This is a genomic window from Glutamicibacter sp. AOP38-B1-38 (genome assembly GCF_052377485.1).
In the GTDB taxonomy this organism is placed as follows: Bacteria; Actinomycetota; Actinomycetes; order Actinomycetales; family Micrococcaceae; genus Glutamicibacter.
The window spans coordinates 57,672-106,527 of record NZ_JBQSWU010000014.1 but is presented as its reverse complement, the minus strand read 5'-3'; the positions used below and the strand labels follow the sequence as shown (position 1 = coordinate 106,527).

Sequence of the window (48,856 nt, the reverse complement as noted above, 5' to 3'; positions counted from 1 at the left end):
AGCAGAGGTTGCGTGCCAAGGGCAGCTGATGGGATCCACTCTCGATGATGTGCATGAGATATCCGCCGGTATTAGGAAAAGCTACGAGGTCCCCGGCGGCCACGCCCTGCGGGAATTCGAATCGACGCCGCAGGATCAGCTCTTCCTCGATGCAATAGGCCCCCACCAAAAACGCGCTGAGCGCCGCACGCTCGCCTCGGGGCGTTCCTGTATGGAGGAGCAAGGGATCCACCAGGAAGTCTGCCGACGTTGAGCGGCATTGCGTTCTGTTCATATACAGGCCCACTAGCGGGAGCCCATCGCTGCGGGTTTTGACGAAAGCCACCTGGGCAAGCGTCATCCCGCAGCCGTCCAGCAGCGTCCTACCTGGTTCGCAGCGCAGCTGAATGCCGCGTTCTTTGAGCATCTGCGCTACGGACTCATTCCCGCCTTCGGGATGGCTTGCAAGAACTTGAGTCAGCCATTCTCCGCGGATCAACTTCTGGTGGTACGGATACGCCGAGCCGCTTGGCTCGGCCCCCATGGCGCCCAGCCGGTCGGATTTCCATGTCAAGGATTCATCCCCGGCAGGCAGGGCGGCAAGCTCCTCCCAGAAACCGGTCCACTGCGCGGCATCATCCAGATAGGACATCGGGATCCCGCCGCCCATGTCCACGAATTGCGGGGCATGGCCCAACTCCCGCAACACATCGATGAGCCGCAACGATTCGGCCAACGCCAAGGCCCGCTGCTCTCCGCTGTACCCGTTGAGGTGGAAATGGATGCCGCACACCTCCAAGCCTGCGGTTCGGTCCGCAGAGTCGAGAAAGTCCAGCCACCGCGCGGCGTGGAGCCCGAAACGGGTGGGAGCAATCCTTGGGTTCGCCGAGGCGAGGCGCAGCGCGACCCGAACTCGGCGCCCGGACCGCTCTGCGATATCCAGCAGATCCAGCGCCTCGTCGACATTGTCCAGGCTCAGCACCACGTCGTTGTCCACCGCCAACGTGAGCAGTGCCGGTGACTTGACCGCGGCCGTGACGATCAGCATCTCTGCCGGGATCCCTCGCTTCAGGCACTGGTCGAGCTCGTTGAAACTCGCCACGTCGACGCCGCAACCCTCGGCTGCGGCTTGGTCGATGGCGCCGATCGTCTTGTTTGCCTTACGCGCCAAATAGATCTGGAAATCGATCCCGTGTTCCTCCGCGGCTTGGCGCAGCTCACCGATATTCCGGCTCATCGGCGCAAAATCGTGGAGGTTCAACGGCGAGCCGTGCTCTTCGATCAATTCTTGGCATAGCATCGGGTCGGCCAGGAGCCGTTCCATCCAAGGTTCCAGACGAGCGGTGAGCGGAGCGGTTCCGTGCATCAGTGGTGGCATCAGGGAGCTACTTTCTGGCTTGCGGAGGTAATCTTCGTTGCTATTCGTTGAGCCCAAGCCCGGTATTCCGGGTGCAGGGTGCGGTTCAAGGTGTCGTGGCCCAGCGTGGGGTCTTCGGCGGGCCTGCCCAGGGCAGCCAGCGACTCGTTCCGTTCGCCTCGGGCGTTCAGGCAGGTACCGTCGGTGTCCGTCAGCAGCCCGCGTTCTGCGCGGCGGATCTGGATTTCTTGGTTGACGAGCAGGCTGCCGAACAAGGAATGAGCGGGACGGCCCTCCGGTGCCGGGCCGCTGAGCACCCCGGCCGGTGCGGTCACCGCATCGATCACGATTGCCTCTGCAGTTACGGCATCGGCGGATGGCTCTTGCTGGAGTACTCCCGCGTCAAACAGTGCCAAGAGCTTCAATGCGGTGGGTTCGGGAGGTCCGAAAGCCATGCGTTCGAGATTTGCGGCCAGGCGGTTGAACCGCTCGCGGTCCCCGGTACGCCACTGGATTCTCGACAGCGCCGGAACCAACTGCGCATAAAGTCCTGACCAGAGGATGGACCAGATCCATTCGTGGGTGGCAGGATCCACTCTGCGGTTGGCCCGGAGGCTCGCACGCAGCTTTTCGGCGGGAGAATTGATGGCCGACATCGCTTCGGACTGTCCGGCAAGTATGGTCTCGAAGAGCTCCGTGGCCGAGGCCCGGATGCCGCTTCGCTGCGCGCACCGCAGGGCGCAAGCCAGCAGGATCTGCCACAGCGCATCCAGATCAGCTTCGGGCCGGTCTGTGGCTTTGCCGCTGGGTGCCGCGTTCGCCGCGCCCCATGCGCGAATGCGGGTTCGGAAATCATCCAGAACCTCGCGCAGCGGCGCTGGAATGCGCTGCGGTTTGGGGCTCATCGGAATGTTGCTTCGCGAGGTCATGGTGATGCGTGCCGGTTCTTGCCCACCGGGAAGATAGCGCACCGTGGGGAGCCCATTGCGCATCTCCTGTTCCCAGTGTCCGCCCCTCCCTTCGGTCAGGGCCAGGACCACGTCATAGGCGGTCAGTGCCGCGCCGCGAATGAGAACATTGCTTCCCGGCGGCACCTTGCCCATGACATCGGCTTCGCGTTCAACCGTCAGTTGCGTAGCGCTGAGCGCCCCGCCAAGCATGCCTTCCGAACGGTATCCGGCGAGCCCGTGCCCGGTCGCGAGCACCACCTCATCGTAGAGTTCGGATCCTTGCTCGGAGAAAACTTCCCACTGCGCTCCCTGGCGCTCGATCCCCGTGACCACCAAAGGCCGGTGTGCCAGGTTCAGGCACCCGTCTTCGACGAGCCGCTCGAATTGCTCGCGCAAGTACTCCCCGACCAGGGCTCTCGCGGGGTAGGTGTCCTCCCCTCCAGCGTTTTCGCCGCTAACGGCCCGCCACTGATCGAAGCTCTGCAGACACAGGGTGGAAGACGCATCGATAATGCGGGAATTGACGTTCAGCCGCAGCTCACGCGGCTGGCCGGTATTCCAGACCCTGCCGGCCCCCGGCGGATAAGGATCATAGACGTCAACCCGAACCGGAGTTTCCTGAACGCTTGTCAATGCATCGTTGAGTTCAAGCAACGCGAACAGGCACTTCGGGCCGCCGCCAATCATGGCAATGCGGGTCATCGGGCCGGAGAGTCTTCCAACGACTGCGAGGTATCCAGATCCGGCTCCTCGCCCAGATTGTCGCGGACCCAGTCATCGTTGTACACGCTTTGCAGGTAGGGCACCCCGGAGTCATGGACCAAGAAGGCGATGCGTGAACCATCCGGAATCTCCGGGAGCAGCTGGTCCATGGCGGAGACAATCGCACCGGTTGACGCTCCGGCGAGAATCCCTTCGCGCCGAGCGAGCCGCCGGCAGCCGCGGACCATCTGGATCTCCGGAATTCGGCACACTCGATCCGGTTCGGATTGGAGGGCCAGCGCCGGGACAATCCCTGCCCCGAGTCCGGGTAGCCGCCGGTTGCCGGAGTCGCCGCCGAAGAGCACCGAACCCAGCGCGTCCACGGCCACCAGCTCGGTGGCCAGGCCATGCTCGCGCACGTACTGCTGGCAGCCGAGAAGAGTGCCGGTGGTGCTTGTGGCGACGAAGAGCATGTCCAGACGCCCGTCCATCGCTTCCATGATTTCCGGCATGGTGGTTGAATAATGCGCCTCGGGGTTATGCGGTGAACCATACTGGTTCGTTGTCACGGCGCCCGGATTGTCGGCGAGCAGCTGCGCTACCCGGCGGCGGCGGGCCGCGAGCCTGTTCCCGTCCGGCGGGTCAAGCACCAGATCAACCTCGGCACCGTAGGCGCGCATGATCTCCAACGCCGACTTATTGGCGTTCTCGTCGACGACGGCCACGAATTTGATCCCGCGCACCACGCACTGCCTGGATAAGGCGATGCCCAGATTTCCGGATGTCGACTCGACGACCATGCCGCCGGCCTGCAGCTGGCCCGATCGCATGAAGGCATCGACCAGGCTACCGGCGGTGCGTTCCTTGGTGCTCCCGGAGAGCTGCAGCAAATCCAGTTTTGCAAAAACCTCAACACGAGGCGTGCCAAAAAGCCTGTCCAGTTTCACCGTTGGTGAGTTGAACGGACTCAAAGTTCCTACACTATCCATGATCATTACTCGCATTCGGGCGGTGACAAATCCTGCTGACAAGTGCTTGGCAAAATGAATGCGGTGTGACCTCCACCGCTACCCAGTTTGGCAAGTCTAAACATGGAAGATCGGAACTGGCTGGCATAACGCACGTTTCAGTGTCGATTTTCGTTTTCGGCTTGCTGCCCACCGCTAAATTCCACGAATACCTGCAGAAACTACGCCTTGCCGAACGGTCCCGGCCCTCTCCTGGATTCACTGAGCGCGTCGCCGGCCGGTCCCCAAGCAGTTGATCCGCAGGCAATGCTGCCCGGCGGGCCCACGCAGGATTTGCGCCAATAGTCTAATCTAAGTGATAATCATTCTCATTATGACAGTTAAGAGCACCCTCGCTCAGCACGCCACAGATGGCCACGCGATTGGGCAACAGCCCATCACCCTGCTCGTTGCGCCATCCGACCCACTGATCCGCCTCAAAAACGCCCGCGTGGTCGCTGCAAGAACTCAGCAGTCCCTGCTCGAAATCGATGAGCTTGCGCTGTTCCCCGGCGAGCGCATTGTCGTCACCGGCCCCTCCGGCAGCGGCAAGTCCCTGCTGCTGGCCACGCTCACCGGACGGTGGGCCGCGGGCTTGGCTTTCACCGGCACCCGCACGGCGAATTTCACCCGCATCGGATTCATTCCGCAGCGCGGGCTCGATGCTCTGCACCCGCTTCTCCCGCTGGGGCGGCAGCTGCGCAAGGTCACCGGAAAAAACGCCGGCCAGGTCCACGAGGCACTGAACGCCGTGGGGCTGACCGACCCGGCACTGAGCCAGCGCAGGCCCGCGGAACTATCTGGCGGGCAGGCGCAACGCGCTGCGGTCGCGCTGGCAGTGCTCAGCGATGCTCCGCTGATTCTCGCCGACGAACCGACCAGCGCCCTTGACCACGAATCGCGGGACCAGACCCTGGCCCTGCTTGACCGTGTCATCACCGCTCGGCAGACGCTCGTGGTGGTGACGCACGATCCTGCGGTAGCCACTGCGCTGGCGACTCGTCGACTCGCGCTGGAATCCGGGAAGATCTGCCAGCTCGCCGGGCCCACCATGGAACGAGCACGGCCATGAGCCGGGCCGTACTGGAAGTAGCGCAGGTCAGCGCAACCTACGGGCGCGGCGCCAAGGAGCGGCAGGTGCTCGCTCCGACAACTTTTGAGATTTCGGCCGGTGAATCAATCGCCGTAGTGGGCGCCTCTGGATCCGGAAAAACCACGCTCGCCGAGATGGTCCTCGGGTTGCGCGCACCATCCTCCGGCCAGATCAATGTCCAGGGCCACGAGTGGGCCGCACCGCACAAGCTAGTCTGCGCGCAGCGGCGCCGGCTGGTGCAGGGAGTTCCGCAAGATCCGGCGGCCGCTCTGGTGCCGCGCTGGACGATTCGCCAGTCAATGGCACATGCCATCGCGCGGCTCTTGCCAGGTGAATCCGCCGAGCATCTGATAGCGCAAGCCACCGAGCTCGCGCACTTTGACCCGGCGCTGCTCGGGCGGCGTCCGAGCCAGCTTTCCGGCGGCCAAGCGCAACGTGCGGCCCTTGCCCGGGCCTTGGCCGTGCGCCCGGCGGTGCTCGTGGCCGACGAACCGACCAGCGCCCTGGATCCGCAGACTGCGTGTGCGGTATCCGCCGACCTGCTCGCGACCATAGCCCTTTCGGGTGTGGCGCTGCTTCTCGTAACCCATGACCCCCAGCTTGCCGCGCGATGTTCGCGCACGGTGCGCATCTGTGCACCCACCCGAAATCGCCTCAACTAGCCAAGGAATAGACAACCTATGATTCGACCACGTTCCAGATCCCTCGCACTGATTCTCTTCCCCCTGGTTGGTGCGCTCACGCTCACCGGGTGCTTTTCCACCGCCAGCCCCGGAGAAGCCGCCGCGGACCGCATCTCCGTGGCGCATATGCAGCCGCCGCGTTCCGGGCTCAGCCCGCTCAGCGACGATGCCTTTAAGCTCTCCCGCTGGTCCGCCGCGGAAACCCTGGTCAACCTGGATGATGCCGGTGACGCGGTAGCTGGACTGGCCACCGAGTGGACCCGTGAAGGAGAGCTGATCTGGAACTTCAGCATTCGTGAAGGGGTCAGCTTCCACAACGGGCAGCCGCTGACCGCAGAATCGGTGGTGAACTCGCTGCGCCGCGCGATCGACTCCACCCCGGTACCGCGCATCCTGAACGGCACGCAGCTGAGCGTGGAAGCCCACGGAGAGCAAGGCATTCGCATCACCACCGCCGACCCGGACCCGCTGCTGCCCCAGCGGCTCTCCAGCCCGCAGCTGGCGATCTTTGACGCGGCCGCCTACACGGAATCCGGGGTGAACCCGCTGGGCACGGGAACCGGACCGTTCCAGCTTGTGGCCGTAGACGGCGTCTCCGGAGCCACCCTGGACCGCTTCGATGACTACTGGGGCGAGGCAGCCAAGGCTTCGGGCATCGACGTGAAGTTCGTTCCCGACGGCACCGCCCGCGCCGCGGCGCTGCGCACCGGGGAAGCCGATGTGGTGGAGGCAATCCCGGCGGGGCAGGCCGCTTCGGTGGATCAGGAACTGCTCACCGAGGTGCCGATGCCGCGCACCAACACGCTCTACCTGAATACCGAGCAAGGACCATTTAAGGATCCGGCCGTGCGCGCCGCGGCACGCGAGGCCATCGACCGCGCCGCCATCGTCGGATCGGTCTATGAGAACCGGGCCGATCTCGCCGACGGCCTCTTGGGCCCGGCCCTGCCCTACGCGGCCGGCTACCGCCAAGATGCCGACTACCAGCAGCTGCTGGCAGGCCGGGCGGAACCGGCCAAGGTGAAGGGCGTGAAGATCAATCTCGGCACCTTCACCGATCGGGCGGAGCTTCCCGAGGTCGCCGTGCTGCTGGAACAGCAGCTGGAAGCCGCCGGGTTCGAGGTGAGCCAAGATGTGCGCGAATACCAGTACATCGAAGCCGATGCCCTCGACGGCAAATTTGACGCATTCATCCTCTCCCGTGCCACCGTGCTGGACTCCGGGGATCCGGTGGCCTACTTCGCCTCGGACTTCAGCTGCGAGGGCGGCTTCGCCATTTCCCAGCTCTGCTCTGCGGAAGTTGACCAGGTAATTGAGACCGCCGCGGAAACCGAAGCCGGCAAAGAACGCCAGCACCAGATCATGCTGGCCGAAGCCAGGATTCTGGGCACCGATGCCGCAATTCCACTGCTGCACGAACGTGTCATCCAGGGCGAAGTTCCTGACCTTCAGGATGCCTCACGGGATCCGCGCGAACGCCAGCTGATCACCGCCACCACCCGGCTCGGCGCCGAGTAAGGCAACTGCCCGATGAAAAACAGACGTCCCGGCGGGCGGCAAAACAAGCTGCTTTCCCTGGTCTCACGCCTGCTCAGCGGCGTGGTGCTGCTGTTGATTGCCGGCGCCCTGCCTTGGCTCTCGCGTACCGACCCGGCCGCCGCGGTGCTGCGGGCGCGCTACGCAGAACTGGAGCCCACGCCCGAAGCCCTGGCGGCCATACGTGAGCAGCTGGGGCTCGATGGTGGCCCGCTGGCCTCCAGCCTGCGCTGGTGGTCCGCGGTGCTGCGCGGGGATCTGGGCAATTCCTGGGTCAGCGGGGCCGAAATCGGTCCGGGCGTGTGGCAGGCGGTATCCGTCTCCGCCACGCTCACCGCCTTCGCCATCATCGTTGCGCTGCTCGTCACCAGCTGCCTGATCGCCCCGGCCGCGGTGCGTGCGCTGCGCGGCCTGGAGCACCGCGGTTCCGGGCCGGTCGGGGTTGCGCTGACCGCACTGCCCGAATTCCTGCTGGCAAGCATCCTGCTGGTCATCGCCTCGGTGCAGCTGGGCTGGCTGCCGCCCTACGGCTGGACCGGCCTCGAGACCGCCATCCTCCCGGCCCTTGCCCTTGGCATCCCCGCGGGAGGCCTGCTCGGACGCTTGCTCGCGGATGCGATCTCCGGGGCCGGCGAGGAATCCTGGGTGGACGTCTGGCGTCTGGCCGGAGCCGGCGCCCCGGTCATCCTGTCCGGGGTGCTGCGCCGGGCGGCCGCGACAACCATCGATCAGCTGGGTCTGGTGTTCATCGGCCTGCTCGGCGGCGCGGTAGCCGTGGAACAGGTATTCGCGATTCCCGGGCTCGGCCGCTATCTGCTCGGTTCGGCCAATGCCCAGGACATCCCGGCCCTGCAGGCCGGGGTGCTGCTCATGGCGGGGGCCGCGGTGCTCATCGGCACCCTCACCGCCTTGGCCAGGCGCTGGTTGCGCGGCGGACCGCTTCCACCGGGCTCACTGCCACCGGCGCCCGAGGCGCGCGGCAATGGGCGGATCGCACGCTTCACCGCAATAATTACCTGCTCCGCGCTGCTGGCGATCCTCGCCTTCGGCCTGCCCCGGGACCCCTATGCGATTGAGCATCAACGACTGGCCGCGCCGAGTCTCTCCTTGCCCTTCGGGGCCGATTCCAGCGGACGCGATCTGCTTGCGCGGGTCGCCCACGGGACGCTCGGGACGATCACCCCCGCGGTATTGATCGTCTTGTGCGCCATCATCATCGGCCTGCTGCTGGCGGTGCTCGGCGACATCTCCCGCGGCCCGGCAGAAATCGCCAATGCCACGCCGCCGATTCTTGCCGGGGTGATCATTGCGGCGCTGATGGGCCCCTCCGTCGGCGGAGCCGCGCTTGCGGTGCTGTGGGTTACCTGGCCGCCGCTGACCGCGCATGCCGCCTCGCTGATCGACGAGGCGCGGGCCATGGGCCACATCCGCTGGCTTCCGCTGGCCGGGATGTCACGCTTCGAGATCTTCACCCGGCATATTCTTCCCGCAACGCTTCCGGCGCTGCTGCGCCACGGCATGCTGCGCCTTCCGGGCGTTGCCCTAGCGCTTGCCGCGCTCGGCTTCCTGGGTCTCGGCGCGCAGCCGCCCATGCCGGAGTGGGGCCTGCTGCTCGCCGAAGGCATCGGCTACGTGGAGCGCGCCCCGTGGACCACGCTCACCCCGGCGATTGCCCTGGTGCTGACCTCGGTCTGCGCGGTGGCCGTGGCCGGGATGCGGCGCGCACCGCAAAAGCCGGCCCGTGCCGAGGCCAAGACCGCGGAACCTGCACCGGCAGGCATTTCGGGAGCATAGCGCGACGCGGCCGCGACGGTCCGGCTGCTTAGGAGGATTGGATGCGTTCCCAGAGCTCGGTCACGCGATGCTCAATGTCGGCGTAGATTCCCCTCGCCTCGTCAAGCGTCATATCCTGCGGATCGGCGACGTCCCAGTCCAGGTATTGCTTGCCTGGATAGATGGGACAGGTGTCACCGCACCCCATCGTGATGACATAGTCGGCGGCTCGCACCACGTCATCGGTGAGCGGCTTGGGGAACGCATCTTCCAAGCTAATATTGTGTTCCTTGAGCAGCTCCACCGCCAATGGCTGAATCTCTCCGGCGGGCAACGAGCCCGCGGAGCGGACCTCCACCCGCCCGCCGGATACTTCCGCGAGCAATGCGGCGACCATCTGCGAACGCCCGGCATTTTGCACGCAAACGAATAATACCTGTGGATTGTCCTTGGCAATGCTGCCCATGGATTGAGCGAGCGCGCGCAGTCTGTCATCGGCGAAGCGGGTGGCAATGGCCGCCAGGTAGGTCCGCACACGTGCGGTACGCCCCAAGGTGGCATACGACTCGAAGACATAGCGTTCTATCATCTCGGGAGTGAACGTGCCCGCGTAGCGTTCGGCTAAATGCTCGGACATCCGGCCCAATACGTGGGTGTCCTTGGTGGGATCGGTGTCGTTCGGTGTCCAAGTCATGTGAACTGCCCTATTCCTTTTCTCAGCTGGCAACTCATCGCTACGCAGCAACTTTGTGAAGAACGGTGATTTATCCAAGGCGTTTTTGACACCGGCGGCATAAAAAACACCCACAGCAAACTCGTCGGCTCTGGAAGAGCATGGTCCATCTCGCTTAACCATCAACACGTACGTCGCTAGACATCGATGACTATCGATATCTAATCTTCGGCAATACATCGATGATTGTCAATATCCCAGGTTGCCGGTCAATGCCGAATTCATTTGGCTCACCACAGGCCGCCGCACACTCCCGACGGCCACCAGGCAGGCGCGTGATGGCGCAATCCGGCCCCGCCTGGCCATGCGCGGTGCAACATCAAGCGTTACAAAGGCGCCTGATGCGGCAGAGCATGAAAGAATCCATGCGTATGTCTCGGATCACGGAACTTTTTGCGCGTGATCCAGCGTGGAAGGACGTGGCATGGCGACAGGACCCACCCCGGCTATCGCGCATCAGCGCACGGATGCGGCCTGGATAACAACGGTCTTTGCGGGCATTATGGCGGCCTTGCATATCTGGAAGCTCCCTTCGGCGCTTCCGGTGCTGCAAGAGGAGCTGCACATCTCGTTGATCCTCTCCGGCGTGCTGCTGGGGGTGGTCCAGGTCGCCGGCATGCTCGGCGGCCTGGCCATGTCGCTGCTCGCCGAAATCTATTCCCAGCGAAAAATCATGATCCTCGGCCTGCTCCTGCTCATTCTTGGCTCGGCGCTGGGCTCCTTCTCCCCCAACGCCGGGATGCTGCTGGGCACGCGAATTATCGAGGGGGCCGGGGTGATCATGTGCAGCGTGATGGGCCCCGGTCTGGTGCGCGCCCATGCGCCGCTGCAACGCATGAATCTGGCGGTGGGCTGGTGGGCCGCCTTCATGGGCATCGCCACCTTTTTCGGTGTCTTGGGCACCGCGGTTGCCCTGCGCTTCATCTCCTGGCAGAGCTGGTGGTTCATTCTTGCGGTGCTGACCATGCTCCCGATCCTGCTGATTCTCAAGTTCGTCTCCGCCTCTGCCCCGGGCGGAGGCACCAGCGCCAAGGAAGCCTTGAGGAAGATCGTGGTGACCGCAGCTTCCGGCCGCATCTGGATCAGCGGCATCATCTTCGGCTGCTACACCGTGCAGTGGATGGCAATCGTCGGATTCTTGCCCACCATTTTCCGCGAAGACGGGCTGTCGCCAATCCTCGGCGGGTTATTCTCGGCGGTAGTCGGCGGGCTGAACGCGCTCGGAGCGATTATCACCGGGCTGCTGCTGCACCGTGGAATCGCGGGCAAGAAAATGCTGCTGGCCTCCTTTGCGGTCATGGCCGTGATGGCCCTGTTGACCTTCGCGATCGACTACCCGGCATCGCTGGTGCTCGTTCAGGTGCTCTGCGTGGGGCTGTTCTCGCTCTGCGGTGCCGCCGTTCCGGCCACGATGACGCGCCTGGCGGTTGATCTGGCACCGGAGGGCGGCTCGGCCCCGGCCGCCATGGGCCTCATGCAACAGATATTCAATATCGGAAACTTCACCGGGCCGATGCTCGTCGCCTGGCTGGTGGTCCTCACCGGCGGATGGTCTTCCACCTGGTGGGTGAGCGCGTTCTTCGGGACGCTGGGCTTGGCGATGGTCATGGTTCTGCTGCCCAAGAACTCGCCGCTGAACTCGATCCAGCACGCCTAGGTAGTCGGTGGGGTCATGCCCGCGGGAACCCACCATAGTCTTGAGGACCTAACGGACTACGCGTCCGGTCCAAACCTCGCGGACATCGACGTGGTGGTTTCGAACTCATTGGGCAATTTTGAGGAATCTGCAGCGCCTCATCTTTCTCACGTGGACCGCCGAGGCGGACTGCTTTGTACATAATGGCGGCAAGACGTCGCTACAACCCCGTCGCTTGGTTGTGCATACATGCCTGCTCTGATGCGCCCATCGCCAAAGGCAACACCCCCCTGTTGGCGCGCACCAGAAGACTTCCGAAAACGACGCATAAAATTCTCTAAAACAAAAACTTGACCCTGGATGCAGACGCAATCTCCGCAAAGCATTAACGCATTTTCCAGGTCCGTGGTCATTTTCCGAACGCGACTGGACTGAGTGCCCAAAGTCCTCTGCACTAATCTAGGACGCCCTTACGAGTAACCCTCTCTGGACATCCGATAGCGGATTCGCGGCAACCGGCTCACTGGCACAATGCTGTTGAGCAACCCCATGGATATTCACTGACCAACTTGTCGGAACCGTCCGGCGTCAGTTGCTCGTCAGCACGACTATTAGCGCTTTGGTTTCCAGAGGTCCAGATCCATCCAGTTTTGGGGGAACCCCATGCTTATCTCAGGGGAAATGAGCAGGGAGTTGTCTGGGGCCCGAAGTTGTATGTCGAGCTTTTTGACTTGCGTCTTGAAAGTCATATTCCAGCCCGAGCCGCTTGAGTGAGACATGAGCATGAACGCCAGTGTCGCTGCGTAGATGTACAGCCTTTGATGCGGCTTTGGCGTTGCCGTGAAGTTCGGCGCCATCAAATGAGTAAGTAAACCGCTCGTAGTTTCGTGAGGTTTGATCGAGAGCGGTCTTTTGAAGGCTCGGTTGTACAAACGCGAGCCGTGAGCGCACGTGTTGCGGAAATCGACCATCATGCGGAGCACTGCTCCGAATCGACGCGGATGGGCAAAACCGAACATGCGCGCTACTTCGCGAGCATCTGGTGTCTGCATCAGCTCGAACAAATATGGAAGTTTTCCGAAGCTGAGCACTTCAGTCAGCGCCCAGATCGGCATTGGCTGATTTGGATACTTCAGCAGATGATGCGCGATGAAGTCCTCGTCTTCTGCTCCGGTTCGAACCGCCTCCTGGCACGTTTCCATCCATGCATCGAATTTGGTTCGTTCGCCGACGGGCTTCCCGCAGGCATCAGTGTCGAGACAACGGAGAAGGGTATGGGCGGCGACATCCTTTACCGCCAGAGTATGAGCAATTGCAGCCCTCACCCGGACTTCGAAGTCCAGAAGCCCCTCTAAACAGACGCGCGACAATTTGAAATCGAATGCCTCAAGCTTCATCACGTGGTCGATTCTCGCGCCGGGGATGTACTGGTCTTGACGGTACTGATGCAGACGCTCATCCACCTGGTCGACCGGGAGCAACTGTCGAAATACGTATCGGTATGCTCCAGAGCGGAAGTACCCTACGCGGGTAAGGAAATTAAGTGCCTCGACTTCGTCAGAAATGGCGAGACCGTCGGCTTCAAGTTGTCGAAGCAGTTCATCGCGTTCTTTGAATTCCTTTGTATACTCCACGCATCACCGTTTGTCGACCAATGAAAATCGCCCCCTTGAGCCGAGGCTCAGAGGGGGGCGATGTCTGATGACTACAGGCTAGCACATCCCCCTGACAGTGGCGGGGGCGATGTTCTTGGAGACCGAACATAGTGATTCTGACGCACACGAAGGATTCTTGCTGACAGCTTGTGGATGTACGTTCCGCCAGCCACCGTCCGCAAAAGGAACTTCTAGAGGGTCATAAAGCCAGGAACCCTCCCCACAACAGCAGAATCAACTTTCCAGGGCTTATGCAGCAGCGGCTTTCATGAGTCCCATATTCGTTTCAGTGGCTCCAGTCCTAACCAGAGGCTTTCTCCGGCGGTGCTGACAAGTGCTTTAGCGCTCGTGGCCTTCAACCTGCGAACATTCGGGTCAGGTTCTGTATATTTCTTCGGCACGGGGATGATCCCGTGCGCAGCCCTGAGAAGCGTGGGCGGGTGGGGAAAATGCACTTGATGCTGGCAAGTGGCAGCACCATCTCAACGCTGCCGTCGAGCCTTCAACGTGTGGCGCACTACCCAAGTCATCGCCGCAATGGGCACAATGTTCCCATGCGCCTTTTCCTCATTCGCCACGGACAGACCCCCTCGAACGTCGGGCACCACCTCGACACGGCGGAACCGGGAGCGCCGCTGACCGAGCTCGGGCAGCAGCAGGCCGAAGCCCTGGTGGCCCTGCTTGGCGAAACCGGCATCGAGGCCATTTACGCCTCGAACCTGGTGCGCACCCAGCAGACTGCGGCTCCGCTGGCGGATGCCCTCGGCCTGGACGTCGTAGTGCGCAGTGGATTGCGTGAGATCTCCGCCGGTGCGCTGGAGATGGCCAACGATCAGCAGTCCGTCCAGACCTACCTCTCCATCGCGCTCGGATGGGCCGACGGGAAGCTGGAAACCCCGATGCCCGGTGGCGGCCCGGATGGGGCAGCCGAATTGGCGCGTTTCGATGAAGCCGTGGCGGAGGTGGCAGCCTCCGGAGCGCAGACCGCGGCAATCTTCACCCACGGGGCCATCATCCGCGTCTGGGCCGCAGCCCGGTGCGAGAACCTGGATGCAGCGTTCTCCGCGGAGCATTCGGTGTCCAACACCGGGGCCATCATCGTCGAGGGCTCCCCCGGAAATTGGCGTGCCACTCAGTGGCAAGAGCAAGCCATCGGCGGAGCGGATCTGGAAGATCCGGCCACCGACGGCGCGGCCGCGGATACTTTCACCCGAGAATAGGGACCGCTTTCAGCTCAGAGGTTTTCCGGGCCCGTCTCGTTCCGCTTTCCAAGATCAACGCCTTCGGTTTCCGCATCATGCGGATACAGGTCCGCTCCGGTGCGGTCCTTCAGCGTCAGGGTCGCGAGCAGCGAGGCGGCCACCCAGATGAACAGGTACGTGGATACCGCCACGGTGGTGTCGAACTTGCCCACCAGCGCGGCGGCAATCGTTGGCGCGAACGCGCCGCCGACCACCGAACCCAGCGCATAGCTGATCGAGGCACCGCTGAGCCGGATGCGCGCCGGGAACAGCTCGGCGTAGAGCGCCGGCAGCGGCCCGTAGGAGAAGCCCATGAAGGCACCGAAGACCACCAGGGACACGGTCACCCAGGCGAGGTTCGCGGTTTCGATGAGCAAGAACAGCGGGAAGAGCCAGGAAAGCAACAGCACCCAGCCGATGATGAACATCTTCTTGCGCCCGATTCTGTCCGAAAGCACGCCGCCGAACCAAGTGGAAATCAGCCAGGCCACCGACCCGATGGTGATGATATTGAGGATGTCTCCGGCGTTCAATTCCAGCTTGTTTGTCGCATAGCCCAGAATGAAACCGCCGGTGAGCATGTAGCCTGCGGTGTTGTTTCCCATGAACACCAAGGTCGCCTGCACGACCTTCTTCGGGTGCTTGCTAAACAGCGTGGACAGCGGGGCGGTCTCGGTCTGCTTGGTCTTCTCCAGCTCGTGGAAGACCGGGGACTCCTGGACTTTCACGCGGATGTAATGGCCGATGAGGATCAGCACGAAGCTGAGCAGGAAAGGAATGCGCCAACCCCAGGCCATGAACTGCTCCGCGGAGAGCACCGCGGCGATAATCGCGCTGACCGCCGAGGCCAGCAGCATGCCCGCCGGAACGCCAAGCTGCGGGAAGGCGCCGAATTTTCCGCGGGCATTGTCCGGGGCGTGCTCCACTGCCATGAGCGCGGCCCCGCCCCATTCGCCGCCGGCGGAGAAGCCCTGGACGATGCGCAGGAAGATCAAGAGAATCGGGGCCCAGACGCCAATGGTTGCATAGGTTGGCAGCAGGCCAACGAGCGTGGTGCCCACGCCCATCATGATCAGCGTGGTGATCAGCACCGCCCGGCGACCATAGCGGTCGCCGACGCGGCCCATGACCACGGCACCCAAGGGGCGGAAGAGGAAGCTGATGCCGACGGTGGCGAAGGCGATGATCGAACCGAGCGATCCTTCGGCCGGCGTGAAGAACTGCGGGGCCAGGACCAGCGCCGCGGCATTGGCATAGATGAAGTAGTCGTACCACTCCACGGTGGTGCCCACCATTGTCGCACCGGCGACTCTTTTCTGTTCCGGCGTCATACGCCCCGATGCGGAAGCTGCTGCAGTCATTGCTCCTCCTCGATATAGCGAGTGTCTGGGAGCATTTTCCTGCACATATTCGGGCGCTCGGCGCCGGACTTGGAACGACTCCCTAGCCCCGATATTAGGCCTGTCTTCATAGTTCTACAAGGGTTGCAGCAGCGCCTGCCCACCGGAAAACTGCATTAAAATCCCTTGGGTCCGCAGGCTTTCGGCGCGCTCCGGGCCAGATGGCCCCGAGCCTTCATCCACCCGGTTGCTAATACAAATGATTCTCATTAGTATTAGTCCTTGTGACTTCAGCTACCCCGCAACTCCGGGCGCCCGCGCCCGCCGATCCACCGAGCCTTCCGCAGCGGAACATGCACCGGCGCACGCTTCTCATGTGCGCCGGCACCGCAGCGTTGATCGCGCTGCTGGTGGTCATCTCCGGTGCCGTCGGCGCGGTACCGGTCACCCTCGGGCAGGCGACCCAAATCGTGCTGGGCCACCTGATCCCGGGCATGCCGTGGATGAGCGACGGAAGCCTCACGGCGCTGCAGGACCAAGCGGTCTGGCAATTCCGGCTCCCGCGCGCGCTGCTGGCCGGGCTGGCCGGAGCGGGGCTGGCCCTGGCCGGCGCGCTGATGCAGGTCACCGTGCGCAACCCGCTTGCCGAACCCTATATCCTCGGGGTTTCCTCCGGAGCCAGCGTGGGCGCGGTGCTGGTGATCGTGCTCGGCTCGGCAGCCGTCGGCGGCATTTCGATGAACGCCGCGGCCTTCGCCGGGGCGCTGAGCGCCTGCCTGGGCGTCTGGGCGCTGGCCCGGATCAACGGCACGCTCTCCCCGACCAGGATGATCCTTGCCGGGGTGGCGCTGGGCACCCTGCTCAGCGCCGTGACCAGCTATCTCACCATCTCCACCGACGCGCAGAACGTCATCAGCGTGCTGTTCTTCCTGCTCGGCAGCGTCTCCGCGGCGAGCTGGTCCAGCCTCGCAGGCCCGGCGATCGCCTTGCTGATCGCCGGCCTCGCCACCGGCTATCTCTCCCGCTCGCTGAACGCGCTGATGACCGGCGACGAATCGGCCATCTCGCTGGGAATCAACGCCACCCGGCTGCGTGCGCTGCTGCTGGTCATCGCCTCGCTGCTCACCGGGGCGGTGGTCTCGGTCGCCGGCGGCATCGGTTTCGTGGGGCTGGTGATTCCGCATATCGCGCGCATCATCGTCGGCGCCGACCACCGCCGGATGCTGCCGGTCACGGTGCTCGCCGGCGCCGCATTCCTGATGACCGCGGACCTGCTGGCCCGCACCGTCGCGGAGCCGACCGAGATTCCGCTGGGCATTCTCACCGCCTTCGTCGGCGCACCGTTTTTCCTCTGGCTGATGCGCCGCAACGGCGCCGACCGTGCGGGGTTCTCCCGATGAAGGTGCAATTCGACCAGGTCACCGTGGCCCTCGGCGGCCGCGACGTGGTGCACGCGGCCAGCCTGGAGATCCCCTCCGGCGAGGTCCTCGGAGTGCTCGGCCCCAACGGCAGCGGAAAGTCCTCGCTGCTGCGCACGCTCTACCGCGCGGTCAAGCCCCGGCAGGGCACGGTGCGCGTGGACGGGCAGGACGTGCAAAAGCTCTCCGGCAAGCAGGCGGCCCGCTCCATTGCCGTAATGCTCCAGGACCCGCCGACCGACTTCGACCTCAGCGTGGCCGAAACCGTGCTGCTGGGCCGCGCCCCGCACCAGAACTCCTTCGGCAAGGACTCCGCCGAAGACCTGGAAATCGTCCGGGAAGCCATGGAACGCACGGAAATCACCGAGCTGTCCGGGCGCATGGTCGCCACCCTCTCCGGCGGGCAGCGCCAACGCGTCATGCTGGCCCGGGCGCTGGCGCAGCGCACCCCGGTGCTGGTGCTCGACGAGCCCAGCAACCACCTGGACATCAGCCACCAGCACGATCTGATGAGCACCGTGCGCGGGCTGGGGCGCACGGTCATCGCCGCCCTGCACGACCTGAATCTGGCCGCCCAATACTGCGACCGGGTGCTCATCCTGGACGCCGGGCGCATCATCGCCTGCGGCCCGCCGCACCGCATCATCACCGAACAGCTGATCTCCTCCGTCTACGGCGTGCAGGCGCGCATCCTCGGCGAACCGCAGGATCCGGTTTTCGCCTTCCGCCGCCGCGCGAGCCCGGCCCCCGATTCGATTTCCACCACATCCGCTCCCCGCGCAGAAAGCAACCTCGCCTCATGAAACTCGCTTCCCCTCGCCCGCTGCTCGCGGGCACCGCGCTGCTGGCCAGTGCCCTCCTCACGCTCAGCGGCTGCGGCTCCGCAGTCGCACCCGCCACGGCGCCGGCCGCTTCCGGGGCGGGCAGCAGCCTGGAGAATTGCGGCCGGCAGGTGCGCACCACGCAGATCCCGCAGTCGGTGGTGGGCATGCACCCGGCGCAAACCGAGCTGCTGGTGCGGCTCGGGCAGGCCGACAAGCTGGCCGGCCAAGGCCAGGCCGCCGCGCAGCAGCTGCCCGCCGAGGTGGCCAGCCAGCTGGCCGAGGTCCCGCAGATCGGCGGCGCGCTGCCGCCAAGCCGCGAGGACCTGCTGGCGGTCGCCCCCGATTTCGTCTACTCGCCCACCACCTACGAGTTCACCGCCGAGCAGGGCTTCGCGAGCATCGAGCAGCTCGAACAGGCAGGCGCCGCGGTCTACGTGGCCGCCGGCGGCTGCCAGGACCGGCGGATGACCGGAGAGGTCACCGACCTGTTCACCGATCTGCAGAACCTCGGCGGAATTTTCGCCGCCGAACAGGCGGCCGCGGACCTCATCGCGGCCAGCACCGCGCAGCTGGAGCGGGTCAGCGAGGCGCTGGAGGGGGTGGCGAAGCTGCGCGTCGCGCAGGTCTACGTGGACGGCACCACCTTGCAGGGCATCGGCGCGGGCATCGAATACGACATCCTGCGCCTGGCCGGAGCGGAGAATATCTTCACCCCCGAACAGCCGGCCTTCGATAAATTCTTCGCCGCCACCATCACCCCGGAGGCCCTGGCCGCGGAAGAACCCGAGGCGCTGGTGTTCACCGTGCACGACCCGGAGCATGAGGCGAGCACCCGCGAATACCTGGCCCGGACCTTCCCGCAGATGCCCGCGGTGAAGCATAAACGGCTGATCGCGGTCTCCAGCACCGATGTGTTCCCCGGTACGCTGGGCAACGTCAAGGCGGTAAGCCACATCGCCGAACAGCTGTATCCCGAGGCGTTCTAGCCCATGATCCACCGGCGGCTGCTCGAACTGGCCGGAGCCATCCGGCCGGCCATCCTCGCCCTCGCGGGATTGTCGCTGCTCATTTGCGCGCTGCACATCGCCTTCGCCTGGGGCACCGCGCAGGCGCTGCGGGCGCTGATGGCCGAGGAGGCGGACCTGCTGGGCTCCTTCGGGTTCCTCGGCGTGGTGCTGCTGGCCCGCTCCGCAGTTTTGTGGCTGCGCGAGTGGCTGGCGGCCTACCTCGGCGCCGGGGTGCGGATCCGCTTGCGGGCCCGGCTTTTCGGCCAGCTGAACGCGGTGCCGGCCGCGGAACGGGATACCGGTGCGGCCACCGCCACGATCATCGACGGGGTGGACGGCCTCGAGGCCTACTACACCCGGTATCTGCCGCAGCTGCTCACGGTCCTCGTGGTTCCGGCCGCCGTCGTGCTGCTCGTGGCGCTCGCCTCGCCGGCCGCCGGCCTGCTGCTGGGCGGCGCGGCCGCTCTGGCGGTGCTCGCCCCGCGCGCCTGGGATGCCCGGCTGTTGAAGAACGGGCGCGGGCGGTGGGCGGCCTTCTCGCGGCTCTCTTCGGATTACCTGGAATCCCTGCAGCATATCCCGCTGCTGCGCAGCTTCGGAGCCACGGCCCGCACCGGCCAGCGCCTGGCCGCGCAGGACGAAGAGCTGCGCGGACGCACCATGCGCCAGCTGCGGCTGTCCCTGGTGGAAACCGCGCTGAGCACCATGGCCCTGCATCTGGGCACCGTGCTCGCCGTCGGTGTCGCCCTGGCCGCCGTGATGTCCGGGCAGATCCAGGCGGTCGGCGCGCTCACCGTGCTGCTGCTCGCCCGCGAATGCTTCCGCCCCATCCAGGAGCTGGGCACCTGCTGGCATGCCGGCTACCAGGGGCTCAGCGCCGTGGACGGGCTGGAGGACCTGCTCTCCCGCACCCCCGGGCACGCCGAAACCGGAAGCTGGCCGCACCCGGCGCAATCCGGGCGGCTTGAGCTGGAGGAGCTGTCCTTCAGCTATCCGCACACCCGGCGCGGCCTGCACGCGGTCAGCCTGCACGTCGCCTCCGGCCAGCGGCTGGCCATCATCGGCCCCTCCGGCTCCGGGAAGAGCACGCTGGCTCGGCTGCTGGAGCGGGAGATCGACCCGCAGACCGGAAGCATCAGCCTGGACGGCGTCGCGCTGCGCGACTACACCGCGGCCGCCCGCGCGCGCAGCGTGGTGGTCATCGCCCAGGACCCGGTGCTCTTCGCCTGGACGGTGGCGGAGAACCTGCGCCTCTGCAACCCCACGGCCGGCGCCGCCGAGCTGGAAGCGGCGGCCCGGGCGGCCGGCATCCACGAGACGATCCGGCGGCTGCCCGCCGGGTACGGCACGGTATTGTCCGAAAACGGCGAGCAGCTCTCCGGCGGCCAGCGCCAGCGGCTGGCCATCGCCCGCGGGCTGCTCAGCCCCGCGCCGCTGCTCGTGCTCGACGAGGTGACCTCGGCGCTGGACGCGGCCACCGAGGCGGAGGTCATGGATGCGGTGGCCGAATTCGCCGGCAAACGCACGCTGCTGCTGATCGCGCACCGGCCCAGCGCCCTGCGCCACGCTACCGGCTGGGCCTATTTCAGCGCCGGAAGCCTGCTGCGCACCGGCGACGGAGCGCTCCCCGGCGCGGACCTGCAGGCAAGGGCGAACCCATGAAATCGGTGCTGAAGCTCCTTCCGGTCATCGCCGCCCGCCCCGGCCTCTTTCTCGAAGCGATCGTGTGGAATGTGCTCAGCGCGCTGCTCACCCTGGGCATTGCGCTGGGCCTGTCCTACGCGGTGGGGCACGCGCTTGCCGGCGAGCTGACCGGGCTTTCCGGATTAGTGGCTGCGCTCTGCGCCGCGGGGGTGCTGGGCGCGTTGCTGGCCTGGCGGGAATCCTGGGTGTCCCACGATCTGGCCTACCGGATCATCGGGGTGCTGCGCGCACGGGCCTTCGCGGTCCTGGCGCGCATCCTGCCCGAGCGCCGGCGCCCCCGGCGCAGCGGGGACCTGGCCACCACGGTGCTCGGCGATATCGAAACGCTCGAATGGCTCTACGCGCATACCGTGGCGCAGCTACTCGGTGCGGGGCTGGTGCTGGGCACCGGGGTGGTGCTCTCGCTGCAGATCAGCGGCTGGCTGCTGCTGGTCTGGGTTCCGCTGCTCATCCTGGCCTCGCTGCTGCCCTGGCTCACCGCCCGCCGGGCCAGCGCCGACGGTGCAAGGCTGGCCGCCGGCGCGGCGCGGCTGCGCGCCGATCTGGTGGACACGGTCCGCGGACTGCGCGAGCTGAGCGGTGCCGGGGCGCTGGAACGGCAATGGGACTCGCTGACCGGGGACACCCGCGCGCTGGCGCGCATCCAGCTCCGCGAGGCCTCCCGGGTCGGAGCCGAACGCGCGGCCGGCGAGCTGCTGATCGGCCTATCCGTGCTCGGCACCATCCTGGTGGTCCTGGCCCAGCGCTCCGGCATCGCGGCCGCGGATATTCCGCTGGCCATCGCCATCGCCGTGGCCGGGATCTCTCCGGCGGCGCAGATCTCCGATCTGCTGCGCAATACCGGGACCCTGCGCGCCGCGGCCGAGCGCATCGCGCAGCTGCTCGATTCCGCCGCCCCGGAGTCCGCGGAGATTTTCCCGGATCTAGCGGCCCCCGCCCGGCCGGGCGAACAAGGCCTGGTCTTCGAGCAGGTGGGCTTCGGCTACACCGCGGGCCTTCCGGTGCTCAAGGACTTCAACCTGCGCCTGGCGCCGGGTGAAATCCTGGCCCTGACCGGGGTCTCCGGCAGCGGAAAGAGCACCGTGGCGCGTCTTGCGCTGCGCCTGTGGGACCCGGACTCGGGAAGCATCCGGCTGGACGGCGCGGATTTGCGCGGCCTGGACGAGCGGGACTTGCGCGCCGGGATTTCGGTGGTGCCCCAGTCCTCGCCGGTGCTGCGCGGAACCATCCGCTCGAATATCGTCTTGGGCGATCCGCAGGCCAGCGCGGCGCAGGTCGAAGCGGCCGCCAGGGACGCCGGACTTCTCGAGGCGCACGCCGGGTTGCCGCTGGGCCTGGATACTGTGCTGGGCGAGCACGGGTCGGGGGTCTCCGGCGGGCAGCGCGCACGCATCGCCATCGCCCGCGCGCTGCTGCGCAACCCGAAGGTGCTGATCCTCGACGAGGCCACCGCATCGCTGGATCCCGACGCGGATCAGGCCATTATGGCGCTCTTGAAGAAGCCGACTCGGCGTGCCACGCTGCTTATCGCCCATCGCCCGGACACCATTGCGGCGGCCCACCGGGTGGTTTCCCTCCACGCGCTGGCCCAGCCCCGGGATGCTTAGGGTCCGCCGCGGCTAGGGGCTGGCGGTTATCGAATCGATGGCGGTGCGGGCTTCTTCGGCAAGCCGCTCGGGCATCGGGGCGCTCTTGGCCGAGTCGGCGGCCACCTTCTGGCCTTTGTCGCTGACCACGTATTGGCCGAAGGTCTTGGCCAATTCCACGGTCTGCGCATCAGCATAGCTGCTGCAGAACAGCAGATAGGAGACCAGCACCAGCGGGTAGGCGCCCTCGGCGGTGGTTTTCCGGTCCAGCTCCAGGGCGATGTCGTGCTCCTTGCGGCCCTCGACGCGTTCGGATTCGGCTACCGCCAGGGCCGCGGCCTCGCCGCTGACGGCCACGAATTCGCCGCCGACCTTCAGCTTCACCTTGCCCAGATTCTCATCCACCAGGGAGTCATCGGCATAGGTCACCGCGCCCACCGCACGGGTTACCGTGGTCACCACCCCGGCGTTGCCCTGGGCCTTTTCCAGGCCGGTCGCATCCGGCCAGCCGCCATCGGGCTCATGGTCCCAGGCTTCGGGGACGACGCTGTGCAGGTACTCGGTGAAGTTCTCGGTGGTACCCGAGTCATCGGCGCGGGCCACCCCGGTGAGCGGAACATCGGGCAGCTCCACACCCGGATTCAGCGCGGTGATGGCGGGATGCTGCCAGGAGCGGATTTCGCCGGAGAAGATCCTGGCGACGGTCTCTGCGTCCATATTCAGTTCGCTGATCCCGGGCAGGTTGAAGGCGATGGTGATCGGGGAGATATAGGCGGGGATGTTGATCGCGCCCTGCGGACCGCAGGTTTCGATCGAGCGCTGGACCTCTTCCTCCTTGAGGTACGCATCGGATCCGGCGAATTCGGTGCCGCCGGCGAGCAGTCCGGCGCGCCCCGCGCCGGAGCCCACCGAGGCGTACTGCACCTGGACCTTGGGGTGCAGCGTGGCGAATTCGGTGGTCCAGGCGTTCATGGCGGAGTTCTGCGCCGTGGATCCGCCTCCGGTCAGCGTGCCTTTGAGATTCGAGGTATTGCCCTCGGCGGCATTCCGCTGCGCTTCGCCCAACGGGTAGTCCGAGCCGCATCCGGCGAGCAAAAGTGTCGCAACCAGGCTCGCGGCGACTATGAGCTTGGGTGAACGGGCAGATGCCGACCGGCGGGGGAAGCTGGGGCGCACGGGTGCTCCTCAAATCTTGGATGAATTATTGGACAGGCTGAAGACACAAGTCAAGCATCATAATGCTCAAAGCTCGAAACGCATTACTTCGCGCTGGTGCAACCACCTTACGCCGAATCGGGCAGGCACGCGGTGCGCGATTCTCCGGCGCCGCGAAGCTCCCGGACAAATCAATCAGCGGGCCAGCAACTTCGCGGCCGCAGGAAAGATCAGCACCGTCAGCGCACCACCGGTGACCATCACGGACACGGTCACCTCGGAGAGAATCCCGCTGGAGGCCGCAAGCTGCGTGACCGCGACGATAATGGGCAGCCCGGTGGCGGCATAGAAGCCCAAGGCCAGCGACTCGCGCGTGCCGCCGCGTCCCGAGCTGCGCGGCGCGAACCGTTCGCGCAGGAACACCGGCAGGCCGCGGACGAGGATGATCAGCGCGACAAATCCCAGCAGCATCGGCCATTGCGCGGCGACCTGCGCGAGGTTGATATTCATGCCGCTGGTCACGAAGAACACCGGGATCAGGAAGCTGAATCCCACGATTTCCACCTTGTGCATCACCTCTGCGGCATGCTCTGCCTTCACCGCCTTGAGCACCGCATTGGCCAGGATCCCGGCGGCGAACGCGCCGAGGGCCACGTCCAGCTCGAAGACCGCGGTCACCAGCATCAGCGAGACCAGGAGCAGCACCGTCAGCCGCATCATCGTCTGCATGGTGGAATTCGAGGCCTTGGAGAAGGCGCGGGCCAGCAAGGGCACGCGCCGGAAGAAACGCGCCGGGATGGCGATGGCCATTACGGCGATGAGCGCGAAGAGCACGAGCAGCCCGGCCGCCACCCAGGTACCCCGGGTGGACAGCAGCAACGACATGGCCACGATCGGCAGCAATTCGCCATAGGCGCCATGCACCATCACGGCCTTGCCCAGCGCCGTGTCCATGGTGCCCGAATCCTTCAGAATCGGCAGCAAGGTGCCCAGCGCCGTGGAGGTCGAGGCGATGCCGAAGGCGATCGCGGCGGGCCAATCCCCCTGCACGATGAAAAATGATGCGCCGATGCCAAGGGCCGCGCAAATCATCCAGGTGGCAGCCGCCCGCTTGCCCTGCGCGGCGCGCATATCCGCGGTGTTGACCTCGAATCCGGCCAGCAGGAACAGGAATCCCATGCCCAGCTCGCGCAGGAATCCCACCGCTTCGGTTTGCTCGGCCAGGCCAAGCAGGTTCGGCCCGATCAAGGTGCCGAAGGCCAGAAGCCACACGACATCGGGCGCATAGCGCCGGGTCGCAATGGCCAGCAGTGGGGCCACCGCCGCGGCCAGGGCGATCCACCACACGGAGGTGAGATTCTCGACGAGCTCATGATGCATGTCGCCAGCTTAAGCGATGCGAAGCCCGCAGCGCGCCGCGCCACCGCCAACGGCACCCGTGAACCGCGGCGCAGTACTTTTACTCCAGAAGCAGGTCGTAGCTGACCTGTAGAGTAAAAATCCAACATTTTCGGTTAAAGATGGGCTTATTCCGCAAATAAGCTTGGTATTTGCTGGACGCTTTGCTATTCATTGAATGGTGAAAAGAGTTACTGCATGAGCCAACGCCGCATATTCCGCCGCTTCATCCTTCCTTCCGCCTGGCTGCTGATCGGCGCCCTCGTCGCCGTCAGCCTGGTCAAGCTCGCCTTCACCGGCAGCAGCTCGGCCGCCGAGGACCAGCTATATCCCACCGGCGAGGTGCCGGCCGAAACAATCATGGTGGAAACGGGCACCGTGGAGAACACCCTGTCGATTTCCGGGAGCATCAAGCTCGATGCGGCGCAGCCGCTGAACGCCCCGCTCGACGGCGTAGTGAACTGGGCCTTCGTGAAACCCGGTGACCACGTGAGCAAGGGCGACCGGATCTTCCAGATCCGCGCCGAAACCCAACCCGAAGCCGCCGAGACCACCGAGTCCGATCAAGAATCCTCCGCCGGGGAGGAACCGGTGCAGGCCGCCGAGCCCGTGGTGACTTACCACGACGTGTACGCCCCGGCCACCGGCAAGGTCGGCAAATTTGCCATCGAGCTCGACGACGAGGTCACCAAGGGCGCCGACCTGGCCAAGGTGCAACCGCAGAACTTCAAGGCGGTCGGGGCGATCAGCCCGCTGGACCGCTACCGGCTCATGGATGGAACTCTCGAAGCCACGATCACCATCGAGGGCGGGCCCGAGCCCTTCACCTGCAAGGATCTGAGCGTGGGCGATACCGCCTCGGCCACGGTGGACGCCGATTCACCGGAGCAGGAGCTGGACCCGGGGATGGGCTCGATATCCGCCGAAGGGCAGGGCTCCAGTGCCTCGGGCAGCGAAATTTCCTGTGACGTTCCGGCGGACACCGTCGTTTTCGATGGGCTGTCCATGGCCATGGACATCGAGGCCGGAACCGCCGAAGAGGTGCTGACCGTACCGGTCACCGCGGTCCGCGGGCTGGTCGGCAGCGGCGCCGTGTGGCTGCTCGACGAGAACGGCAAGGAGATCCGCACCGAGGTGCAGCTAGGGGTCACCGACGGCAAGGTCGTCGAGGTGGCTTCCGGACTGGAGGCCGGAGCCGAGGTGCTGCGCTACGTTCCGGGCTCCGCTCCCGAGCCGGCTGAAGGCCCGGGAATGGAGATGTACCCCTGATGAGTTCTGCTCAGCTGCTGAAGCTTGAGAACGTCACCCGCAGCGTCCGGCTGCCCGATGACAGCGAACTGCGCATTTTGTCCGGTATCGACCTGACCGTCACCGAGGGCGACCATATCGCCATCGTCGGGCGCTCGGGCACCGGGAAGTCCACGCTGCTGAACATCCTCGGACTGCTGGACCGGCCGACCTCCGGCGCCCTGGCCTGGCGGGGAAAGGACGCCACGAAGCTCAGCGCCCGGCAGGCGGCCGCGGCCCGCGGCCGGGACCTGGGTTTTGTCTTCCAGCAGTTCAACCTGCTGCCCGGACGCACCGCGCTGGAGAATGTGATGGCGCCGCTGATGTACTCCAGCGGCCGCGACTTCTGGCAACGCCGCAGGCTGGCCGCCGAGTCGCTGGACCGGGTGGGGCTTGGCGCCCGGCTCGATTCCATGCCGCAGACCCTGTCCGGCGGCGAGCAGCAGCGCGTGGCCATCGCCCGCGCCCTGGTCCGCCGCCCGCGCGTGGTGCTCGCCGATGAGCCCACCGGCGCGCTGGACGTGGCCACCGGCCGCGCGGTGATGGAGCTATTGGATGCGGCCACCGTCGAATCCGGCGCCGCGCTGATCACCATCACCCACGATTCCAATGTTGCGGCGCTGGCCCGCGAGCGCTTGAGCCTCGACGGCGGACGGCTGCATCCGCTGAGCCAGGAGGCCGCGCGATGAACACCCTGGCCCGCATCTTCACCGGATTCATCGCCGCCTTGCTCGAGGCCTGGCAGGAGCTGCGCATCCACCGGCTGCGGGTGCTGCTCTCGCTGATCGGGGTGACCATCGCGGTGGCCTCGCTGACCACCGCGGTGGCCGGAGCGCAAATGGCCCAGCAGCTGATGACCGAACAGCTCGAGCGCAACGGGCGTCCGGCGATGATCAGCACCTACGCCATGGACCCCGCCAGCCAAGGACCGCCGCAGAGCTCCGCGGAGATCACCGCGGCCTTCGAGAAAACCAGCGAGCGCTTCAAGATCGAGTACACCTCGCTGATCGGCCGCACCTTCGGGACGCAGGCGGTCCGCCAGGGCCTGTCGGTGGATACCGAGATGCAGGTGGTCGACCCGGACTATGGCCCGATGCACCGGATCTTCGCCCAGCACGGACGCTGGCTGGAGGACGCCGACGCGCAGAACCTCTCCCCCGCGGTGGTCGTGGACAAGACCACGCTCAGCGCGCTGGGCATGGAAGAGGGCACGCTGCCGGCGACCATCGAGCTGCGCGGCCTCGGCGGCGACGTTTCGGTCACCGTCATCGGCGCCACCTCCACACGGGGCTACGGATCGATGGGGCAAATGTGGATGCTGCCCGAGACCTACGAGCACTGGTTCGCGGCCGCCGCCCCGCTCAGCGATGTCAGCTATGCCATGTGGGTGCCCATCGAGGGCTCCGAGGAACTGGCCAGTCATTTCGCCCGGCAGATGCAGGCGGAACTTCCCGGCTACGTCGTCGATTCCCAGCGCCAGGACTACCTGGCCTGGGGCAACGACGAGTCCCTGAAGCAGTTCGCCCTGGTGGTCAGCTCGATCGCCGGCATCATTTTGCTGCTGGGTTCGCTGAGCCTGCTCAACGTGGCCATGGTGACGATGAAGCAGCGGATCCGCGAGGTCGGGATCCGGCGCAGCTTCGGCGCCACCACCGGTCGGGTGTTCTTCTCGGTGATGATGGAAAGCGTGGTGGCCACCGCCGTGGCCGGCGGGCTCGGGGTGCTGATCTCCGTGGCCCTGGTCTCAAACCCGAAGCTGATCAATGCCGTGATGGCCACCGGGCTGGATGAGATGCCCGGGTTCCCGGTGCAGGCCGCGCTGCTGGGCATGGGCGTGTCCATTGCCGTCGGCGCGTTGACCGGCGTCCTGCCCGCCCTGGTGGCCGCCCGGGTACGCATCGTCGACGCGATCCGCGTCTGATACGCCGTTGGCCGGGCAGGCCCACCCGGGTTGGCCCGGTGGGGGTTCTGGCTACCGGAACAGATCCAGGTGGGCCAGGGCTACCCCCACCCGGTAGGCGGAGCGCGGGCTGCTGGAGACCAGTTCCCTGTCGTGCAAGGCAATATCTACGCTGTCGGTCACGATGCCGTCCACTCCGAGGCTCAATAGTTCGCGAATGGTCGCCTCGTCATTAACCGTCCAGACAAAGACCGGTTTGCCTTCGGCTTGAGCCGCGCGCAGCACCGCTGGATTGAAGGAGGCCTGTTCCACGACGATGAAGTCGGCTGCGACGTCGGGAATGGCTCCGATGCTCATGGCAATCGTCAGCCCCACCTGCAGTTCCGGGCGGCGCTGCTTGATCTCGCGCACGGCTTCTGGATCCAGCGAGTGATAGATATTCGCCTCGGCACTCCCCGTTGCATCCACCTCGGCGAGGAAACGATCGAGGTAGCCGGCGGACTCATGCCCGGTCACCTTGAGTTCAACCAGCAGCGGGATCTGCAGTTCCGCTGCCCGGTTCAGGTACTCGGTCATGGTGGGAATCTTGCCGGTGAACCCTCCCACGGATTGGGTCACGGCGGTGACCTCGGCAACGCTCATGTCATAAATGTTCTCGTTGCGTCCGGCGACAACCAGCAGATTGGTATCGTGGCTGGCCACGAAGTGGCCGTCCTTGGTCTCCTGGAAATCTGCCTCGACGTAGTCCGGCTGCAGCTTTGCGGCGGCTTCCAACCCGCCGATGGTGTTTTCCACTCCGCCGCCGGAGAATCCACGGTGCGCCAGAATGGCGGTGTCGGCGGCACGCGAAAAGGTGCCGGCCATAACCGGGGCCGCATTCACGCTTCCGGCGAGCACCAGTGCGCAGGCAGCCGCGGCTCCCATCGCACGGAGCAGCCTTGACCCAATGGCGGGCGCCGGTTCCCGCAAGCTGGCCAAATCATTTGGCAGCCCGAGCCGGGACCGGGTAGCTGCCACGAGCACCTGGATGATGACCACGGTCGTTGCGCCAATGACCAGGAATCCCAGGCCCTGGCCAACACCGATGCTGAGCGAAGCGGCCCAGGCCGCCCCTTCGGCCTCCAGGAATCCGCCAGCGGCGGCCGAGCCCCACACCAGGAACTCGACGATAAATGACATCAACAGGGCGGAAGCCAGCACCGGAACACCCAGCAGCGCCGCGGAGCGCCAGAAAGTCCGCCGGGTGGCACGCAGGCTCTCGACGATCGCGCGATAGGGCCGTCGCCGGCCCACCACGAACATTGGCAGCGTCAGCATCAGGCGCAGATTGAGGTAGATCACTGCGCCGATGATGGCGGCATACAAGCTGCCGCTCAGTGGTGTCTTCAGGTACTCCCGGGTGATGAACGGCGGGATATCGATGCCTTGGATGAGCACGGAAGACAGGCCGAGCCCACCGAGCGGAAGCACCACGAATAGGTAGGCCATGAGCAGCGGCGAGGGGTACCGGGCAAAGCGGCCCAAGGCGCTGCAGGTCTCGCTGACTATGCCGCGCATGGTTGGTGGCAGGCCGGCTTGCTGTCGATTGACCATGACGATGAGGGCAGAGAACTGCAGGCCCATCGCGAGCAGCACCAGGACGGCGATCAAAAGGAGCAATAAGACGGCGCTCGGGTCCGCAAGCATCACCGGCAAATTGCGATCGGTGAGGTTCGACAGCCCGCAGGATTCCAAGGCCAAGGTGAATAGCGCCTTGACCCCGGGGATCACGGCCAGTGCGTTGACCAGCTGCAGGGTGATGATGACGGCGAGATACCGCAGAACGTGCGCATGCCCCAGGCGCAGCCCATGGGTGATGAGCCCAAGAGCCGAATGCGCAGCCAACCGTCCGAGTCCTTGCCCGGACCGGTCCGAACCACGCGTTGCGGGGCCGGCGCTTTGGGCCGCTTCACCGCCTCCCGAGGGTTCCTTCATCGTCCGGGTCCTACTTTCAGGTTTCGTGTGCAATATGGCGCCAGTGCAACGTTTTGGAAGTAGTTGGCCTTGGTCTCTTCCTATTCTAGAACTGCACGACTTGCGCGCCCTGCGGCTGGGATCTTCGGGCGGCGGCCATCTTCGGCGGATCGGTGCCAATGGCTGGTACGGTCCTGCTATTTTTTGGCGAAGGCCGGCGTGCTAACCGCACATTCCACCGGCTTTCCGGGCTCCCCGGTGACCGCCGCGATTTCCTTGACGCCGTCGAGCAGGACTCGGCAGGTGGCTGTGGCTCCGACACGTGGGGCGGCTGAGACTCCGGCTTCTTCTTCGGCCGTCACCATGACCGTTTCCTGCCATGTGGCGCTCCGCTTTTTTGCCGGATCATTTGTTGTCGCCACCTCGCCAACCGCGGTTTCACTGGAAGCTTCGCCTCGAGTCGGTGCCTCCAGGTACTTCACGTCATCAATGCCATTGACGGTTCCCCCGGTCACCGACACTTCGTAGGTGACGCTCCAGGCATCCGTGGTCTGTCTGCCGAAGGACTCAACCATGCCGCAGGCGGTGGCCGATAGACCCAAGACAACAAGCAATGAACTTGCCCCGAGAATTTTCGAGATTCGTTTCGTCTTCGTGTTCTGGGCAATTTTCATTCTTTTCCTTCGCTCATGTTTGCTTTGTTGGGTTTCGCGGCAAGATCCACAGTACAAGCAGGATGGACGGCTTCACCTCGCCCCGTGAATGGAGATCTCGGCGCTAGTAGCTCCACCCGAAGTACTACAAAACAAACAAATAAGCAGCGTGATGCTCCGGCTACCCTTACTCTGCAGGCAGTCTTATTTAAGGAGCAGATTCATGGCCAGCGGCAGCACATAACCCGGACGAATCGACGAGTCACTGCTGCAGACTTACAATAACGAGCGGCCGTCATGTTCCGCATGGGCCTGTGGCGTCCCACCACCGGCGATGTCATGTCCAGCCACTCACCGCGTGTCCAAACGGCCCGCTTCACTCTCACCCGTAGCGCTGGATTCGATCACCGGGAAGTACAAGTCTTACTGCAAGAACGTGGAGTCCACAGGCCTGTACCAGACCAGGTCGAAGATGTGCGATCGCCTGGGCGGCAAGCCGGTCGCACACCGCAGAAGAAAGGCGTCGTTTATTTCTTTCGATAGGTTCGCTGCGGACTGGTGGTTGACCCAACAGAGACAAGCCACCCTGCTTCGACAAGTTTACTTACATAACGTCTGACTGTATTTGGGTGATAGCCAGTCAACGCGGCAACAGCCTGCGTATTGAGTTCTTCATGAGATTCAAAGCATGCACGAATGAGGCCTTCGGCATTACCGGCTGACGCGCGACTCGGAGCATTCGACTTAGTGTTGATTCCGGGAAGCTCGCGCAAGCGAGGTCCGTCCGGATATGGATCATTGCGGCGTTTCGGATACTCGAGCCAACCACCCTTGACCAACGATTCAAGTATGTCTCGAATATCTTCGCCATCGATGGCAAGAAGCTGTCGAATACTGCCCACTGACAAAGGCTGTCCAGTGTCCCTTAAAGCAATGACGCGCTGATGATCAAGGTGGAGTTCTCCTGCTCCAATTTGCTGCATCCGCTCTCGCACGCTCTCGGTCATGAGGCCATATCTCGGTAGCGTGACGCTAAATTGCTGAAGTGACGAATAGATAATGGGTGCATCCAACCCGGTTTCCCGCATGCCGTGCAGCATCGTTTGCAAACCGGTACCTAAATTTTCGGAAACCGTTGTCTCGCTACCCGGCATTCTCACCATCGGCAGTAAGCGCGCAAGCATGCCATTTCTAGATAAGGAAATTCCACGCCACAGGTCCTCTCGATCCCTGCCTCCATAGATTCCTCCGGGATTCTCTACCACAAGGCGGTCCGTAAATAATTCGACACGGATCTGCTCTCCCTGTGTGAAAACTGAATAGTCGCGGTGCATCAATGCGTTGGCGATGGCCTCGCGTATCACCACTACCGGGATCTCTGGAATTTCATCCACTGTTGCACCACGGACTACGCGACGAACCTTAAGCGATTTAATTACTTCGGTCACCGCACCTTCAAGCATGAGCGGTATGTTCCCTTCAATGGTCTGCCGGTTCAGGAGCTTAACTCCCTCAAGGACCGTTCCTTTATCCGTTCCTGGAAATTCGGCGACTGTAATCATCAGCTGCGGCAAATACTGTTGCGGATAGACTCCGAAGCTCAACAAACCGCCAAGTGTTGGTGTTCTACCATCGGCGGCCAAAATCCCGTTTCTGACCAACGTCTCTTGATCACTGAGCTTAGAGAAGATTGCTCCGCGACCGGTACGTAGTTTCCGCAGAAAAGACTGTATAGCTTCCGAATCGAGATCTTCCAGGGTTGCACCCTCAACAGGTTGCACGTCGTCTTTGGGCTGCTTTTGATTACTTTGCAATGTGTAGACTTCAAACTCATTGAGTCTATGGTCGCCGTCGTGCAGTCGACGGAAACTTCCATTGCTAGGCCCTTTGTCGGTAACGAAACAAGGCTTCTGATGCGGTTCAAGTTCGCTAACTTCAAGCATCACCACTTTGCCGCCTTCAAAAGGAGCGATGTTAACGTCCACAATCGGCGTCGGCGTTATCGGACCACTTTCTTCTTTGAGCTTTCGCGGTCTAACCATAGCGATTGCCGCTTCTGCGATGGCTTGTGCGTCGAATCCAGCGGAGAGCTCGAAACCTGATCTTTCGTCTAGCCCCAGCAGAACTAGTCCACCCCCAGCGCTGTTACTGAACGCGCTGATAGTTTCCCTGATCGATTTGGGGAACCCCCCGGCGGCCGACTTAACCTCTATGAAACGTGAATCCGTGTCAATGGCACGCAATCGATCTACCACTGCGCTTAGCTCGCCTTGGCTAGTCTCCGTAGGGACATTCATATCTCGACTATCACTTGAACTACTCACATCTCTACTCTAACCATTTACTTTCACTCTTCCCAGCAATAATTGTGAAAGTTGTTGAAGTAAGCGGCGATAGTGTGAAAGTAATAGTTAGAGTAGTGGAAGTTGGTGGTTGGGATATTGAAATACGACCAGAGTTCGTCAGGCTGGTTGGCTACACTCCGATAGGTAGCAACACGAGGTCAAATCGTACTCGAATCCACCTCTGCTCCTCTATACCCGGTCCGTCCCGGTCTTGGGTTCCCGCCGATTGCTCGACAAATCCTTTAATCAGCGGCTGCTTCACCCGAATACCGTGTCAGTTTTCAACAACTCATCTCCGTTCGCAAAATTTGAACAACCAATGTGCGATATTCTTCAGCGCTGCCCATGAAATACAGATGACCGGCACGGGCGTCTCTGGAGGACATCGGACGCGTATCGCAATTGCCCGCGTTTTGCTGCGCAACCCAAAGATCCTCCTAATTGACACGGCAACTCCAAATCTGGACCTCGAAGCGGACCAGATAATCATGAACCTGCTCGTCGAACCCTCAATACGACGTGAACTAATCCGCGCTGGCCGAACATCGGGTCGGTGTGGGACGCGACGCTGCGGGCGAGCCTAAGTAGATGTCGAAAATTATTCGCCGCTGGTAAAAGTGACGACCCTGCACAACGATATATACAGATCCTGAGCTCTACGTTGGCAAATGTCGCGCCCCGCTGTGACCGTCAACTGCGGTCCAGCATCCAGCACCTGGCTGCTCAACGGGGTAAGTTCACCCACGGACCCGTCACCGTCGAGAGGACTTCATCATGCCACTAAGGCTTACCGCTAAGCACCAGTTGGCACGTCGGTCGGCATGAGACTTTCAATCCTTGACCAGGTTCCACTCACCGAGCATGCGCCCACTCGGGCCGCCGCGTTATCCAGCGGCTTAGCACTGGCACAGGATGCTGACGCGCTTGGATACCATCGCATCTGGTTTGCCGAGCACCACAATTCGCAGTCCTTCGCCAGCGCCGCCCCAGAAATGATGACTGCCCTGGCGCTAGAGCGCACAGCCAAGATCAGAATCGGTACCGGCGCCATCCTCCTGCCCTACTATTCAGCGCAAAAGTCACCGAAGCGATGGGCCTGCTCGCGGCGGTTCATCCGGACCGCGTGGATACCGGTGTGGGACGCGCCTCGCTCAGCGACCCAAATTATGCCGCCAAGGTTGCGTCGTTGGTGCACGAGCTCGATGCTAGCCACCCTGCTTCAAACAACGAGCCTGCCGGGCGCGTATGGGTGTTGGGCGCCGGCGGTTCGTCCGCGCCGTTGCCGGGAACGCTCGGTGCCGGCTACGTTCATGGCCACTTCCTGCGCCCCACCGGCGGCGAGGCCGCGACCAGCGCTTATCGTGAGGCAGCAGTAGCTTCCGGGCACACTCCACACACTGTCTTAGCCGTCCGCTTTGTCACCGCCGAAACCGAGGAACAGGCCAGGGCTCTGGCCGAAGCCCTGCTGCTTTGGCGGGTGCGCAAGGATTTTGGGCACGACGGTCCCATCCCCTCAACGGCCACCGCCGCACGCTACCAGTGGAGCACGGCGGAACGCGCGAGGGCCCAGGAGCGCAGCCAGGCACTGATCGTTGGGACTCCGTCCAAGGTTCGAGCCGAGCTTTTGGCTTTGGCGGACACCCATGGGGCTGATGAACTTATGCTCAACACACTCGCCAGTGACCCCGAAGACCGATTGGAGGCCTACCGGCTCCTGGCAGACGCGCTGAAGGACTGATCTTGAAGATCTCCTGCCGCTTGAGTGCGTAGTTCTCGACAATAAATTCCTTGGTCCGATCATGTTGCGGATTGGCGATGATCCAGCCTGATTCCCGGCGGCTCCAAGTCTCTGAGCGTCTGGACGCGGGCGGACGTGAGGTCATTGAGCTGGCCGCCTCCATGCTGGAAATCAGGGAGCCGGTGAGCGCCTAGCCGGGCCGGAATTGCCGATGGGAATTTCTCGCATCACACCAGCACATAACGTGACCTACTGGGTGGTACCAGTTGAGGAACTGACACCACCCGATACTTTCAGTGCCTCGTAATCCGCCAGAAAACGGTAGATTTCAAGCTCCCCGAAAAGTTCTTAGAACTTTTTCAATCCTTTGCCCATCCGGCTCCGAATGCTTCATGACAGCCCGCACCGACAGGGTCGGGGAAGTACGGCGAGAGTAGTCGTCGTAAGGCAAGGAGATAGACATGAAACGCATGAATCGCAATTTCGCCGGTGCTCTCGGACTGATGGCAGTGGCCGCGATGGGGCTCACCGCCTGCTCGACCGGATCAGAAACCGCCGAGCCTTCGGCCTCCAGCTCCATGGCCGCACCAAGCAGCTCGGCCATGGCCAGCGAATCTGCCATGGGTGACGCGGAAATGGATCCCGCAGCGAATCTCGTTGGCTCCGGTTGCGCCGCCTACGCCGAGGCAGTTCCAAGCGGCGACGGATCGGTCGCAGGCATGGCCAAGGACCCGGTGGCGGTAGCAGCCTCGAACAACCCGCTGCTGAAGACCCTGACCGCCGCCGTGTCGGGAGAGTTGAACCCTGATGTAGATCTCGTGGACACCCTCAATGGTGACGAGTTCACGGTCTTCGCCCCGGTTGACGACGCTTTCGCAGCAATCCCGGAAAAGGACCTCAACGCGGTAGTTGAGGACGCAGATACGCTCAGCGGCATCTTGACCTACCATGTGGTCCCCGGCCAGATTGTTCCTTCGGATCTTTCGGGCTCCTACACCACCGTTGCAGGCCAGGATCTCGAGGTCACCGGCAGCGGCGACGAGCTCGAAGTCAATGGTGCTTCGGTCATCTGTGGTGGCGTGCAGACCGCCAATGCGACCGTCTACCTGGTCGACGAAGTGCTGATGCCACCGGCAAAGAAGTAACCTCAGCCGGTAGCAGCAATTCTCCAGGCGTTTAGCTGGTCGGTGTTTGGTGGTTCACTCTTCAAACACCGGCCACTAGACGTTTAATGGGCAGAACTCGGGATGGCCGTCCGGGGCATGAACTACGAACAGAGGTAATTTGGTACGCCTGTATGCGAGTCCCGGTGCTAGGCTCGACTCCATGGAATCACCACGGAGCGCGGCTGGCACAAGGCCTCCGGTTGGCGACCGTTCCGCCGAGTATTGGACCGATGTTTGCCAGCGGGTCGCCGACGGCGAGCATCAGGCGTTCGATTCGCTGTACGCAGAGCTGTCTCCGATCGTCTATGGAATCTCGGTGCGGCTGATACGCAATTCGGCCCAAGCCTCGGAGGTGACCCAAGAGGTCATGCTCGAGATTTGGAACAACGCCCAAGGCTATCGTGCAGGTTCCGGCACCATCTATGCCTGGGCTTCGACGATCGCCCGCCGCCGGGCGATCGACCGGATTCGTTCCGAGGAAGCGCGAACCCAGCGCGAGGACCGCAGCTTCACCGTCGAGCGGGAAGTCCCCGAAATCGATGAGTTCCTCATGGAACAGGTCGATTCGCAGCGGGTGCGCCATTGCTTGGACACCTTGACCGTTAAGGAAAAGCAGACGGTTTTGGACACCTACTACGGCGGGCGGACCTACGCCCAGGTGGCCGAAAGCCGGGAGATGCCGCTGGCTACGGTGAAATCAAGAATCCGCAGCGCCCTGCAGCGCTTGAAAACATGTTTGGAGGTGGCCTAAATGAATTACAAGGAAACTGACGGCTCATTGAGCGCCCACGAGCATGAGCTGCTGACCGGGTTGGCGCTGGAAGCCCTCGACTCCCCCGAAGAACGCCAACAGGCCGAGGAACTGGCCAGTTCCAACCAGGAAGCCGCCAACTGGCTTCGCGGCTACCGCGAAACGATCGCGCAGATCGACCAGGCGGCCTCGGTCGAGCCGCCGGCGGAGTTGCGCGACAAGATCTTCGCCGCGTTGCCGGCCCAAGCCGACCAGGCACCGATTTCGCTCAGCGAGCGGCGCGAGCAGAAGCAGCGCCGCGCCCCTCGTTTCGGCTGGCTCGCCGCCGCGGCGGCGGCAGTGGTGCTGATCGCGGTGCCGACAACCATTGCGGTGAACCAGCACGAGCGGGCCACCACCGCCGAGACCCAGCGCAACGAATTGCTTTCCATCCTCGACGGCCAGCAGGTGAAGGTCATCAGCTCGGAAATGGCAGAAGGGCAGGGCAAGATGATGCTGCTGGCCTCCTCGACAGGGTCGGTTGTCCTGGGACAGGATCTGCCAGCAATCGACGATCAGCACGATTACCAGTTGTGGACCATAGCCGCTGGCGAGTCCCCGGTTCCCGCCGACGTGATGCCCCATGGCAATTGGACCGCGCAATTCCCCGTCATGCCCGAGGGCACGGCCATAGCCTTGACGGTTGAACCTGCAGGTGGCTCACAAGCCCCGACCACCGATCCGGTGATGGTGCTCGCCGGCTAGAGATGACAGTGCGGTTGACCTCCATCGGCGTTATTTAGTTAGCCTAGCTAGATATACACTAAGCTTTGTTCATGAGGAAGAATCCATGAGCCAACCGCAACAGGCACTTCAACTGGTCTTGTTCCGCGATGATTTACGCACCGTGGACCATCCGGCGCTTCACGCGGCGCGGGACGCAGGAGACACTGTTGCCCTCTACATCCTCGATGAGCAATCCCCCGGCATCCGTCCGCTCGGCGGCGCCGCGCGCTGGTGGCTGCATCAGGCACTGCTCAGCCTGCGCGAATCACTGGATGACCTCGGCATCCCGCTGATCTTGCGCCGCGGCCCCGCGGCCAGGATCCTCGCCGAGCTGAGCCAGGACGGCAACCTAGACGAGGTGCACTGGAACAGGCGCTACGGCGAAGCCGAACGCGCGGTGGACGCGGAACTCAAGCTCCAGTTGCGCGGCGACGGGATCGCCGCGCACAGCTACTCCGCCGCACTGCTGCATGAACCATGGGAACTGCTGACCCAGAACGGGACCGGCTACAAGGTCTTCACGCCCTTCTACAATTCGCTGCGCGCGCAGGAACTACGCCCGCCGTTGCCCGCGCCGGCGCCGCAGCAGCGCCAGGGCTTTCCGCTGCCGCCCAGCGAATCGCTCGATGATTGGAAACTGCTGCCGACAACCCCGGATTGGTCGGAGGGGCTTGCTGCGACCTGGACCCCAGGGGAGCCAGCGGCCCAGGAACGCTTGGCCGAGACCCTCTCCTCGATAGCGCAGGACTACGCCGAGCATCACGACCGCCCGGACCTCGATGGTACTTCCGCCCTTTCCCCGGCGCTGCGCTGGGGCCATCTCAGCGCCCACCAGGTTTGGGATGAGCTCAGCAAATATGCCGTGCACTCCCCCGGTGCCGCTCAGGGAGCGGCTGCCATGCGCCGCCAAGTGGCCTGGCGGGACTTCTGCTGGCATCTCAACTACCACCACCCGCAGCTTCCCACCGAAAACCTGCGGTCCGAATTCGACGATTTCGCTTGGGCCTGGCCCGCAGACGGCGACGAGGTGGCAGAAAAAGTTGCCCGCTGGCAGCGCGGCCAAACCGGCTTCGGGCTCGTGGATGCCGGGATGGCGCAGCTCTGGCGCACCGGCTGGATGCACAATCGCGTTCGGATGGTCACCGCCAGCCTGCTGGTCAAAAACTTGGCGGTCCATTGGAAAGTCGGCGAGCAGTGGTTCTGGGATACGCTCGTCGACGCGGATGTGGCCTGCAATAGCGCAAATTGGCAGTGGGTCGCCGGCAGCGGAGCCGATGCCAGCCCGTACTTCCGGGTCTTCAATCCCGAACTGCAGGCCAAGAAATTTGATCCGCGCGGATCCTATGTGGCCCGGTACGCGCCGCTGGCTGCGGAACCACTGGTCGATCTCAAGGAATCACGCGAACAAGCGCTGGAAGCCTACAGCGAGATGAAATTGCGGCAGGGCAATTAATTTCCAAAAACTTCCGCATCCGCCAATCCATATGCGCTACAGTTCCGAATACCCAGTAGGCGGCCCCCTACCCTAGTGGGGGGCATGGGCATGACAACGTTTGAGGTGGTCTGAGATGGACGATTCAAGAGGACAGAAAAGGTCCGGGCTTTTCGCCTATGGATTTGCGGGTTTGGTATCCGCAGCGGTGCTTTTTGCGGTCGCCCAATTGGTGTCGGTATTTTTCGCCACCTCCTCTGCGCCGGGAGTAGCGCTAGGCTCGACCTTCATCGACTTCACCCCGCCGTGGCTGAAGGATTTCGCCATTGCGACCTTCGGGACCAACGACAAGCTCGCCCTGTTCATCTCCATCGGAATTGTCGCCACGATACTCGCGGCGCTGGTGGGACTGCTCGCTCGGCGAAGCTTTGCCGCCGCGGCGGCGGCCATTCTCGTCCTTGCTGCGGTGATCGGCATTGCCGTCATCACGCGTTCGGCGACCGGCCCCATGGATCTGGTCCCGGTGGTGGTCGGTACGCTGCTGGGCCTGGGAACGCTGAAATGGCTGACCGGGCTGGCCACCACGAGCTACGCCCCGGCGTCCGAGGAGGAAACCAGCCCCGGCCCCTCCCGGCGGAAGTTCCTGCTGGCTTCCTCGCTCTCCTTGCTGGGGGCGCTGGTTGTCGCGGGTGTCGGCGCCTCGATTTCCGCAACGCGAAATGCCGCCGAGGCGGCCCGCCTGGCGCTCGGTTTGCCGGCGGCCAAGGTGAAAGCCGGCAAGGTTCCGGCTGGAGCGCAGGTCGACCTTGCAGGAATGCCGAAGTTCGTCACGCCCAACGAGGATTTCTACCGCATCGACACCGCGCTGTCGGTCCCGCGGCTCGACCCCGCCGAGTGGTCGCTGCGTGTGCACGGCATGGTCGAGAACGAATTCACCATGAGCTTTGACGAGCTCTTGGGCCAGGATCTGGTGGAAAGCTACCTCACGCTGACCTGCGTCTCGAACCCGGTCGGCGGAGATCTCGTGGGCAATGCCAAATGGCTGGGCTACCCGCTGCGCAATCTACTTGAACGTGCGGTTCCGCAAGCCGGCGCGGATATGGTGCTGTCGACATCCAGCGATGGCTTCAGCGCTTCGACGCCAATTGAGGTGCTCACCGATGACCGCATGGCCCTGTTGGCCGTCGGCATGAACGATGAGCCCTTGCCGCTGGAGCATGGCTTCCCGGTGCGCATGGTTGTCCCCGGCCTCTACGGCTACGTCTCGGCGACCAAGTGGGTAGTGGATCTGGAGGTCACCCGTTTTGCCGACAAGGAAGCCTACTGGACCACCCGCGGCTGGTCGGATCGCGGACCAATCAAGATGTCTTCCCGCGTGGACGTGCCGCGCTCCTTCACTCAGCTCCCGCCCGGAGAGGTCGTGATGGGAGGCACCGCGTGGGCGCAGACAACCGGCATCTCGAAGGTCGAGGTCAAGATCGACGACGAGCCCTGGCAGGAAGCCGAACTTGCCGTAGAAGCCACGCTGGATACCTGGCGCCAATGGCGTTATGTCTGGAAGGGCGGAACCCCGGGCAACCACTCGGTCACCGTGCGCGCCTACGATGCCGCCGGAGAAATGCAGACCAGCGAGCGCGCGGATCCGGTGCCAAATGGGGCCAGCGGCTGGCAACGCGTGCAGTTCTCCGTCACCGACTCATAGACCCTGCGTGAATCGACCCATCATTGACGGCGCTAGGCCTCCGGCAGTTGTCGCTGGGCGTCAGAGCTCGACGATCTCGAATTCCATCAGATCCGCGCCGGATGCGACAGGCTTCTTCTCCGAACCGGAGTGCGCGGCATCCGCACGCGTCTCGCGCCAGTTCTCAAAATCTTCGCGCGTAGCCCACTGGGTGAACACGAAGTAGCGGTCCTCGCCGGACACCGGGCGCAGAAGTTTGAATCCCTCGAAACCCGGCGAGCCATCCACCGAGTGCTTGCGAGCGGCGAAACGCTTCTCCAGCTCCGGACCGGCTTCGCTTGGTACCTTCAACGCATTGATGACGACGATCGACATGAATTTCCCTTCATTGCCCAACTGACGCCGGGCTACCGATGATTCATATCTCAGCCTACATCCGTCCCGTCAGGCCACGCGAAGCTGTTTCGCCTGCAGCCGCTCAAGCTTGGACTTTCTGACCAGCTTGTTTGAATTGTCCACCGCCATGTACCACGAGGCAGCAACGACCAGCAGAATCAGCGAAAGCCCGATACCGCTGGCCAGATCCGCCGCGAACAGGATCGGGTTGATGATGAAAACCACCATCACCGCGGCGCCGGCCCATTGGGCGAACTTGCAGAACCCCGGACGGGCACGCCCAATCAGGAAGGTCAGGAATCCCAGAATAAGAAATGGCAGCGCGATGAAGCGGACAATACCGAAGAAATCAACGTTCGGGAAAATGCCTCCGGTGAAACGCATCGATCCGGCGGCAACCCCGCTGATGAAGAACACAAAAACGCTCGTGACCACCGCACTAAATCCGGCGATGACAACTTGAACGTAGTTGAAAGGCATCTTGTACTTCATTTCAGCACTCATGGCTGAACATCTCCTCGACCAATCGAAAACGGATAACCCTCCAATTTAAATGTACGCCCGTTTGGATGCCTTGAACCCAAGAGATTCTGCTTTCGCTTCCCATGGGAAGCTTGATCTATGGATATAGAGATCACGCGCGCACTGAGCATTCCGGAGTCGGAGCTCAGCTGGCGCTTCTCGCGTTCCTCCGGTCCCGGCGGGCAACATGTCAATACCTCCGATAGCCGCGTCGAACTGTCCTGGTCCGTAGCTGGTTCACGGGTGCTCAGCGACTACCAGCGTGAACGTTTGCTGGACCGTCTGGATTCTCGGCTCATCGCGGGGGTCCTCACCGTCAGCGCCTCCGAGCAGCGCTCCCAGCTGCGCAACCGCGAGATCGCCATGCAGAAAATCACCGATCTGGTCGGCACGGCGCTGGCTCCCGACGGCCCCCGACGACGCGCAACGAAGCCGACCAAGGGATCGCAGCGCCGCCGCCTGGCCACGAAGTCGCGCCGCTCGGAAACCAAGCAGCAACGCAAAAAACCCTCCGCCGAGTAGGTCTCTTACGAGAATCGTGGATTGATTCATCGGCAAAAAACGCGCGTTGACTCTCCCCCGCAGCAGAGTATCGAATACCTGCGGCATTAACGGTTTCGCCCGTCGGAGTGCTTTGGGCCCGGGGCTAGTCCCTCCCTGCCTGCTGCTGGAGTACGAAGGTATTGAGATCTTCGAGGGTCTGGCGCATATGGCCATCCATGGCTTCGCGGGCGCGGGCACTGTCGCGCTGCCCCAGCGCCTTGCGGATCTTTTCGTGTTCCGCGATGGCATGGGCCTGGATCTGCGGAAAGGCGCTGGTTTCCCGCCGACGGGAGGCCAGCACCCGGCCCAGCGGCTCGAAAAGGGCCGCGACGAAGACGTTGCCCGAGGCGCGCAGGATCTGGTCATGGAATTCGAGGTCCGCTTCCACGAATCGGTCCAGGCCGCCTTCCTGGTGGGCGGCTTTCATCTCGGCAACCAGTTCATCGAGCCGGGCCAGCTGAGCGTCGCTGATCTTGCCGGCCGCCAGCTCGCAGGCTCCGGTCTCCAGCATTCGGCGCAGTTCAATGAGCTGCACGGCGGCCGCGGCGGCCCCGACGCCCTCGGTGGTTGCCCGGAGCACCGCTTCCAGCGAGCTCCACATGCCCACGGGATTCACATAGGTGCCGCGGCCACGCTCAACCCGGATAATGTTCTGCGCCGCGAGGATCTTGATCGCTTCGCGCACGGTCATGCGGCTGACGTCGAGCGCCGCGCAGAGCTCCAGTTCGCCGGGAATGAGCTCGTCAACGGCTAATTCGCCGCCGATGATCCGATCCAGCACGCCATCCGCGACCTGCGTGACCAGTGACTTTCGAGACACGGTTCCTCCATCCTTGAGGCCCGATGCCCCTTTGCAGACCTGTCCAGTCTATGTGCCCGCGGCTGTTGCGGTGTGCGGAATTCCGTGGAACACTATTCCTCATGACAGATGTCTGACATCTTACCAATGAAGTCAGTCGGTCGCCCAAAGACGAAGGAGTCCTTGTTCATGCTCGAGTCCGAATTGCTCGCCGGATACCTCCCGGAACGCGAAATCGAACCTGCTGAGATCGCCGCCGCGGCACGCGCCACCGGCCGCGTCCTAGTGGTGCTCGACGATGACCCGACGGGCACCCAATCGGTCAGCAACCTGCCGGTGCTCACCAGCTGGGACGTCGCGGACTTCCGTTGGGCCTTCGGCCTGCAGCTGGACGGCGGGCGCGCGCTGGCCGTCTATGTGCTGACCAATACCCGTTCCCTCGACGCGGCGGATGCCGCCGAACGCAATGAGCAGATCGTGGCTGCCGCCTCGCAGGCCGCGGCGGAGGCGGGTATCATCCTGGCCTTTGTCAGCCGCAGTGATTCAACCCTGCGCGGCCACTTCCCGCTGGAAACCGACACCATCACCGCCACGCTCCGGGGCATCGATGCCCAGAACGCGGTGGACGCGGTGCTGATGGTCCCGGCCTTCGGCGACGCCGGACGGCTCACCGTAGGCGGCGAGCACTATATGCGCACCGGCGATGGAGAGCTGGCGAAAGTCAGCGCCACCGAATTCGCCAAGGATGCCACCTTCGGCTTCAGCACCAGCTACCTGCCCGACTACGTGGCCGAAAAGACCGGCGGCCGCGTGGCGGCCGAGGAGGTCCTGGTCTTGGATCTGGACACCATCCGCTCCGGCGCCCAGGGCATCGCGGACAAGCTGGCACAGACGAAAAACGCGCAGGTGGCCACCGCCGATATCGTCACCGAAAATGACCTGCGCGCGCTGGCCGCAGGCCTGGAACTGGCCGAGGCGGCCGGCACCCGGGTGCTCTACCGCGTTGGCCCGCCCTTCGTCCGCGCCCGCATCGGCCAGGACGTGCGCCAGCCGCTGACCGCCGAAGAGATCTTTGCCGGGAATGACGCCGGGATGCGCACCGCGGGCGGGCTGATCGTCGTCGGCTCCCACGTGGGCGTGACCACCCGCCAGCTGGCGGATCTGACCGCACAGCATGCGAACGCCGCCGTGATCGAACTGGAGGTGCCCACCATCCTCTCGGAGCAGAGCGAAAGCTACCTCGCGGCCAAGGCCGCCGAGATCGGCACCGCCCTGGCTACCCAGGACGTCATCGTGCATACCTCCCGGACGCTGGTGAAGACCGCCGACGCGGCCGAATCCCTGGAGATCGCGCGCACCGTGAGCGCCGCGGTGGTCAGCGTGGTCAACCGGATCCTGCACAGCACGCCCCCGCGGTTCGTCATCGCCAAGGGCGGGATCACCTCCTCGGATGTGGCCGCCCACGGCCTGGAGATCCGCCACGCGATCGTGCGCGGGCCGATGCTGCCGGGCATCGTCTCGCTCTGGGAATCGGTGGACGGCCCGGCAGCTGGCATCCCCTACATCGTCTTCGCCGGAAATGTCGGAGATGACAGCTCGCTGACCAAGGTCACCCGCACCCTGAGCATCACCTTCTAGCACCACCCCCAAGATTTGGAGACACCAATGAGCACCACCACTGTTGCAGTCCTCGGCCTAGGCGCCATGGGCCTTCCGATGGCCACCCGTCTGGCCACCGAACTGACCGTGCACGGCTTCGACATCTCGGCCGAGCGCATGGAACTGGCCCGCAAGGCCGGAATCAGCACCTTCGAAAACGCCCGCGAGACGGTCTCCGGCGCCGACGCGCTGCTGCTGGCCGTGCGCAACGGCGAGCAGCTGGACTCCGTGCTGTTCGGCGAAACGGGCGTGGCCCAGTCGCTGAAGCCCGGAGCGGTGGTCATCCTGACCTCCACCGTCGGGCTGGATGCGGTCCCCGCCACCGCGGCCCGCCTGGACGAGCTGGGCGTCGGCCTGGTGGATGCGCCGCTCTCCGGCGGCCCGGTGCGCGCCGGCGAAGGAGATCTGCTGATCGTGGTCGGCGCTAAGCCGGCGGAGCTAACCAAGGTCCGCCCGGTGCTCGAGCTGCTGGCCTCGACCCTGAGCATCGTGGGCGACAAGCCCGGCGACGGCCAGGCACTGAAAACCGTGAACCAGCTGCTCTGCGGCGTGCACATCGCCGCCGCCGCCGAAGCGCTGGCACTGGCCGAGAAGCTGGGCCTGGACCAGGAAACCACCCTGCAGGCATTGCAGGCCGGAGCGGCGAACTCCTTCATGCTCGGCAACCGCGGCCCGCGCATGCTCCAGGCCTACGCCGATCAGGGCGCCGAGGTGCTTTCCCGGCTGGATATCTTCGTGAAGGACATGGGCATCGTGACTTCCGCGGCCCGCGCGCTGCACCTGCCCACTCCGGTGGCTTCGGCTGCCGAACAGCTCTACCTGCTGGGCGAGGCCCACGAGCTGGCGGCCGCAGATGATTCGGCCGTGATCAAGGTCCTCGCCCCGAAGTCCACCAAGTAAAGTCGGCTGCACGCAGCTGCCCCTGAGCATTCCCGTCAAAGGAAACGAAATTTTCATGAGCCCACTTCTGCTCTTACTGATCGCGGTAGCCGGCGTTGCCCTGCTGCTGGTCGGTGTCATCAAATTCAAGATGCCAGCATTCATCGCCCTGCTGCTGGTCAGCATCCTGGTGGCCCTGGCCGCGGGGATCCCGCTGCAGGATGTGGCCGGGCTGATCACCGAGGGCATGGGCGGCACCCTGGGCAGCGTGGCGGTGCTGGTGGGCCTCGGCGCGATGCTCGGCAAGGTCATCGAGATCTCCGGCGGAGCCCAGGTCCTGTCCTCCCGGTTCACCAAGCTCTTCGGCCCGCGCCGCGTCATCGCCGCACTGACCACCGCGGCGTTCCTGCTGGCCATCCCGGTCTTCTTCGACGTCGGATTCATCGTGCTGGTGCCGATCATCTACGGCTTCGCCAAGGCGCTGAATGTTTCCCCGGTGAAGATCGGGTTGCCGGTCGGCGCGATCATGCTGGCCATCCACGTGGTGGTCCCGCCGCACCCGGGTGTCGTGGGAGGCGCCGAAATCCTCGGCGCCGACGTCGGTTGGGCCACCATCCTGGGCCTGGCCTTCTGCGCCCCGCTGGGCGTGCTGAGCTACTTCGTGGCCAAGCGCATCAACCGCCGCGAGATTCCCATGCTCCCGGAAACCGCGGAACAGTTCGCCTCCTTCGGCAAGAGCACCGATGCGGGCGACACCCTGACCAAAACCAAGGCCCCGACCTCGTCCATGGTCATCTCCATGATTCTCCTGCCCATCGTGATGATCATGCTCGGCACCGTGGGCGGCACGCTGGTCACCGCTGAATCCACCGCGGCAAATGTCCTCGGCTTCGTCGGATCCCCGGCCATTGCGCTGCTGACCACCGTGCTGGTTGCCTACTACCTGCTCGGAATACGCAGCGGCTGGTCCAGCGAGCAAACCGGAAAGGTCATGGACTCGGCGCTGGCCCCGGCCGCCATCGTGATCCTGGTGACCGGCGCCGGCGGCGTGTTCGGCAAGGTGCTCACCGAGTCGGGCATCGGCACCGTGCTGGCCGAATCACTGTCCTCCGCGGGCCTGCCGATCATCGTCATGGCCTTCGTACTGGCGGCCATCCTGCGTGCCTCGCAGGGTTCGGCCACGGTCGCGATCATCACCACCACCGGCCTGCTGGCCACCGCCGTCGAGGCGGGCGGCTTCTCCGCGGTGCAGACCGCGCTGATCCTGGCGGCCGTCGGCTTCGGCGCCTTCGGGCTGAGCCACGTGAACGACTCGGGCTTCTGGATCGTCACCCGCTTCCTGGGCCTGTCCGTCGCCGACGGGCTGCGCACCTGGACCGTGCTGACCACCGTGCTGGGTGTCGCCGGATTCGCGCTCACCTCCCTTGTCTACGCCATCGTCACCGCCGCAGGAGTCTAATCCATGCTCATCCCCATGAACCAGCTGGTCGCCGAGGCCATGGCCGCAGGCCACGCCGTCCCGGCTTTCACCTGCTACGACTTCACCACCGCACTGGCCGTGGTGGCCGAAGCCGAAACGCAGCAGCGCGCGGTCATCCTGAATGTCGCGCCGAAAACCGCGTCCAGCACCTCCGGGCTGCGCCTGATCTGCGCGCTGCGCACCCTGGGCGAACAGGCCGCGGTGCCGGTGGCGGTGCAGCTGGATCACGCCAACGACGCGCAGCTGATTGCCCGCGCGGTGCGCGCCGGCGCCACCGCGGTGCTCGCCGACGGTTCGGCCGGCACGCTGGAGGAGAATATCGCCTTCGTGCAGCAGGTGCGCTCGCTGATCGGCCCGGGCATCGTGCTGGAAGCAGAACTCGGCGCGCTGCCCGGCAACGAGGACAAGGCCTTCGAGCAGAGCGCCTCGCAGCTGACCGATCCAGAGCAGGTAGCTCAGTTCCTGGAAGCCAGCGGCGCGGACCTGCTGGCGGTAGCCATCGGCAATGTGCACGGCCGCTACAAGGGCGAGCCGAAGATCCACTGGGACGTGCTGAAGGCCATCCATGCCGAATCCACGGTTCCGCTGGTCCTGCACGGTGCGTCGGGAATCGCCGCGGAGGACCTCTCGCGGTCCATCGCCTTTGGGGTGGGCAAGGTCAATCTGAATACCGAGCTGCGCACCTCGACGCTCACCATGCTGGCGGAGCAGCTGGAACCCCGCCGCGCCGACGGGCAGAACGTCCTGGGCTTGCTCGGTGACTGGGAGCGCGCGGTGTCCGAGGTCGCAGCGTCAACGTTCGCCGCGCTGGTGGCCAGCTAGCCTGCTGCCTTCGGGGCCGCGGCGCAGGGACTTTCCGGTTCCTGCGCCGCGGCCCTTGGCTTATCCGCTGCTTACCCGGTGGCGGCAGTTCCGGCACGGTCAAGCGCCTGGCTGTGCGTGCGCAGCTGGAGCAGCGCGGCATCCAGCAATGGTGCGGCGACGCCCAGCCGCTGCGCGCGGGCGGCCAGATCCCCGAGGATGTGCTCGGCCTCGAGCGGGACCCCGTGGCCCAGGTCGCGATAGAGCGAGGAGGTGAATGCGCTGCCCGGCTCGGTGAGCAGCCCGAGGGACTGCTCATGCCCCGCGTCGCTGACCGGATAGCCGGCCGCGGAGGCGATCCGCTCGCTTTCCCCGATGGCTTCCAGGATCTTCGTCTCTCCCCCGGCGGCCAGGATATCGCCGATATTCCCGCGGAACAGGCAGGTGATGACCCCGGCCGCGGCGATGAAGGACCATTTCTCCCAGAGCCGGGCCATGGCGTTGTCCAGCACTTGGAGCTCTATGCCTTCCACGTCCAGGGCGGAAAGCACCGGCTCGGGAATCGACTGCCCGTGCAGGCCGCCGAGGCCCAGCTGGCACAGGCCGGTCAGCTGCCTGACCACCGCGTGCTCGTCCAGCGTGGCCACGATCTTCACGAGGCCGCCGAGCACCTGCCCGTCGAAGGATTTTTCCAGGGCATCGATATGGCCCAAGCCGTTGAGCAGCGGCAGGATCTGCGTGCTCTTTCCCAGCGCAGCGGAGAGTTCCGGGATCAGCCCGGCCACGGCCGGAGCCTTGACCGCCACGATCACCAGATCGAAGGGCGCTTCGCTGGCCAATGCGGTCACGGCCCGCACCGGCCAGGTGCCCTGGGCGTCCGGAGCGCTGAAGCGCAGTCCATGATCGGCAAGTTGGGCTTGGCGGCGTTCGCGCACCAAGAAGGTGACGTCCCTTCCGGCCGCCAGCAGGCGGGCTCCCAGTGCGCCGCCGGTGGCACCGGCGCCGGCAATCAGAATGCGGGCCATCTGCTCTTCCTTTCCAGCGGGCCCCGGATTGGCGCCCTGTGACGATTCTTTGGGATCGAGGGCTTCTCAGGCAGATCCATGAACCAGCCCCAGCGCCGTTGCAGCCAAGAGTCCGGCGGCAATTGCCACCAAGGATACTCCGCCGGCCAAGGTCACGATGCGGCCAGCGGATGGCGAGCGATGCACTCCGCAGCACCGGATGACCGTGATGGCCCCGGCCCACCACAGCCCGGCCCCGAGGACCACCGTCGCGCAAAGCAATGCGGTCCTAAACCCGGCGCCTTCGGCTTGCCCGATGAACTGG

At 64.3% G+C, this 48,856-nt stretch carries 42 protein-coding genes and 1 pseudogene (1 of these 43 running past the window's edge); 27 read left to right on the top strand and 16 right to left on the bottom strand.

All coding sequences use genetic code 11. The annotated features are described in order from the left end of the window. The 3 genes from ACT3TP_RS10240 to ACT3TP_RS10230 all read right to left on the bottom strand — a co-directional run. The coding region (locus ACT3TP_RS10240; RefSeq protein ID WP_444620538.1) for an alanine racemase at positions 1-1,357 on the bottom strand (1,357 nt) is incomplete at its 3' end. Further along, positions 1,357-2,988, bottom strand: coding sequence for an FAD/NAD(P)-binding protein (locus ACT3TP_RS10235; RefSeq protein WP_444620537.1), 1,632 nt, complete (start codon positions 2,986-2,988; stop codon positions 1,357-1,359). The genes ACT3TP_RS10240 and ACT3TP_RS10235, both read right to left, overlap by 1 nt. Next, a complete protein-coding gene (locus ACT3TP_RS10230) occupies positions 2,985-3,977 on the bottom strand; it encodes a pyridoxal-phosphate dependent enzyme (RefSeq protein ID WP_444620536.1) in 993 nt (330 codons plus the stop codon). The genes ACT3TP_RS10235 and ACT3TP_RS10230 overlap by 4 nt, the downstream gene beginning before the upstream one ends. A gap of 352 nt (positions 3,978-4,329) precedes the next feature. On the opposite strand from ACT3TP_RS10230, the gene ACT3TP_RS10225 reads away from it, so the two are divergent. Genes ACT3TP_RS10225 through ACT3TP_RS10210 form a run of 4 tightly spaced genes read left to right on the top strand, consistent with a single transcriptional unit; the run spans position 4,330 to position 9,101 of the window. Then, the gene (locus tag ACT3TP_RS10225; protein WP_444620535.1) at positions 4,330-5,067 is read left to right on the top strand and encodes an ATP-binding cassette domain-containing protein; all 738 of its coding nucleotides are present in this window, start codon (positions 4,330-4,332) and stop codon (positions 5,065-5,067) included. Further along, positions 5,064-5,750, top strand: coding sequence for an ATP-binding cassette domain-containing protein (locus tag ACT3TP_RS10220; protein ID WP_444620534.1), 687 nt, complete (start codon positions 5,064-5,066; stop codon positions 5,748-5,750). Before ACT3TP_RS10225 ends, ACT3TP_RS10220 begins: the two co-directional genes overlap by 4 nt. An 18-nt stretch (positions 5,751-5,768) precedes the next feature. After that, the gene (locus ACT3TP_RS10215; RefSeq protein WP_444620533.1) at positions 5,769-7,289 is read left to right on the top strand and encodes an ABC transporter substrate-binding protein; all 1,521 of its coding nucleotides are present in this window, start codon (positions 5,769-5,771) and stop codon (positions 7,287-7,289) included. Between the two features lie 12 nt (positions 7,290-7,301). Then, positions 7,302-9,101 (top strand): ABC transporter permease subunit, encoded by a 1,800-nt coding sequence (locus ACT3TP_RS10210; protein WP_444620532.1) that lies wholly within the window; start codon positions 7,302-7,304, stop codon positions 9,099-9,101. Positions 9,102-9,129: 28 nt separating this feature from the next. Here the strand turns inward: ACT3TP_RS10210 and ACT3TP_RS10205 are convergent, their stop codons facing one another. Beyond that, positions 9,130-9,774 carry an arsenate-mycothiol transferase ArsC gene (locus ACT3TP_RS10205; protein WP_444620531.1) on the bottom strand — a complete coding sequence of 215 codons (645 nt, stop codon included), beginning with the start codon at positions 9,772-9,774 and terminating at the stop codon, positions 9,130-9,132. A gap of 463 nt (positions 9,775-10,237) precedes the next feature. Here ACT3TP_RS10205 and ACT3TP_RS10200 point away from each other — a divergent pair, with 463 nt between their 5' ends. Continuing rightward, positions 10,238-11,470: an MFS transporter gene (locus tag ACT3TP_RS10200; RefSeq protein WP_444620530.1), complete on the top strand. Its 1,233-nt coding sequence runs from the start codon at positions 10,238-10,240 to the stop codon at positions 11,468-11,470. 590 nt (positions 11,471-12,060) lie between these two features. Here ACT3TP_RS10200 and ACT3TP_RS10195 read toward each other — a convergent pair. Next, entirely contained in the window at positions 12,061-13,083 is a 1,023-nt protein-coding gene (locus ACT3TP_RS10195; RefSeq protein ID WP_444620529.1) for an Abi family protein, read from the bottom strand. A 575-nt stretch (positions 13,084-13,658) separates the two neighbouring features. Here ACT3TP_RS10195 and ACT3TP_RS10190 point away from each other — a divergent pair. Beyond that, positions 13,659-14,324 carry a histidine phosphatase family protein gene (locus ACT3TP_RS10190; RefSeq protein WP_105650482.1) on the top strand — a complete coding sequence of 222 codons (666 nt, stop codon included), beginning with the start codon at positions 13,659-13,661 and terminating at the stop codon, positions 14,322-14,324. Between the two features lie 14 nt (positions 14,325-14,338). Here ACT3TP_RS10190 and ACT3TP_RS10185 read toward each other — a convergent pair whose 3' ends face one another. Further along, positions 14,339-15,706, bottom strand: coding sequence for an MFS transporter (locus ACT3TP_RS10185; RefSeq protein ID WP_444620528.1), 1,368 nt, complete (start codon positions 15,704-15,706; stop codon positions 14,339-14,341). A 263-nt stretch (positions 15,707-15,969) separates the two neighbouring features. On the opposite strand from ACT3TP_RS10185, the gene ACT3TP_RS10180 reads away from it, so the two are divergent. Genes ACT3TP_RS10180 through ACT3TP_RS10160 form a run of 5 tightly spaced genes read left to right on the top strand, consistent with a single transcriptional unit; the run spans position 15,970 to position 22,245 of the window. Continuing rightward, entirely contained in the window at positions 15,970-17,085 is a 1,116-nt protein-coding gene (locus tag ACT3TP_RS10180; RefSeq protein WP_444620527.1) for a FecCD family ABC transporter permease, read from the top strand. Continuing rightward, positions 17,082-17,906: an ABC transporter ATP-binding protein gene (locus ACT3TP_RS10175; protein ID WP_444620526.1), complete on the top strand. Its 825-nt coding sequence runs from the start codon at positions 17,082-17,084 to the stop codon at positions 17,904-17,906. Before ACT3TP_RS10180 ends, ACT3TP_RS10175 begins: the two co-directional genes overlap by 4 nt. Then, a complete protein-coding gene (locus tag ACT3TP_RS10170; RefSeq protein ID WP_444620525.1) occupies positions 17,903-18,913 on the top strand; it encodes an ABC transporter substrate-binding protein in 1,011 nt (336 codons plus the stop codon). Before ACT3TP_RS10175 ends, ACT3TP_RS10170 begins: the two co-directional genes overlap by 4 nt. Positions 18,914-18,916: 3 nt before the next feature. Next, positions 18,917-20,596: an ABC transporter ATP-binding protein/permease gene (locus ACT3TP_RS10165; RefSeq protein ID WP_444620524.1), complete on the top strand. Its 1,680-nt coding sequence runs from the start codon at positions 18,917-18,919 to the stop codon at positions 20,594-20,596. Then, on the top strand, positions 20,593-22,245 hold the full coding sequence (locus ACT3TP_RS10160; RefSeq protein WP_444620523.1) for an ABC transporter ATP-binding protein: 1,653 nt from the start codon (positions 20,593-20,595) through the stop codon (positions 22,243-22,245). The genes ACT3TP_RS10165 and ACT3TP_RS10160 overlap by 4 nt, the downstream gene beginning before the upstream one ends. A gap of 12 nt (positions 22,246-22,257) precedes the next feature. Here ACT3TP_RS10160 and pstS read toward each other — a convergent pair whose 3' ends face one another. Continuing rightward, positions 22,258-23,400 carry a phosphate ABC transporter substrate-binding protein PstS gene (pstS, locus tag ACT3TP_RS10155; RefSeq protein ID WP_444620522.1) on the bottom strand — a complete coding sequence of 381 codons (1,143 nt, stop codon included), beginning with the start codon at positions 23,398-23,400 and terminating at the stop codon, positions 22,258-22,260. 174 nt (positions 23,401-23,574) lie between these two features. Further along, entirely contained in the window at positions 23,575-24,759 is a 1,185-nt protein-coding gene (locus ACT3TP_RS10150) for a cation:proton antiporter (RefSeq protein ID WP_105650490.1), read from the bottom strand. A 216-nt stretch (positions 24,760-24,975) separates the two neighbouring features. On the opposite strand from ACT3TP_RS10150, the gene ACT3TP_RS10145 reads away from it, so the two are divergent. The 3 genes from ACT3TP_RS10145 to ACT3TP_RS10135 are packed head-to-tail and all read left to right on the top strand — an operon-like array spanning position 24,976 to position 27,985. Next, complete coding sequence (locus tag ACT3TP_RS10145; RefSeq protein WP_444620521.1) at positions 24,976-26,046, top strand: efflux RND transporter periplasmic adaptor subunit; 1,071 nt, start codon at positions 24,976-24,978, stop codon at positions 26,044-26,046. Further along, entirely contained in the window at positions 26,046-26,753 is a 708-nt protein-coding gene (locus ACT3TP_RS10140) for an ABC transporter ATP-binding protein (protein ID WP_096288391.1), read from the top strand. Before ACT3TP_RS10145 ends, ACT3TP_RS10140 begins: the two co-directional genes overlap by 1 nt. Next, positions 26,750-27,985 carry an ABC transporter permease gene (locus tag ACT3TP_RS10135; protein ID WP_096288389.1) on the top strand — a complete coding sequence of 412 codons (1,236 nt, stop codon included), beginning with the start codon at positions 26,750-26,752 and terminating at the stop codon, positions 27,983-27,985. Before ACT3TP_RS10140 ends, ACT3TP_RS10135 begins: the two co-directional genes overlap by 4 nt. 51 nt (positions 27,986-28,036) lie before the next feature. Here ACT3TP_RS10135 and ACT3TP_RS10130 read toward each other — a convergent pair whose 3' ends face one another. The 3 genes from ACT3TP_RS10130 to ACT3TP_RS10120 form a co-directional block, all read right to left on the bottom strand. Then, positions 28,037-29,938 (bottom strand): glycerophosphoryl diester phosphodiesterase membrane domain-containing protein, encoded by a 1,902-nt coding sequence (locus ACT3TP_RS10130; RefSeq protein WP_444620520.1) that lies wholly within the window; start codon positions 29,936-29,938, stop codon positions 28,037-28,039. 176 nt (positions 29,939-30,114) lie between these two features. Continuing rightward, positions 30,115-30,591: a hypothetical protein gene (locus ACT3TP_RS10125; RefSeq protein WP_444620519.1), complete on the bottom strand. Its 477-nt coding sequence runs from the start codon at positions 30,589-30,591 to the stop codon at positions 30,115-30,117. Positions 30,592-31,097: 506 nt separating this feature from the next. After that, a complete protein-coding gene (locus ACT3TP_RS10120; RefSeq protein ID WP_105650495.1) occupies positions 31,098-32,867 on the bottom strand; it encodes an ATP-binding protein in 1,770 nt (589 codons plus the stop codon). 71 nt (positions 32,868-32,938) lie between these two features. On the opposite strand from ACT3TP_RS10120, the gene ACT3TP_RS10115 reads away from it, so the two are divergent. From ACT3TP_RS10115 to ACT3TP_RS10080, 8 genes and pseudogenes are all read left to right on the top strand, one after another. Beyond that, positions 32,939-33,499 (top strand): ATP-binding cassette domain-containing protein, encoded by a 561-nt coding sequence (locus ACT3TP_RS10115; protein ID WP_444620518.1) that lies wholly within the window; start codon positions 32,939-32,941, stop codon positions 33,497-33,499. Between the two features lie 237 nt (positions 33,500-33,736). Then, positions 33,737-33,922 (top strand): annotated as a pseudogene (locus ACT3TP_RS10110) (LLM class flavin-dependent oxidoreductase); the annotation flags it as partial. Between the two features lie 83 nt (positions 33,923-34,005). Next, a complete protein-coding gene (locus ACT3TP_RS10105; protein ID WP_444620517.1) occupies positions 34,006-34,653 on the top strand; it encodes an LLM class flavin-dependent oxidoreductase in 648 nt (215 codons plus the stop codon). Between the two features lie 461 nt (positions 34,654-35,114). Then, positions 35,115-35,798 (top strand): fasciclin domain-containing protein, encoded by a 684-nt coding sequence (locus ACT3TP_RS10100; protein WP_096288383.1) that lies wholly within the window; start codon positions 35,115-35,117, stop codon positions 35,796-35,798. A 181-nt stretch (positions 35,799-35,979) separates the two neighbouring features. After that, positions 35,980-36,570, top strand: a complete 591-nt coding sequence (locus tag ACT3TP_RS10095) for a sigma-70 family RNA polymerase sigma factor (protein WP_096288381.1) — start codon at positions 35,980-35,982, stop codon at positions 36,568-36,570. After that, positions 36,571-37,314, top strand: coding sequence for an anti-sigma factor (locus ACT3TP_RS10090; protein WP_096288379.1), 744 nt, complete (start codon positions 36,571-36,573; stop codon positions 37,312-37,314). 85 nt (positions 37,315-37,399) lie between these two features. Then, positions 37,400-38,788, top strand: a complete 1,389-nt coding sequence (locus ACT3TP_RS10085; protein ID WP_444620516.1) for a cryptochrome/photolyase family protein — start codon at positions 37,400-37,402, stop codon at positions 38,786-38,788. A gap of 115 nt (positions 38,789-38,903) precedes the next feature. Further along, entirely contained in the window at positions 38,904-40,469 is a 1,566-nt protein-coding gene (locus ACT3TP_RS10080) for a molybdopterin-dependent oxidoreductase (RefSeq protein ID WP_444620515.1), read from the top strand. Between the two features lie 60 nt (positions 40,470-40,529). Here ACT3TP_RS10080 and ACT3TP_RS10075 read toward each other — a convergent pair whose 3' ends face one another. Further along, a complete protein-coding gene (locus tag ACT3TP_RS10075) occupies positions 40,530-40,823 on the bottom strand; it encodes an antibiotic biosynthesis monooxygenase family protein (RefSeq protein ID WP_096288373.1) in 294 nt (97 codons plus the stop codon). Positions 40,824-40,892: 69 nt separating this feature from the next. Continuing rightward, the gene (locus ACT3TP_RS10070; RefSeq protein WP_444620514.1) at positions 40,893-41,348 is read right to left on the bottom strand and encodes a DUF6069 family protein; all 456 of its coding nucleotides are present in this window, start codon (positions 41,346-41,348) and stop codon (positions 40,893-40,895) included. Between the two features lie 117 nt (positions 41,349-41,465). On the opposite strand from ACT3TP_RS10070, the gene arfB reads away from it, so the two are divergent. Next, entirely contained in the window at positions 41,466-41,888 is a 423-nt protein-coding gene (gene arfB / locus ACT3TP_RS10065) for an alternative ribosome rescue aminoacyl-tRNA hydrolase ArfB (RefSeq protein ID WP_444620513.1), read from the top strand. A 124-nt stretch (positions 41,889-42,012) separates the two neighbouring features. Here the strand turns inward: arfB and ACT3TP_RS10060 are convergent, their stop codons facing one another. Continuing rightward, complete coding sequence (locus tag ACT3TP_RS10060) at positions 42,013-42,729, bottom strand: FadR/GntR family transcriptional regulator (protein ID WP_444620512.1); 717 nt, start codon at positions 42,727-42,729, stop codon at positions 42,013-42,015. 168 nt (positions 42,730-42,897) lie between these two features. Here ACT3TP_RS10060 and ACT3TP_RS10055 point away from each other — a divergent pair, with 168 nt between their 5' ends. Genes ACT3TP_RS10055 through ACT3TP_RS10040 form a run of 4 tightly spaced genes read left to right on the top strand, consistent with a single transcriptional unit; the run spans position 42,898 to position 47,548 of the window. Then, complete coding sequence (locus tag ACT3TP_RS10055) at positions 42,898-44,346, top strand: four-carbon acid sugar kinase family protein (RefSeq protein WP_444620511.1); 1,449 nt, start codon at positions 42,898-42,900, stop codon at positions 44,344-44,346. A 27-nt stretch (positions 44,347-44,373) separates the two neighbouring features. Continuing rightward, entirely contained in the window at positions 44,374-45,267 is an 894-nt protein-coding gene (locus ACT3TP_RS10050; protein WP_444620510.1) for an NAD(P)-dependent oxidoreductase, read from the top strand. A 55-nt stretch (positions 45,268-45,322) separates the two neighbouring features. Then, entirely contained in the window at positions 45,323-46,705 is a 1,383-nt protein-coding gene (locus ACT3TP_RS10045; RefSeq protein WP_096288360.1) for a GntP family transporter, read from the top strand. Between the two features lie 3 nt (positions 46,706-46,708). Then, entirely contained in the window at positions 46,709-47,548 is an 840-nt protein-coding gene (locus tag ACT3TP_RS10040; RefSeq protein WP_444620509.1) for a class II fructose-bisphosphate aldolase, read from the top strand. 71 nt (positions 47,549-47,619) lie between these two features. On the opposite strand, the gene ACT3TP_RS10035 is transcribed toward ACT3TP_RS10040, so the two are convergent. Both ACT3TP_RS10035 and ACT3TP_RS10030 read right to left on the bottom strand, forming a co-directional pair. Then, the gene (locus ACT3TP_RS10035) at positions 47,620-48,552 is read right to left on the bottom strand and encodes a 2-dehydropantoate 2-reductase (protein WP_444620508.1); all 933 of its coding nucleotides are present in this window, start codon (positions 48,550-48,552) and stop codon (positions 47,620-47,622) included. Positions 48,553-48,618: 66 nt separating this feature from the next. Then, positions 48,619-48,856, bottom strand: the 3' portion of a protein-coding gene (locus tag ACT3TP_RS10030) for a LysE family translocator (protein ID WP_444616212.1). 401 nt of this gene lie beyond the right edge of the window; the window shows 238 of its 639 coding nt (coding positions 402-639); the start codon falls outside the window, past its right edge; the stop codon is at positions 48,619-48,621.

Coding starts and splice junctions, on each gene's coding strand:
- ACT3TP_RS10235 (WP_444620537.1), bottom strand. CDS start 2,988: ATGACCCGCATTGCCATGATTGGCGGCGGCCCGAAGTGCCTGTTCGCG.
- ACT3TP_RS10230 (WP_444620536.1), bottom strand. CDS start 3,977: ATGGATAGTGTAGGAACTTTGAGTCCGTTCAACTCACCAACGGTGAAA.
- ACT3TP_RS10225 (WP_444620535.1), top strand. CDS start 4,330: ATGACAGTTAAGAGCACCCTCGCTCAGCACGCCACAGATGGCCACGCG.
- ACT3TP_RS10220 (WP_444620534.1), top strand. CDS start 5,064: ATGAGCCGGGCCGTACTGGAAGTAGCGCAGGTCAGCGCAACCTACGGG.
- ACT3TP_RS10215 (WP_444620533.1), top strand. CDS start 5,769: ATGATTCGACCACGTTCCAGATCCCTCGCACTGATTCTCTTCCCCCTG.
- ACT3TP_RS10210 (WP_444620532.1), top strand. CDS start 7,302: ATGAAAAACAGACGTCCCGGCGGGCGGCAAAACAAGCTGCTTTCCCTG.
- ACT3TP_RS10205 (WP_444620531.1), bottom strand. CDS start 9,774: ATGACTTGGACACCGAACGACACCGATCCCACCAAGGACACCCACGTA.
- ACT3TP_RS10200 (WP_444620530.1), top strand. CDS start 10,238: ATGGCGACAGGACCCACCCCGGCTATCGCGCATCAGCGCACGGATGCG.
- ACT3TP_RS10190 (WP_105650482.1), top strand. CDS start 13,659: ATGCGCCTTTTCCTCATTCGCCACGGACAGACCCCCTCGAACGTCGGG.
- ACT3TP_RS10185 (WP_444620528.1), bottom strand. CDS start 15,706: ATGACTGCAGCAGCTTCCGCATCGGGGCGTATGACGCCGGAACAGAAA.
- ACT3TP_RS10175 (WP_444620526.1), top strand. CDS start 17,082: ATGAAGGTGCAATTCGACCAGGTCACCGTGGCCCTCGGCGGCCGCGAC.
- ACT3TP_RS10170 (WP_444620525.1), top strand. CDS start 17,903: ATGAAACTCGCTTCCCCTCGCCCGCTGCTCGCGGGCACCGCGCTGCTG.
- ACT3TP_RS10165 (WP_444620524.1), top strand. CDS start 18,917: ATGATCCACCGGCGGCTGCTCGAACTGGCCGGAGCCATCCGGCCGGCC.
- ACT3TP_RS10160 (WP_444620523.1), top strand. CDS start 20,593: ATGAAATCGGTGCTGAAGCTCCTTCCGGTCATCGCCGCCCGCCCCGGC.
- ACT3TP_RS10150 (WP_105650490.1), bottom strand. CDS start 24,759: ATGCATCATGAGCTCGTCGAGAATCTCACCTCCGTGTGGTGGATCGCC.
- ACT3TP_RS10145 (WP_444620521.1), top strand. CDS start 24,976: ATGAGCCAACGCCGCATATTCCGCCGCTTCATCCTTCCTTCCGCCTGG.
- ACT3TP_RS10140 (WP_096288391.1), top strand. CDS start 26,046: ATGAGTTCTGCTCAGCTGCTGAAGCTTGAGAACGTCACCCGCAGCGTC.
- ACT3TP_RS10135 (WP_096288389.1), top strand. CDS start 26,750: ATGAACACCCTGGCCCGCATCTTCACCGGATTCATCGCCGCCTTGCTC.
- ACT3TP_RS10130 (WP_444620520.1), bottom strand. CDS start 29,938: ATGAAGGAACCCTCGGGAGGCGGTGAAGCGGCCCAAAGCGCCGGCCCC.
- ACT3TP_RS10125 (WP_444620519.1), bottom strand. CDS start 30,591: ATGAAAATTGCCCAGAACACGAAGACGAAACGAATCTCGAAAATTCTC.
- ACT3TP_RS10120 (WP_105650495.1), bottom strand. CDS start 32,867: ATGAATGTCCCTACGGAGACTAGCCAAGGCGAGCTAAGCGCAGTGGTA.
- ACT3TP_RS10105 (WP_444620517.1), top strand. CDS start 34,006: ATGGGCCTGCTCGCGGCGGTTCATCCGGACCGCGTGGATACCGGTGTG.
- ACT3TP_RS10100 (WP_096288383.1), top strand. CDS start 35,115: ATGAAACGCATGAATCGCAATTTCGCCGGTGCTCTCGGACTGATGGCA.
- ACT3TP_RS10095 (WP_096288381.1), top strand. CDS start 35,980: ATGGAATCACCACGGAGCGCGGCTGGCACAAGGCCTCCGGTTGGCGAC.
- ACT3TP_RS10090 (WP_096288379.1), top strand. CDS start 36,571: ATGAATTACAAGGAAACTGACGGCTCATTGAGCGCCCACGAGCATGAG.
- ACT3TP_RS10085 (WP_444620516.1), top strand. CDS start 37,400: ATGAGCCAACCGCAACAGGCACTTCAACTGGTCTTGTTCCGCGATGAT.
- ACT3TP_RS10080 (WP_444620515.1), top strand. CDS start 38,904: ATGGACGATTCAAGAGGACAGAAAAGGTCCGGGCTTTTCGCCTATGGA.
- ACT3TP_RS10075 (WP_096288373.1), bottom strand. CDS start 40,823: ATGTCGATCGTCGTCATCAATGCGTTGAAGGTACCAAGCGAAGCCGGT.
- ACT3TP_RS10070 (WP_444620514.1), bottom strand. CDS start 41,348: ATGAGTGCTGAAATGAAGTACAAGATGCCTTTCAACTACGTTCAAGTT.
- arfB (WP_444620513.1), top strand. CDS start 41,466: ATGGATATAGAGATCACGCGCGCACTGAGCATTCCGGAGTCGGAGCTC.
- ACT3TP_RS10055 (WP_444620511.1), top strand. CDS start 42,898: ATGCTCGAGTCCGAATTGCTCGCCGGATACCTCCCGGAACGCGAAATC.
- ACT3TP_RS10050 (WP_444620510.1), top strand. CDS start 44,374: ATGAGCACCACCACTGTTGCAGTCCTCGGCCTAGGCGCCATGGGCCTT.
- ACT3TP_RS10045 (WP_096288360.1), top strand. CDS start 45,323: ATGAGCCCACTTCTGCTCTTACTGATCGCGGTAGCCGGCGTTGCCCTG.
- ACT3TP_RS10040 (WP_444620509.1), top strand. CDS start 46,709: ATGCTCATCCCCATGAACCAGCTGGTCGCCGAGGCCATGGCCGCAGGC.
- ACT3TP_RS10035 (WP_444620508.1), bottom strand. CDS start 48,552: ATGGCCCGCATTCTGATTGCCGGCGCCGGTGCCACCGGCGGCGCACTG.